Source organism: Amphritea sp. 1_MG-2023 (genome assembly GCF_030547545.1).
Taxonomy (GTDB): domain Bacteria; phylum Pseudomonadota; class Gammaproteobacteria; order Pseudomonadales; family Balneatricaceae; genus Amphritea.
Map to the genome: position 1 here is coordinate 115,343 of NZ_JAUOQE010000001.1, position 57,671 is coordinate 173,013.

46 protein-coding genes and 1 pseudogene (1 of these 47 cut by a window edge) are annotated in these 57,671 nt (G+C 48.8%); 24 read left to right on the forward strand and 23 right to left on the reverse strand.

Features of this window, described 5'->3' with window-relative positions; genetic code table 11:
* Positions 1-157 precede the first annotated feature (157 nt).
* Both Q4488_RS00495 and Q4488_RS00500 read left to right on the forward strand, forming a co-directional pair.
* Entirely contained in the window at positions 158-643 is a 486-nt protein-coding gene (locus Q4488_RS00495; protein WP_303578481.1) for an Lrp/AsnC family transcriptional regulator, read from the forward strand.
* Between the two features lie 92 nt (positions 644-735).
* Positions 736-1,206 (forward strand): hypothetical protein, encoded by a 471-nt coding sequence (locus tag Q4488_RS00500; protein ID WP_303578482.1) that lies wholly within the window; start codon positions 736-738, stop codon positions 1,204-1,206.
* A gap of 149 nt (positions 1,207-1,355) precedes the next feature.
* Here the strand turns inward: Q4488_RS00500 and Q4488_RS00505 are convergent, their stop codons facing one another.
* From Q4488_RS00505 to Q4488_RS00535, 7 genes are all read right to left on the reverse strand, one after another.
* Positions 1,356-3,989 (reverse strand): EAL domain-containing protein, encoded by a 2,634-nt coding sequence (locus Q4488_RS00505; RefSeq protein ID WP_303578483.1) that lies wholly within the window; start codon positions 3,987-3,989, stop codon positions 1,356-1,358.
* A gap of 130 nt (positions 3,990-4,119) precedes the next feature.
* Positions 4,120-5,370 carry a sensor histidine kinase gene (locus Q4488_RS00510; RefSeq protein WP_303578484.1) on the reverse strand — a complete coding sequence of 417 codons (1,251 nt, stop codon included), beginning with the start codon at positions 5,368-5,370 and terminating at the stop codon, positions 4,120-4,122.
* Between the two features lie 118 nt (positions 5,371-5,488).
* Positions 5,489-6,145 carry a response regulator transcription factor gene (locus tag Q4488_RS00515; protein ID WP_303578485.1) on the reverse strand — a complete coding sequence of 219 codons (657 nt, stop codon included), beginning with the start codon at positions 6,143-6,145 and terminating at the stop codon, positions 5,489-5,491.
* Positions 6,142-6,405, reverse strand: coding sequence for a PepSY domain-containing protein (locus Q4488_RS00520; RefSeq protein ID WP_303578486.1), 264 nt, complete (start codon positions 6,403-6,405; stop codon positions 6,142-6,144). The genes Q4488_RS00515 and Q4488_RS00520 overlap by 4 nt, the downstream gene beginning before the upstream one ends.
* Complete coding sequence (locus tag Q4488_RS00525; RefSeq protein WP_303578487.1) at positions 6,398-6,961, reverse strand: diheme cytochrome c; 564 nt, start codon at positions 6,959-6,961, stop codon at positions 6,398-6,400. The genes Q4488_RS00520 and Q4488_RS00525 overlap by 8 nt, the downstream gene beginning before the upstream one ends.
* A gap of 4 nt (positions 6,962-6,965) precedes the next feature.
* Positions 6,966-7,349 carry a DUF1924 domain-containing protein gene (locus tag Q4488_RS00530; RefSeq protein ID WP_303578488.1) on the reverse strand — a complete coding sequence of 128 codons (384 nt, stop codon included), beginning with the start codon at positions 7,347-7,349 and terminating at the stop codon, positions 6,966-6,968.
* Positions 7,342-7,956 carry a cytochrome b/b6 domain-containing protein gene (locus Q4488_RS00535; RefSeq protein WP_303578489.1) on the reverse strand — a complete coding sequence of 205 codons (615 nt, stop codon included), beginning with the start codon at positions 7,954-7,956 and terminating at the stop codon, positions 7,342-7,344. The genes Q4488_RS00530 and Q4488_RS00535 overlap by 8 nt, the downstream gene beginning before the upstream one ends.
* Before the next feature lie 369 nt (positions 7,957-8,325).
* On the opposite strand from Q4488_RS00535, the gene ilvC reads away from it, so the two are divergent.
* Together ilvC and modF are read left to right on the forward strand one after the other, a co-directional pair.
* Positions 8,326-9,801 (forward strand): ketol-acid reductoisomerase, encoded by a 1,476-nt coding sequence (gene ilvC / locus Q4488_RS00540; RefSeq protein ID WP_303578490.1) that lies wholly within the window; start codon positions 8,326-8,328, stop codon positions 9,799-9,801.
* Between the two features lie 103 nt (positions 9,802-9,904).
* On the forward strand, positions 9,905-11,338 hold the full coding sequence (modF, locus tag Q4488_RS00545; RefSeq protein ID WP_303578491.1) for a molybdate ABC transporter ATP-binding protein ModF: 1,434 nt from the start codon (positions 9,905-9,907) through the stop codon (positions 11,336-11,338).
* Between the two features lie 144 nt (positions 11,339-11,482).
* Here modF and Q4488_RS00550 read toward each other — a convergent pair whose 3' ends face one another.
* The 4 genes from Q4488_RS00550 to Q4488_RS00565 form a co-directional block, all read right to left on the reverse strand.
* The gene (locus tag Q4488_RS00550; RefSeq protein ID WP_303578492.1) at positions 11,483-12,427 is read right to left on the reverse strand and encodes a porin; all 945 of its coding nucleotides are present in this window, start codon (positions 12,425-12,427) and stop codon (positions 11,483-11,485) included.
* Between the two features lie 305 nt (positions 12,428-12,732).
* Entirely contained in the window at positions 12,733-14,274 is a 1,542-nt protein-coding gene (locus Q4488_RS00555; protein WP_303578493.1) for a tripartite tricarboxylate transporter permease, read from the reverse strand.
* Positions 14,275-14,278: 4 nt separating this feature from the next.
* Positions 14,279-14,752, reverse strand: a complete 474-nt coding sequence (locus Q4488_RS00560; RefSeq protein WP_303578494.1) for a tripartite tricarboxylate transporter TctB family protein — start codon at positions 14,750-14,752, stop codon at positions 14,279-14,281.
* Positions 14,753-14,950: 198 nt separating this feature from the next.
* Positions 14,951-15,934, reverse strand: coding sequence for a tripartite tricarboxylate transporter substrate binding protein (locus tag Q4488_RS00565; RefSeq protein ID WP_303578495.1), 984 nt, complete (start codon positions 15,932-15,934; stop codon positions 14,951-14,953).
* Between the two features lie 217 nt (positions 15,935-16,151).
* Between Q4488_RS00565 and Q4488_RS00570 the strand changes: the two genes are divergently transcribed.
* Together Q4488_RS00570 and Q4488_RS00575 are read left to right on the forward strand one after the other, a co-directional pair.
* Positions 16,152-17,756: a sensor histidine kinase gene (locus Q4488_RS00570; RefSeq protein ID WP_303578496.1), complete on the forward strand. Its 1,605-nt coding sequence runs from the start codon at positions 16,152-16,154 to the stop codon at positions 17,754-17,756.
* Between the two features lie 17 nt (positions 17,757-17,773).
* The gene (locus Q4488_RS00575; protein WP_303578497.1) at positions 17,774-18,457 is read left to right on the forward strand and encodes a response regulator; all 684 of its coding nucleotides are present in this window, start codon (positions 17,774-17,776) and stop codon (positions 18,455-18,457) included.
* A gap of 380 nt (positions 18,458-18,837) precedes the next feature.
* On the opposite strand, the pseudogene Q4488_RS00580 reads toward Q4488_RS00575, so the two are convergent.
* Positions 18,838-18,999: pseudogene (locus Q4488_RS00580) on the reverse strand (IS3 family transposase); the annotation flags it as partial.
* 432 nt (positions 19,000-19,431) lie between these two features.
* Between Q4488_RS00580 and Q4488_RS00585 the strand changes: the two are divergent.
* Complete coding sequence (locus tag Q4488_RS00585) at positions 19,432-20,712, forward strand: alginate export family protein (protein WP_303578498.1); 1,281 nt, start codon at positions 19,432-19,434, stop codon at positions 20,710-20,712.
* 75 nt (positions 20,713-20,787) lie between these two features.
* The gene (locus Q4488_RS00590; RefSeq protein WP_303578499.1) at positions 20,788-22,197 is read left to right on the forward strand and encodes an aldehyde dehydrogenase family protein; all 1,410 of its coding nucleotides are present in this window, start codon (positions 20,788-20,790) and stop codon (positions 22,195-22,197) included.
* A gap of 174 nt (positions 22,198-22,371) precedes the next feature.
* On the opposite strand, the gene Q4488_RS00595 is transcribed toward Q4488_RS00590, so the two are convergent.
* Together Q4488_RS00595 and Q4488_RS00600 are read right to left on the reverse strand one after the other, a co-directional pair.
* Complete coding sequence (locus Q4488_RS00595; RefSeq protein WP_303578500.1) at positions 22,372-28,728, reverse strand: AAA family ATPase; 6,357 nt, start codon at positions 28,726-28,728, stop codon at positions 22,372-22,374.
* A 3-nt stretch (positions 28,729-28,731) separates the two neighbouring features.
* Entirely contained in the window at positions 28,732-29,457 is a 726-nt protein-coding gene (locus Q4488_RS00600; RefSeq protein ID WP_303578501.1) for a response regulator, read from the reverse strand.
* 333 nt (positions 29,458-29,790) lie between these two features.
* On the opposite strand from Q4488_RS00600, the gene peaA (Q4488_RS00605) reads away from it, so the two are divergent.
* The 7 genes from peaA (Q4488_RS00605) to Q4488_RS00635 all read left to right on the forward strand — a co-directional run bounded on the left by peaA (Q4488_RS00605) (position 29,791) and on the right by Q4488_RS00635 (position 38,263).
* Entirely contained in the window at positions 29,791-31,386 is a 1,596-nt protein-coding gene (peaA, locus tag Q4488_RS00605; protein WP_303578502.1) for a quinohemoprotein amine dehydrogenase subunit alpha, read from the forward strand.
* Between the two features lie 62 nt (positions 31,387-31,448).
* The gene (gene peaB / locus Q4488_RS00610; protein WP_303578503.1) at positions 31,449-32,882 is read left to right on the forward strand and encodes a quinohemoprotein amine dehydrogenase maturation protein; all 1,434 of its coding nucleotides are present in this window, start codon (positions 31,449-31,451) and stop codon (positions 32,880-32,882) included.
* Between the two features lie 2 nt (positions 32,883-32,884).
* Positions 32,885-33,211: a quinohemoprotein amine dehydrogenase subunit gamma gene (qhpC, locus tag Q4488_RS00615; RefSeq protein ID WP_303578504.1), complete on the forward strand. Its 327-nt coding sequence runs from the start codon at positions 32,885-32,887 to the stop codon at positions 33,209-33,211.
* 11 nt (positions 33,212-33,222) lie between these two features.
* Positions 33,223-34,359 (forward strand): quinohemoprotein amine dehydrogenase subunit beta, encoded by a 1,137-nt coding sequence (gene peaD, locus Q4488_RS00620; RefSeq protein WP_303578505.1) that lies wholly within the window; start codon positions 33,223-33,225, stop codon positions 34,357-34,359.
* An 85-nt stretch (positions 34,360-34,444) separates the two neighbouring features.
* The gene (locus tag Q4488_RS00625) at positions 34,445-36,172 is read left to right on the forward strand and encodes an ABC transporter ATP-binding protein (protein ID WP_303578506.1); all 1,728 of its coding nucleotides are present in this window, start codon (positions 34,445-34,447) and stop codon (positions 36,170-36,172) included.
* Position 36,173: 1 nt separating this feature from the next.
* Positions 36,174-36,905: a S8 family serine peptidase gene (locus tag Q4488_RS00630; RefSeq protein WP_303578507.1), complete on the forward strand. Its 732-nt coding sequence runs from the start codon at positions 36,174-36,176 to the stop codon at positions 36,903-36,905.
* Entirely contained in the window at positions 36,905-38,263 is a 1,359-nt protein-coding gene (locus Q4488_RS00635) for an NAD(P)/FAD-dependent oxidoreductase (RefSeq protein WP_303578508.1), read from the forward strand. Before Q4488_RS00630 ends, Q4488_RS00635 begins: the two co-directional genes overlap by 1 nt.
* A gap of 90 nt (positions 38,264-38,353) precedes the next feature.
* On the opposite strand, the gene Q4488_RS00640 is transcribed toward Q4488_RS00635, so the two are convergent.
* Both Q4488_RS00640 and Q4488_RS00645 read right to left on the reverse strand, forming a co-directional pair.
* Positions 38,354-38,827, reverse strand: a complete 474-nt coding sequence (locus Q4488_RS00640; protein WP_303578509.1) for an NADAR family protein — start codon at positions 38,825-38,827, stop codon at positions 38,354-38,356.
* A 271-nt stretch (positions 38,828-39,098) separates the two neighbouring features.
* Complete coding sequence (locus Q4488_RS00645; RefSeq protein ID WP_303578510.1) at positions 39,099-40,598, reverse strand: aldehyde dehydrogenase; 1,500 nt, start codon at positions 40,596-40,598, stop codon at positions 39,099-39,101.
* A gap of 571 nt (positions 40,599-41,169) precedes the next feature.
* On the opposite strand from Q4488_RS00645, the gene peaA (Q4488_RS00650) reads away from it, so the two are divergent.
* From peaA (Q4488_RS00650) to Q4488_RS00675, 6 genes are all read left to right on the forward strand, one after another.
* Positions 41,170-42,768, forward strand: coding sequence for a quinohemoprotein amine dehydrogenase subunit alpha (peaA, locus tag Q4488_RS00650; RefSeq protein ID WP_303578511.1), 1,599 nt, complete (start codon positions 41,170-41,172; stop codon positions 42,766-42,768).
* Positions 42,769-42,851: 83 nt separating this feature from the next.
* Complete coding sequence (peaB, locus tag Q4488_RS00655; protein ID WP_303578512.1) at positions 42,852-44,285, forward strand: quinohemoprotein amine dehydrogenase maturation protein; 1,434 nt, start codon at positions 42,852-42,854, stop codon at positions 44,283-44,285.
* Position 44,286: 1 nt separating this feature from the next.
* Positions 44,287-44,613, forward strand: coding sequence for a quinohemoprotein amine dehydrogenase subunit gamma (qhpC, locus tag Q4488_RS00660; protein WP_303578513.1), 327 nt, complete (start codon positions 44,287-44,289; stop codon positions 44,611-44,613).
* Positions 44,614-44,631: 18 nt separating this feature from the next.
* Positions 44,632-45,774, forward strand: coding sequence for a quinohemoprotein amine dehydrogenase subunit beta (gene peaD / locus Q4488_RS00665; RefSeq protein WP_303578514.1), 1,143 nt, complete (start codon positions 44,632-44,634; stop codon positions 45,772-45,774).
* 150 nt (positions 45,775-45,924) lie between these two features.
* The gene (locus Q4488_RS00670) at positions 45,925-47,256 is read left to right on the forward strand and encodes an alginate export family protein (RefSeq protein WP_303578515.1); all 1,332 of its coding nucleotides are present in this window, start codon (positions 45,925-45,927) and stop codon (positions 47,254-47,256) included.
* A gap of 229 nt (positions 47,257-47,485) precedes the next feature.
* Positions 47,486-49,468, forward strand: coding sequence for a sigma-54-dependent Fis family transcriptional regulator (locus Q4488_RS00675; RefSeq protein ID WP_303578516.1), 1,983 nt, complete (start codon positions 47,486-47,488; stop codon positions 49,466-49,468).
* 86 nt (positions 49,469-49,554) lie between these two features.
* Here the strand turns inward: Q4488_RS00675 and Q4488_RS00680 are convergent, their stop codons facing one another.
* The gene (locus Q4488_RS00680) at positions 49,555-50,199 is read right to left on the reverse strand and encodes an MOSC domain-containing protein (RefSeq protein ID WP_303578517.1); all 645 of its coding nucleotides are present in this window, start codon (positions 50,197-50,199) and stop codon (positions 49,555-49,557) included.
* Positions 50,200-50,369: 170 nt separating this feature from the next.
* On the opposite strand from Q4488_RS00680, the gene Q4488_RS00685 reads away from it, so the two are divergent.
* Complete coding sequence (locus Q4488_RS00685) at positions 50,370-51,029, forward strand: YceH family protein (RefSeq protein WP_303578518.1); 660 nt, start codon at positions 50,370-50,372, stop codon at positions 51,027-51,029.
* 15 nt (positions 51,030-51,044) lie between these two features.
* Here the strand turns inward: Q4488_RS00685 and Q4488_RS00690 are convergent, their stop codons facing one another.
* Positions 51,045-51,227 (reverse strand): hypothetical protein, encoded by a 183-nt coding sequence (locus Q4488_RS00690; protein WP_303578519.1) that lies wholly within the window; start codon positions 51,225-51,227, stop codon positions 51,045-51,047.
* A gap of 164 nt (positions 51,228-51,391) precedes the next feature.
* Between Q4488_RS00690 and Q4488_RS00695 the strand changes: the two genes are divergently transcribed.
* Together Q4488_RS00695 and betI are read left to right on the forward strand one after the other, a co-directional pair.
* On the forward strand, positions 51,392-51,799 hold the full coding sequence (locus Q4488_RS00695) for a hypothetical protein (RefSeq protein ID WP_303578520.1): 408 nt from the start codon (positions 51,392-51,394) through the stop codon (positions 51,797-51,799).
* 185 nt (positions 51,800-51,984) lie between these two features.
* The gene (gene betI / locus Q4488_RS00700; protein ID WP_303578521.1) at positions 51,985-52,566 is read left to right on the forward strand and encodes a transcriptional regulator BetI; all 582 of its coding nucleotides are present in this window, start codon (positions 51,985-51,987) and stop codon (positions 52,564-52,566) included.
* Positions 52,567-52,732: 166 nt separating this feature from the next.
* Here betI and Q4488_RS00705 read toward each other — a convergent pair whose 3' ends face one another.
* The 5 genes from Q4488_RS00705 to betA form a co-directional block, all read right to left on the reverse strand.
* Complete coding sequence (locus Q4488_RS00705; protein WP_303578522.1) at positions 52,733-53,455, reverse strand: TorF family putative porin; 723 nt, start codon at positions 53,453-53,455, stop codon at positions 52,733-52,735.
* Between the two features lie 161 nt (positions 53,456-53,616).
* Positions 53,617-54,822 carry a choline ABC transporter ATP-binding protein gene (choV, locus tag Q4488_RS00710; RefSeq protein ID WP_303578523.1) on the reverse strand — a complete coding sequence of 402 codons (1,206 nt, stop codon included), beginning with the start codon at positions 54,820-54,822 and terminating at the stop codon, positions 53,617-53,619.
* 2 nt (positions 54,823-54,824) lie between these two features.
* The gene (gene choW / locus Q4488_RS00715; RefSeq protein WP_303578524.1) at positions 54,825-55,670 is read right to left on the reverse strand and encodes a choline ABC transporter permease subunit; all 846 of its coding nucleotides are present in this window, start codon (positions 55,668-55,670) and stop codon (positions 54,825-54,827) included.
* A 153-nt stretch (positions 55,671-55,823) separates the two neighbouring features.
* Complete coding sequence (locus tag Q4488_RS00720) at positions 55,824-56,759, reverse strand: choline ABC transporter substrate-binding protein (RefSeq protein WP_303578656.1); 936 nt, start codon at positions 56,757-56,759, stop codon at positions 55,824-55,826.
* Positions 56,760-56,917: 158 nt separating this feature from the next.
* Positions 56,918-57,671, reverse strand: partial view of a choline dehydrogenase gene (gene betA / locus Q4488_RS00725; RefSeq protein ID WP_303578525.1) — the end only. It continues 953 nt past the right edge of the window; 754 of the gene's 1,707 nt are visible here — the last part of the coding sequence; the start codon falls outside the window, past its right edge — the gene reads right to left on this strand; its stop codon occupies positions 56,918-56,920.

The following is a 57,671-nucleotide window of genomic DNA, read 5'->3' on the forward strand; positions in this document are numbered from 1 at the left end:
ATTGGTTCCGCATGCAACAGAGCAATCAATAGGTAAAAGTGTAAAGCGATTGCTGCGCAATAACCGCGCTAAAAAAGACAAATTCAACGGAATTGCGCAATTAAACCAAAACTAATAGACTAAATAATTAAATATAATTGCGCTAAGCGATCAAACAATGAAAACAAACCACACTATCGACCACTTTGACTTAAAAATATTGCGCGAATTACAACGCAATGGTGGGGTGTCAAATCAAGATCTAGCAGAAAAAGTCGGTCTAACGGCAGCCCCCTGCTCTCGACGGGTAAAAGCCCTAGAAGACAGTGGTATCATTCTCGACCGCGTTGTCCGCTTGGACGAACGAGCCGTTGATCTTAATCTGATGGCGATCCTGCATATCAGCATGGATAAACATATCCCTGAACGATTTGAAGCATTTGAAAAAACCATCATTGGCTTTCCCGAAGTGATGGAGTGCTATTTAATTACCGGCCATGATGCGGACTATCAACTCAAAGTCGCAGTACCCGATATGGACCGTTATCACGATATTTTGTTGGGAAAAATAACCCGTATTCAAGGGGTTACTGGTGTCAAATCATCTTTCATTATGCGCAAAATTGTCGATACCACGGCGGTGCCACTCAATTATATCGGTTAATCACCATTATCGATGATTGAAGCCCTGATAAACCCCGTTATAATCTAGCGATTAATTACTATCCACCGCATCGTTTCGGAAGGGACACACGCATGAAATACTCGTTCATATTTTGCTTAGCTTTGCTGACAGGCTGTAGCAGTATCGTCAATCAACCTGAATACAAACTGTCAGACAATCTATCAGATAAGACGATTCAAACGCTCTCGTGTAATCGTTATGACGTCTGCAGTGCTTTGTATATCGATCATAATCGCCCCAAAACACTGAAACTCGCGGTCAAAGGTGATTACCATGCGATTAACAGCGCGACATTATGGATAGACAATCAAGCTTTCGCTCTAACCCCCACCATCGCCTATACCCGTAATGGCCGGACTCACTCGGGGAGTCGTATCGCTATGCGTCCATTTACATCGGATCAGTCGCTCAATGAAAAACTCAAGCAATCTAATAAAGTCATGCTCGAAGTGCATCAACAAAGCTTATTTTTCAAAACGCTGATGAAAGATGAAGATTTTATCCATCCTCATTGGAAAGAGTTACTCGCCGGACTTAATTAAACAGCCCCAGCTCGCTGAGCGACAATCGCTACCAAAACTTGTCGCTTAGCCATTGAATGAATATTATCCCTCATGCCTTAATCTCACATCTCTGCCGTTAAACTTTTTCAGTGATGCCTTTTCTGTTGCGCCTTTGCAATTGAAACTTTTCAGTTTCGCGACTCAACAAGTTGGCAATATTCGGCCCCTCTATGCGGTGTCTCGGCGCTGTGCTCATCTTGCTGGGCTAATAATAACGACAGTTCTTCGGCAGGCAGGGGGCGACTAAAATAATACCCTTGCGCATAATCGCAGCCCATGTCGGTCAACATCGTATCCTGCTCCGCATCTTCGATCCCCTCGGCAATAACACTGAGATTCAAGTTCGTCGCCAAGGCTATAATAGATTTGGTAATCGCTTGATCATTAGCATCGTGCACGATCTCTTTAATAAAAGCCCGATCAATTTTTAATGAATCGGCCGGCAGATGCTTTAAATAACTCAGACTAGAATATCCGGTACCAAAATCATCAATACTAATCGATACGCCTAACATTCTCAGCTGAGCTAGGATGCGGATAGCCGCCTCAACATCCTCCATAATCATGCTTTCCGTTATTTCAAAATCAATTTTCGAGCTATCGATCTGCTTTTCAGTCAGCAACAACTCGACCCGCTGACAAAAATCCTGCTGCTGAAACTGCCTAACGGATAAATTAATCGCCATATTATCGAGCCATGGATACTGCTCCGACCAGGTTTTCATCTGCATACAGGCGGTTTGTATGACCCACTCGCCGATCTCGATAATCAACCCCGTTTCTTCGGCCAATGGAATAAACTCCAATGGCGAAACAATACCCATTTGCGGATGTTGCCATCGAATTAAAGCTTCCATGCCAACGATCTGCTTAGTCTTAAAATTAACTTTAGGCTGGTAATAAAGCACGAACTGCTGATCATCGAGCGCTTTTCGCAGGGCATCCTCGAGATGCCGTTTACGTAATATCTGCTCTCGAATGTCTTGCGTGTGAAACTTAAACCCGTTACGGCCAAGCTTCTTAGATTGATACATCGCCGCATCAGCGTTCTGAATTAAGGTTTCGACAATATCCGAATCATCAGGACACACACTGATACCGATACTACTGGTTATACTCAGATCATAGCCCTCAATAAGGTAAGGCTGCTGAATAATGAAGAGCAATTCGCCGGCAATATTCGATAACTCAAACATATGTTCAAATTTTGGAATCAATACAACAAATTCATCGCCGCCAAACCGAGACACCACACTGTCTTCGGGTAATTGCAAAGCGATACGTTCGGCCACCGTTTTGAGCAATTGATCACCCAGTGAATGGCCGAGGGAATCGTTAACATTCTTAAACTGATCCAAATCGAGAAACAGTATCGCCGCCTTTGTTTTATTACGTTTGGTATCAACGATCACCTGCTCTAAACGATCATTGAGTAAATTTCGATTAGGTAAACCGGTCAATTCATCATGGGTTGCCATATGAGCCAGTCGGTTAGCTTCTCTATCTAAATCGTCCTTCATCATATCCACAGCTAAGGCTAATTCAGTCATTTCAATACTGCCCCAATCCGCAATAGGCTCCGGCTTAAGTCCAATCGCAAACAGGCGCGTGCGTAACACCAGCTGTTCAATCGGTTTCGATACGACTTTACGCACAGCGCCATTAATCAATAAGCTGATGGCCACGGCGGTGAAAACGAAAAATAAAGCCGCGGTATAAACCACTTTAACGAGATTGGCTAAAATCGCATCGGTCGGGATTAAGTGCAAATAACGCCAACCCATCGGCTGTAATAAAACCCCAATAACCTGATAAGATTGACCTTGCATCGATACCTCCCCCAATAGCGTCGAGACATTACTCAAAGGGTGGGTTAACAGGGTTAATAATTCTGTTTCTTGCTTATCGATCGTAAACGGCTCTGCCTTACCTTCCAGCTGTCCTTGCCAGGGCCCCGCTAAAATAAAATCCCCCTTCTTATCTCTCAAGATATGCTGCTCACCGGCAAACTTATCATCCGAATCGTGCATCAAACTAAACAATCGATTCAGCTGTATATCTTGGCCTAGCGTCCCCACCCATACCCCGTCAATATCCAACGGATGAACGGCACTCACCATCCAACTAGCGGGGGTCGGATCAAACAGAGGCGGTGTCCATTGGGTTTGCCGCTGAGGGTTCCGTTCGGGCGATGCGAGGGTCATCCAATCAGTCGCCGTATAATCGGTGTCGGGTGTCATTCGATAGACAAAATCAGGAAAAACTCGATCGTAGATCAATTCCGCTCGATGATGATCTAAAAACCAAATATTATTAAAAACTTTTTCACTGCTTGTGGCGACACCAAACGACTCAAAGATATCGAACATTCGGCCATAAAAGCGTTTACTCTCGACGGTTATATTGTAGTCCGGAGGTAAAAACAGCCCCGCTTGTAGATGACCGCTATAGGTCTCTTCTGTATTCCGCCACGCGCCATCTGGCGAAACAGACATCCGCCGATCAAACCGCGCCACATCGATATCACTGCGATCGAGTAATTGTCGATTGATGAGTCGATCTAGCTTTTCAAGTTTGACACTAAAGGTATGTAAATCAGATGCAAATTCATCTGCCAAAGCCTGCACATGAACCTGATGAGCCGCGAGTTCGGTTTCTAACAATTCTTTTTTGGCAGTAAAATAAAAAACAATTAGTGCCGGCAATAACACTGCCAATGAGCTTAAAACAACGATCCAGCTCATTTTTTTAGATACATTCATACTGAGCAATTCCCAAACACAATCCCAGATTTCCCAACACTTATATGGGTTAAACCGTCCATTCTAAACGATTGTTCTAGAGATTGATGATTTAACCTCCCCAATATGGTACATGCTCAATAAGACATAACTACAACGGCAACTCAATAGAGACCTGCACACCATGAGGCGGGCGGTTTGCCACGATCAAATGACCCTGATAGCTAGCCACAATATCATGACAGATCGATAGACCTAAGCCCGAGCCTTCGAGCCGCTCATCTAAACGCTGACCTCGCTGCATGAGCTGTTCAATGTGTGCTTGGGGCAAGCCATTACCATCATCACTCACCCGAATCACCACCCTGTCTGCGTTTCGAATAATCTTTAAATCAACCTCACTGAGTCCATATTTACAGGCATTATCCAGCACATTACCCAGCAGTTCGAGCATATCATCACGATCCTGCGGTAATGTACCTGCCGCTGCGACATCGGCATTTATTCGAATCGCCGGGTATAACTTCCTAAGAATGTCGAGCATCGGCGGCAGATCATCGGCTAGCTCGGTCTGTCGGCCCGGTGATGATACGCCCACGATACGGGCACGTTTCAGCTCCCGTTGAACCAACCACAGGATATCATCTAATAAGGTTTTAATATCCGCACTCACCGCCGTGGCCGATTCGTCCTGCAGCTGCTGTAGACGATGCAAAGGGCGTTTAATTTCATGGGCCAAATTACCTAAGGAGTGTCGCGAGCGACTCACACGCTGCTTTAGTTGCTGCAATAATTGCTCAATATCATCGGCCAAGGGCGCCAACTCTTGCGGTACCGTGCTCAAATTAGGTTTATCATCCGCATAGCGAAAGGCCTGAATCTTATCCCTCACGGAATCCAAATAACGAAAGTTACGAGTCAGAATCCACTGCTGCATAAAGAACAGGGCAATAGCGCCGCCTAATACCACCAGCAGCGCCCAGAATGAATAACGCCACTTCAATGCATCCAGTGGCGAGCTATCTTCAATAACCGTTAACGTAAACAGCACACCACCCTTACTAAACCCTTGCTGCCACACCAGCCAATGCTGATCGTTAATCCCGGCCATCTCAAAACGACGACTCTCTCCTTGAGCCAGCGAAGAGAATTCCGCTGAATAATCCCATAATGAACGGCTGCGCAACTCGATGTCAGGGCCAATAACTAAATAGTAGTGGCCCGATAAGGGCCGCTGATATACCGCACTTTCACCTCGAGCACTGACCTCCCAACCTAAGTTTTCCGCGGCGGGCTGCAACGCGGCAATAATCGATTCTGCATCATGCTTCAGGCGAGAAAGAATATATTCATGGGCAATCTGGCCAACGCCCCAATTAACGACGATCAACAGCGATCCCATGGTCAAACACAGAGCGATTATCAAGCTACGACTTAACTGTGCGCGAATCGATAGCCTAGGCCGGCTAGGTGGCTGATCAGGGCTAGACTGTTTATGCTTTAAGTCGGCAGTCAACGGCTCACCCTATCCGATAGCCTTTGCCCCACTGCGTTTTGATAAAGTCTTTACCAAAATAATTACGCAGCCGGTTCACATAGACCTCAATGACATTACTGTCCTTGATCTGATCCTCTTCATATACCTGCTCACTCAGATAGCTTTTAGAGTGCACCTTATCAGGATGCATCATGAATTGTCTTAACAGGCGAAAATCGGTTGAGGTCAAACGGATAACCCGGCCATCCTGAGCAATCGCCTGTTGTTCTGACAATAACAGACGCACGCCTTTCCATTCCAACACATTATCAGCTTTGCCCAGCGTCCGTCGCACCACCGCCTGTAATCGAGCAATCACTTCATCGGCATAAAAAGGCTTACCCAAATAATCATCGGCACCGGCGTTCAAACCATCAACCCGTTCATGCCAAGCATCTCGAGCCGTCAAAACAATGACCGGTACAGCGTTGCCTTGGCTACGCCAATGTTTCAGCACATCCAAACCGGGAATGCCAGGCAAACCCAGATCCAGCACGACCGCATCAAATGCTTCCTCATCCCCCAAAAATTGACCATCGATACCATTATAAGCCACTTCAACCACATAACCGGCTTGGTGTAAGCGGCGTTTTAAACTGTTGGCTTGCTCAACATCGTCTTCAACTAAGAGAATTCTCAATCGTCCCTTTCCTCTTTTAATACCCGGCCATTCTCGGCATCGATATGAAACTCCCGTACCTCACCATCTGCACCTAGTACTTCGATCTCATAGATGAGTCGGTGATCTTCCTCTTCAACCTCAAGATCAAGCAGGCGACCTGCCAAACGGGATTGGTTTAAGCTATAGATATCAGCAAACGACATCATTTTTCCTGCCGCGACCCATTCGCGTACCTGCGTATCACTGACATCTGAACCGGCCACAGCGAGATTAATCATCCCAACGGCCATAACCAGGAATACGAACCGTATCCTCATCAAACTCTCCACGTTCTGCGCGCTGATGACACACATTACAGTTACTAAAGCTGCCGACTTCTGGGTTGCCGCTCACCAGTCGTTCAGGCACTTCATCGTGTTTACGTATAAAATAGGGCAACTCGGTTATCCGCAGCGGCGCCTCACCGGCCATCCTTTTTAGCATTCCTCGACCCGGATTACCCGCATTCTCCGAGAGGTAAGCGGTAATCATCGCCACAGGCCCTTCGGACAGTTCAGCATTTTCACCAAAATGATCATCCAACGTCGTCATGATTGAGCGCCAACTTGCCTCGGGTAGCAACCCCGGCGGATAAGCGATATGGCAAGCGCCGCACTCTTCTCGATAAGCCATTGCAGCAGGACTTGAAACACCACTGCTATTGGCTACCCCCCTATTATAGTTATCCGACGCGCGGCTCATACCGGTGAGACTCAATCCCCAGGCAGCAAGCAACAAACTGCCCGCGATACCCCAACGCAGATAACCCACTACTTTATTAACATTAGCATTCATAACCTTATTGCTCCCTTATCCATACGAGGATATCGCCTTTTTCTTGGGCACTACAGACACGTTTAAGCGTCCATTTACAGTTGCGTAAAAACCATTTATCAATTTTGTCACTATCGGTAAAACGTTGCGGATTAACCGAAGGGGCCATCGGTTTAATCTGCTTGCCGGTTTTAATATGTTTGCCAACCCCCTGGGGGCTGTCACCATGGCACTGGGTACAGCTACGGCCATTATGATTGGATATCCACAAGTTCAATCCAGCCTCGGCACTAAATGCCTGGGCCCCCTCGGTGCGATACTGCGCCAGCTTCTCATCAATCACATCGGCCTGCGCCGTGAGCGCGAAACCCAGCAACAGCCCTATCACTGCGAAACGGCCATTAGACATGTTCTTCTCCTGTTAATGTTTCAACACTGGACTGTGGGTTAGGCGCTTTTTTTACCCCGCTGACCATCGCCTTAACGAGATTCTCCCGATGGAGAAAACTACTCACAATCACCCCAGCGATATGGATAAACACCAGCATTAAGGTCGTGTTGGCACAAAACTCATGCAGCTCTTTTACCCAGTCATCATTCAAGGCTGTCACAAAGGTGCCCGCCAAAGGGCCCGCGTTATCCATCGCTAACAACGTCATGCCAAAAAAGCAGGTCAGGGCCAACATCAACAACAGTGCAACCACCATCAAACCACCCGCTGGGTTATGGCCTATATAGTGTTCTGCCCTACCACTTAATAATGATTTGAGATAACGAACCACCCGAGCCTTACCCGTGACAAAATTACCGAAGCGCGCATATTGAGGGCCAACAAAGCCCCAGAGCAGGCGAAAAGCAATCAGCACACTGATGGCATAACCCATATAAATATGGACGGTTTCAAAATCGTCTTCCGTTAGATAGGCCACCGTGAAAAATAGTGCCAATGACCAATGAAACACCCTCACTAGAGGGTCCCAAACGTTGATTGTCTGTTGGCTCTTATGCGTTGTCATCGCCGTTCTCCTAATACCATGTCGGTAGTCATATGTCTGATAAGTACTATTTTAATGAGCAGTGCTTAAAAGAAGCTTAAAAACTCTTAGCCGTGGCCACGTTGTTAAGATTAAAAGAGCTACCAAGCGGTTCATTGCGAGCGATCGAGATCATTCCATAAAATGCAATACTATGATTTAGATATATCAATATACGCAAGATTACTTTTTCTATAGAGTGGCCCTATTAAATTTCAGTCGGGCTGTCTGTATAATATTGGCCTGCCTGATTTTGAGCCTCGTCAGATATGTTGTACCTGCCAGGTAAAGAGAACAGAACTTTCAGTCGCCGCCTGCTGGCCGTGACTTAATTAACCGGAACTATCAGATATGTCTAATAACTACTTCAACACGCTGCCACTGCGTGAGCAGCTGGAACAACTGGGCAAATGCCGCTTTATGTCTATCGAGGAATTCAGCGATGGCGTTGAAGCTCTGAAAGGCAAAAAAATGGTTGTGATCGGTTGTGGCGCACAGGGCTTGGCTCAGGGTATGAACCTGCGTGACAGCGGTTGTGACGTTTCCTACGCACTGCGTGAAGCGGCTATCGCTGAAAAGCGTCAGTCTTGGAAAAATGCGACTGAAAATGGTTTTGTTGTCGGTACTTATGAAGAGCTGATCCCAACGGCTGACGTAGTACTTAACCTGACACCTGATAAGCAGCACACGCCGGTTGTAAACGCCGTTATGCCGCTGATGAAAGAAGGCGCTTGCCTGTCTTACTCTCACGGTTTCAACATTGTTGAAGAAGGTATGAAGATCCGTGAAGACCTGACCGTGATCATGGTTGCACCTAAGTGCCCAGGTTCAGAAGTACGTAACGAATATGTGCGTGGTTTCGGTGTGCCTACCCTGATCGCTGTTCACGAAGACAACGACCCTAAAGGCGAAGGTCTAGCACTGGCTAAAGCCTACGCTGCTGGCACTGGCGGTCATAAAGCGGGCGTGCTGATGTCCTCTTTCATCGCTGAAGTTAAATCTGACCTGATGGGTGAGCAGACTATCCTTTGCGGTATGCTGCAGACGGGTTCTCTACTGTGCTTCGACAAAATGGTTGAAGAGGGTATCGATCCAGGTTATGCCTCTAAGCTGATTCAGTACGGTTGGGAAACAGTGACTGAAGCGTTGAAATACGGCGGCGTCACCAACATGCTGGATCGTCTATCTAACCCAGCTAAGATCAAAGCATTTGACCTATCTGAAGAACTTAAGCAGATCATGCGTCCGCTGTACAACAAACACCAGGACGACATCATCGATGGCACCTTCTCCCGTACGATGATGGAAGACTGGGCTAACGATGACAAAAATCTGCTGGGATGGCGCGCAGAGACGGCTGAAACGGCCTTTGAAAAGACACCCGCTGGCGATGTAGAGATCTCCGAGCAGGAATACTTCGATAACGGTATCCTGATGGTTGCTATGGTTAAAGCGGGTGTTGAACTGGCATTCGAAACCATGACAGCTGCCGGCATCATCGCGGACTCAGCTTACTATGAGTCACTGCATGAAACGCCGCTGATCGCTAACACCATTGCCCGTAAGAAGCTGTATGAGATGAACGCTACGATCTCCGATACTGCTGAATACGGTTGCTACCTTTACAACCACGCTTGCCTACCTCTGCTGGCTGACTTCATGAAGGACATCAAAACCGACGTTATCGGTAAAGGTCTGGAACTGGACGACACTGGCGTCGACAACGCTCGCTTGATCGAAGTGAATGCTGCCCTGCGTGCACACCCGGTTGAAGCGATCGGTTCGGTTCTGCGTGGTCACATGGCTGACATGAAGAAGATCGTTTAATAACGATTTCGCCTGTGATTTGTAACAGCTAGATGAAGGCCGGGACTAACCTCCTGGCCTTTTTTTTAGTATTTAAACTACCTTACTCGGACTTCGGATAGCTATGAATATTCGCCTCGATAACCTGACCGTAAATTTTGATGATCGCTTTCAACTGGATGAGATCAACTGGCAGCTGGACGACAGCCAGCACTGGGTGATCACCGGCGCCAATGGCGCGGGTAAATCGGCATTGGCGGCTATTTTAGCCGGAGCCGGAGAATCAGTAGCCGGATCAATCACAGGATTACCAGCCAAGGTTGGGCTGGTCTCATTTGAAGCCCAAGCTGAGCTCATTGAGCGGGAACGCAAAAAAGATGATGCCGATATTATGGATGTTATCGCCGAGGGTACACCGGTGCATGAGATACTCCATGAAGGCAGCCGTAACCCCGCTTTGATCCAGCAACTGGTGTCGATGTTTAAATTGGAACCCCTACTCGAACGGGCATTCCGCAAGTTATCCACCGGCGAATCCCGTAAGGTGATGCTGATTCGCGCACTGGCCAGCGAGCCTGAATTATTAGTCTTGGATGAGCCCTTCGATGGCCTCGATGCCCACACCCTAGAAATGCTGCAACAGTATCTGCACGGCTTAGTCGAAACCGTACCAATGGTACTGGTGCTTAACCGCTTCGATGAATTCCCTGATTTCATCACCCATATCGCCTATGTCGATCAGGCCCGTTTACAACATCAGATCGACTGTAACGATCAACAAGCCTATAACGATCTATATCAGTTGCTACACCTAAAAACCACCGACTTACAGGTGCCCGCCGCCGACCCAGACACCGCCATCCCCAAGCTTGATCCGACACAACCACTGGTACAACTCAACAAAATCAACATCACCTATGATGGCCAGCGTATTATCGATTCACTGGATTGGACGATTCAGCCCAACCAACATTGGCAGCTAAGCGGCCCTAACGGCAGCGGCAAGACAGGCCTGCTGTCGTTAATTACCGGCGATCACCCACAGTGCTATGTTAATGATATTTTCGTGTTTGGCTTCCAACGCGGCAATGGCGAAAGCATTTGGCAGATTAAACAGTTTATCGGTTATGTATCGACCGCTCTGCAATGGGAATATAAAGTCGGCACCGGCCTGCGTAATGTGATTATTTCAGGTTTTTACGACAGTATCGGCCTATATACCAAAGCCACCGACCGACAAAAAAAGATCGCCGATGAATGGCTGGCATTACTAGGCATGACCGACCGAGCCGACACCCCGTTCAACAAGCTATCCTACGGTGACCAGCGCCTGTTACTCATCGCCCGCGCAATGGTCAAACACCCACCCCTGTTAATTCTCGACGAACCCTGCCTAGGACTGGATGATATGAACCGCCAATTAGTATTGGCGCTGATCGAGAAAATCTGTGCGGGCAGTGAAACCTCGGTGCTCTATGTTAATCACCATGCCGAGGACAAGATCAACGGCATCGATAACTACCTGACTCTGGAAAAGCGTGAGTCTAACAACCACTAACCTAGCGGCATGATTATTTCACAGACAAAAGAAAGCCCGGCACTGATGCCGGGCTTATTCTGCGCTGATCAGCGGCACAGTCGTAAGGTCAGATATCCGAAGGGGAAGGACACCTAACGCTCAGTTACGTACCGCAGGCAAGAATCAGAACACGATACGCATACCCACCAAATAACCCGGATCGGTATCATCGGCATCGGTATCACCAATCTCGCCAAATACGCTAACCGCTTTCTGCTCCGGGAAATTGTAAGTCGCGTTAGCGTACCAGCCAGTTATATCATCACCGGCGTCTTCATCACGGTTCTGAACCCCCACAGCAACAGTCGTCGTTTCGGCAATCGGGAAAGAGGCTACTAGGTTATACACATCTGCGGTATCTTCCATAGAACCATAGTCAGCGCCAAACTGAGCAAAGCCTGCATCAAAGGTGACGCCTACGCCCCAGGCAGAGACAGAATCAGCCCCCAGTTCCTGATAGGTCTGATACGCTGCCATCAGTCCTAGATTACCCAACTCAGTAGAGACAAACAGGTCAGTGGATTCAGTATCATCGCTGTCCCCATTACCTTCCGCTTTAAGATCGGTAGAGACGGAAACAAACAGGTTTTCAAACTGCGCATCAACACGAATAACATCATCACCCTGATCGTTGTGGAGGTCGAAAATATCATCCTCAACGACCGTTTCATAAGCCTTTTCAACGCTGAATTCATCAGTTGAATAGTTCTGTTTACCCACCCGCAAATCGATGTTGTTAAAACTCAGACCTAAATAAGCTTCTTCCAGCTTACCACCATCCTGAGAATCGCTGCTCTGATCATTGGCTCGCTTATCAAAACTATAATCTAGCTGAGCGAAAGCACTCATGCCGTCATTGAGGCGATAAGTTACTCGGTTTTTCAATTCCAGATCATCAAACTCAAGATCCTGATCTTGGTTATCACCAATCTTCTGCCGCAGTTGAACCTGTAGGTCACCCTTAAGCTCATATTTCAGGCCGTTATCTTCATAGATGGTTGCCGCTTGGACGGAACCAGCCAGCATTGCGGCTGCGATTGCAGTAGTCAACGCTACTCTATTCATCATCTTCTCCACTTCGTGTATGGATTGCTTTTATATTTTTTGTTCAGGTTTTCGGGGTGCCTGAAGCCCATTGGTGCTCAATGATCGCCACTGTCTAACAGCTATTCCGATGTCATGGAGTGGATGCGATCGGTGGCGTTTCAAATACTTTAACCAGATAGAGGAAACAATATAAGATATTGAAAATAAAGGATTTAATACCCATAAAATGCATTAAGTTCATTTTATTCACAGCACCAAAAAGGCATAAAAAAACCCTGGCAATTGCCAGGGTTTGTAAGATTTACAACGGTCATAAAAAATGATGTTCAGCCTTCGCCCTCATTCACCGCTACTTCGGGGCCTCGGGCATTTTTACGGTTACGCAACAGCTCTAACGCCGGAGGAACCACCAACACAATCAACGCGATCGAAATAATGGCCAAGGTAAGCGGACGCTCCCAAAGGAAAGCCAAACTACCATCGGAGATCACCAGTGCACGGCTCAAGTTGGTCTCCATCAAACCACCGAGAATATAGCCTAGCAGCATCGGCGCCATCGGGAATTGCAGCAACTTAAGGAAAATCGCTATCACCGTGATCACCACCATCATATGGATATCGAAGGTGTTAAAACTGACCAGATAAACCCCCGTAATCGAGAAGAACAGGATCATCGGAATCAAAATCGGCCGAGGAATCAACAGCAACTTCGATATATATGGAATCAGCGGCAGGTTCAAAATCAACAACACCAGGTTGCCGAAATACATCGAAATAATCACTGACCAAAACACATCGGGGTTATCCAAGAACAGCCGAGGACCAGGCTGAATGCCATAGGCAATCAACGCACCCAACATAATAGCGGTGGTGCCTGAACCGGGAATTCCCAATGTCAGCAGTGGTACAAAGGAACCGGTTGAGGCCGCATTATTAGCCGATTCAGGTGCCGCCAAACCGCGTAAAGCACCTTTACCAAATTTAAGCTTTTCTTTCACCGAGGCCAAGTTACGTTCTAGGCCATATGCAAGGAATGAAGCAATCGTGGCACCGGCACCGGGTAACACGCCGACCAGAAAACCAAATACCGACGAACGAGCGATGGTTGGCGCAACCTCCTTAATCTCTTCTTTACTGAGTTTCATACTACCCAGCTTACTCATATCAACCTGCTCTTCTTCCTCCCGATGCTCACCTTTCAACACCGTCATCACTACTTCAGTCAACGCAAAAGTCGCCATCGCCAACAGCAAGAAGCTAATACCATCAATCAGATCGAGGCTGCCAAAAGTAAAGCGGGTGGCACCGGAGGTAGTATCCGTGCCCACGGTAGCAATCATCAAACCAAACACGGTCATAATCAGCGCCTTAATGACCTGCCCCTTACCCGAGAAGGCTGCCACCGCCGTCAGCCCCAAGACCATTAGGGCAAAATAATCGGTGGACTGAAAGCTGAGTGATACTTTCGCCAGTGCCGGTGCAGCAAACAGCAGTGCCAGCGCGCCGATAGTGCCTCCGGTAAACGAGGAATAAGCCGCCAACGCCAGTGCTTTGCCCGCCTGATTTTTCTGAGCCAATGGGTAACCATCAAACGCCGTGACCACGGTGCTGGCACAACCCGGTGCGTTGATTAGAATTGATGAAGTAGAACCGCCAAAAACCGCGCCATAATACACCCCGGCCATCAAGATAATCCCGGATGAAGGATCCAAACCATAGGTAATCGGGATCATCAAGGCAACCGCCGAGATTGGGCCAAGGCCGGGTAACATACCGATAAAGGTGCCAGCAAAACAGCCTACCACCACCATCATCAGGTTAAAGGGCATAATCGCCGTGGATAGCCCGGTAAAAATTCCGTCTAACATCGCCTTAACCTCCAAAAAGTTGCATATAAAGCTGACCCGGTGCCAGATAGATATCCAACAATTTAGCCAATACAAACCAGATACCCACCGCAAACGGTACCGATACCATCAACAGCATTTTGATCCGCCGTTCACCCAACAACCAAAAGCCAACGATCAGAAAAAGTAGAGTAGCCAGCATAAAGCCGGTCCATTCCAATGCCAGACCAAACCCAACAATCAGCACTAACAACTTAGCCACCAGCGCAAAATCGTAGCCTTTGAGATTCAAGCGACTACCAGCCGAGCGTTTAGCGGTTAATAACAGCGCTATCGAGAGAATACCACCCAGTATCGCCAGAGTGTGAGGTACCGTGCGGGCGGTGAAAGGTTCGAACTCATCCCCCGGCAACATCTGTATATTGCCAGCATAATAACCGTAGAGTACGGACAGGCAGAGAAACACCAAACCGCCAATATGATCTTTAGTCATCATCATAAAAGACTCCAGGACAACCAAAACGGTGTCGGATAAAACAAAAAAGCTCCGGGCTAGCTATGATGATCGTCAGTCATAGTCTGAGATTACTGAGCCCGGAGAAGAGCTAAAAAATCCCTTATGCAGTAAGCATTAGGGTTAAATCTAGGGTATTAGGCGATATAGCAGCCCGACACCTATCGTTATGATCATTCCAAGTTACTTCAAGAAACCCAGTTCGCGCATTAGGGCGCCAACTTCTTTTTCCTGCTGTTCCAAGAACGCCACAAACTGCTCATCGGGGGTAAAGATCTCCACCCAACCATTACGAGCACGCACCGTTTCCCACGCTTCGGTGTCATACATTTGTTCTAGGGTGCTAACAAACTCCGCTTTAACCTCATCGCTGATACCCGGGGCAGCAAAAAAACCACGCCAATTAACAAAGCTGGCGTCATAGCCCAGTTCTTTAAGGGTCGGTACGTCCGGTGCGGCTTCATTACGCTCTTCACCGGTCATCACCAAAATCCGCACTTCACCCGATTCCGCTAGAGCCAGCGCTTCACTAAAACCGGTCGACAAAATCGTTGTTTCACCCGACAACAGACCCGCCATCGCCTTGCCACCGGCATCATACGCGACATAACGTACCTGACGGGCATCACCACCGGAGGCTTTAAAAGCCATCGCCGCCACTAAATGATCCATACTGCCACGGGCCGAACCACCGCCGATTTTGATAGCGCGAGGATTGTCGTTGAATTCAGCGACAACATGTTTAAAGCTGTTGTATTTAGAATCTTTGCGCACCACGAAGGCGCCGAAATCACCAATCGTGGCGGCAATTGGTGTTAGATCTCGAAACGACTGAGGAAACACTTTAGAAAGTGAGCGAATCACAATAGGAGTGGAGTTAACCATCAGCGTATCATGTTTCTGATCCGCCATTTCAACCAAACTTGCGATCGCTTTACCACCACCGCCGCCGGACATATTTTCGTAAGAGATGCCATCGACTAAGCCTGCTTTACTCAGCGCTTCACCGGTTCCCCGTGCCGTACCATCCCAACCACCACCGGCGCCACCGGGAATCAAAAAGTGGATCGACTCCATCGCCGCCACATGAAAAGAAGCACCCGCTGTCAAACAGGTTGTCAGCATCGCCGCCATTAGGGTTTTCTTATTTGCCGTTTTAAATAGCATCGTCATTCCTCGCTCGTGAACACTTGTTCTTATAGTGATAGCCACAATAGTTTTCTGTTACTTTTTAATAAAGCTTATGCATTTAAAGGTTTTTAAACGCATTAAAACCATTTTGTTCATAAAGTTCACAAGCCAAGTCGACAGCAATTGATTAATATCTAAGGCGTTGCCAATGGTCACCCATCGGCCACAACTTTCTTTGCAAATGAGTGCGATAATGAAGCCTGGGCAATTAAAACTAAAACAGCGAATGATCCTTATCCTCGGAATAATGGCGCTTATACAAACCGGCTTTATCGGCCTGTTTGCGTTACACTATTTAGAACGTTCCCTCGATGAACAGATCGGTCAGCGAGCCCTCGATGTCGCTAAAACCATCGCCGTCATGCCCAATGTTGTGGCCGCCGTAAAGCAAAAAGATAGCGCTTATCTGCAACCTCTCAGTCTCTCGTTAGCGCAAACAACACGGGCCCGTTTTGTCGTCATCGGGGATGATCAAGGCATCCGTCTAGCACATCCTCTGATCGATAAAATTGGCCACTCAATGGCGGATGATGACGGCGATACTGGCTATCAAGCACTGACTCAGGGTCGTGGTTATATCACCAAAGCAGTAGGCTCTTTAGGCTGGTCGATGCGGGGCAAAGCACCCGTTGTTAACACCGAGGGCGATATTGTTGGCATTATCTCGGTGGGTTATGACCTTAATCGCGTCAATGAGATTATCAACCGTTACCGGCTGACGCTTATTTTAGTGATTATCTGCTCGTTTATGCTCAGTGCGGCGATCGCGATTTGGTTTGCTAACCATTTCAAGCGCGCCATCTTCGGTTTAGAGCCGGAACAGATCGCCCGCCTGTTTGATGAACAACGCGCCACGTTAGAATCGGTTCGCGAAGGTATTATTGCGATCAATAGTGCCAGTGAAATCACCACCATCAATCAAACCGCCATTGAGACCCTAGGGCTGCCCAAAGAAACGAACCTTATCGGTCGCAAAGTAGATGAACTGCTGCCCGATAGTTCCATGCTGGATGTCTTAAAAAGCGGAGAACCTCAATTTGACCGAGAAGTTTGGCGCGGTAACCACTGCATTATTGCTAACCGTTTGCCGCTCAAACAGGGCGATACCATTACCGGCGCAGTCTCCAGTTTTCGACGTAAAGACGAGTTGGATATGGTCAGTCAGCAGCTCACCCGAATTCAACAATATGCCGATTCCCTACGCAGCCAATCCCATGAATATTCCAACAAACTCCACACCATCGCCGGGTTGATTCAGATCGGCGCAACCGACCAAGCGCTACAATTGATCGGACAGGAGAGCCAAAGCCATCAAGCACTGATAAAACTGCTGATGAAAGCGGTACCCGACCCGATACTGGCCGGTTGCTTATTGGGTAAATATAATAGAGCGCGCGAGATGGGCCTAACACTGGAGATAGACCCGGAAAGTGAGATGACCAGCCTGCCAGATACCCTCCCGCGCGAACAATTGGTAAGCATCCTCGGCAACCTTATCGATAATGCCCTTGAAGCGACCCTCAATTATCGCGGCAGTGACGCCAAAGTGCTGCTATCGATGACCGACCTAGGGAATGACCTGATCTTTGAAATCGAAGACCAAGGTCCAGGCATTCCACCGGAACAGCAAGATAAAATTTTTGAAAAGGGTTTCAGCAGCAAAGGCAACGATGGTCACGGCTATGGCTTACACTTAGTCAAAGGACTGCTCGATAAACTAAGTGGTACAATCATCATAGAGAGTGGCAACGATGGCGGCAGTCGCTTTACCGTTTATATACCTAAAAATAAAAAATAAGCTAGGCTTAACCACCCATGATAAAAGTAATTATAGCCGAAGATGATCCACAGATCGCGGAGATCCAACGACGCTTTATTGAGCGGATAGAAGGGTTTGAACTGATCGGCATCGCCCACCGCTTAGCCGATGCTGAAGATCTTATCGACATCATGCAGCCTGATCTGCTATTGCTGGACATCCAGTTTCCCAGCGGCACCGGCTTTGATCTGCTGCGAAAAATCCGCGCTGGCAGCAATGCCATTGATGTGATCATGATCACCGCTGCCAAAGAGGTCGATACGCTGCGAGAAGCGCTGCATGGCGGGGTTTTCGATTACATTCTGAAACCGTTAGTGTTCGAACGACTACAGGAAACCCTCCACAACTATCAGCAACATCTACAAAAACTAGGTATGCTAGAAACCCTGGCACAGAGTGACGTTGACCGGGTGTTACCCCGCTCGAGTAGCACCCCAGAATCACCCGCAGATAATATGCGCCTACCCAAAGGCATTGATGCAATCACGCTGGACAATATTCTTAACGTATTCACCCAACGGGATGCACTTAACGCCGAAGAGGTGGGTGACATCATCGGCGCGAGTCGCACCACCGCTCGGCGCTACCTAGAATATTTAGTCAGCTGTTCTAAGCTGTCTGCCGAGGTCAGCTACGGCACGGTCGGACGACCAGAAAGGCGTTATCAGAAGTGTCGTTAGCGAGTAATTTAAGATTCAACATATAAACATCTACCGTTATATCTAAGGAAGGTGCGAATAAGTCCGTTATGTTCTCTGCGGACATTAGAATGGCCAGATACGCGAAAGCCAGTGCAGCGAAATGTCTGGACCTTTTCAAGCTGGCTGACAAAGTAGATGACCATTCTAATATCCGCCCTTCGGGGCTTTCAGAGAAGCAGGATCTCGGCGTTAACATTTTTCGACGTACAACCAGTATGCCTGTAACTGTTGCCTTGATCTCCAGCTTCTCTGTAAGCCAGAGGCGTAATTGACTTATTCGCACCTTCCCTAATATTCGAAAAGATAAACCCTCATTTTGTTTTTAAGCTTCTGAATCGCTCCATTGATCTATTACCCTAGTGATTACTACGCCAACCCATACTTGGCTTTCTCTTGCATCGTCACAGTAGCTGTCTGAATTTTATCCTCATGTAATGACTACCCTGATCGGAATGGAACATCACGCCTTGAGGTTTCCCACGAGACTCATAAGCCATTATCAACGCCTTTCCAGTCAATCTATCACCCTACAAAATCCAGATGATCTTGATAGTAAAAATGGGCGGGGGATATTTTGTTGCGGGATACTTGGCACACACCGTGCTGTTTAACGATACCTTTATTGCAAGGGCTCCGTGGGATAGCAGGATCGGCTACGATGATGCTTCTGTTTGTCAGTCCATTGCTGACTCCGGTCATTATCGATTTATTCAGCGTTGCCGTTGGTTGACAGGCGAGTTTGTTTTATTTCGTTACATTTCTGCACAACATTACACATTTCACAGAAACCTAGTTTACACACCGCCGTTAATCTGTTGTCAGTGCTCAATATATCAGTCTGTCGGTGAGTGTTTGTCCCCTCAATACTAACCGGTTAAGCAATCCAGTGTTGTGTACTGATTTCAGCATCTCATTATTATAAAAAAATCGCGGCTTCGCGGAGGAAAAAATCGATGAAAACATTTAACAGCCATAAGCTTTCGGGCTATTTGCTGACGGCGGCTGTCGCTTCGGCAACGGCCATGATGGCCATGTCAGCGCAAGCTTATAATCTCTATGCCGAGGATGGTGCCGAGCTGAATCTGGATATCGAAGCGGTGTTGGGTACTTTTAGCAGCGATGAAAACTATTTTGGTAAATCAGGTAATGGTTCCACTTGGCAAGAAGGTTATATCAAAGCCGGTTTCAGTGGCAGCAAGGCTATCTCTGAGAAAGCCACGATTTATGGTGGACTGAATTTTGTATCTTCCGGCACTTGGGGTGATGGCGATGCCGGTGGTAATACCGATGGTAGTGAACGCCGCACCGCTGTTGAAGATGCCTTTATCGGCTATCGTACCGATATGCTGGATCTATCATTTGGTCGTCAGAACTTCTCCATCGGCGATGGTTTCTTGATTAATGGTGATTCGTTAAATCTGGGTGAAGGTGTTTTCCCTGACTCTAACCGAGGTGGTGCTTATTGGTTAGCGGCACGTAAAGCGTTTGATAAAACCGCCATTGCGCGTATCGGCGGTGATGATGGTTGGCGGGGTGATCTGTTCTATCTGCATTCAGACAATAAAGCTCAGTCTGAAATGGAGCTGGCCGGTGCCAATGTTGAGTATATTACTGATATCGGTACTTTCGGTGGTACTTATATTAAAGGTTTAGATGCGGTGAATAACACCGCCCGTGACGGCCAGAAAACCATGAGTGTGCGTTATCAGGGTAATGCTGGCGTTGAAAACCTGTTCTTGTCGGCCGAGTATGCTGATCAGTCACAGGGTGATAACTCGGATGATGCCAATGCTTGGTATGCCGAAGCCGGTTGGACCTTTGCTGATGTGCCATGGTCTCCACAAGTGACTTATCGCTACACCAAATATGACGAGGGTTTTGATTCACTGTTTTACGGCTTTAGTCGAGGCTACGGTACGTGGTTCCAAGGTGAGGTAGCGGCTAACTATGCTGGGCCGTTTGGTGCATCGGCGACGATTCAGCACGTTGCCTTGAAGGCTTCGCCAACCGAGATGCTATCCGTTGGCGCACTGTATTTTGATTTTAGTGATTCAACCACCTTCGGTGCAAATTCAGAAGGCCAGGAAATTGATTTATATGCTGAGTGGGTGGTTAATGAGCATCTGATTATTAGTCCGTTAATCGGGGTGTATTCGCCGGATAACAGTAATCAGACGCAGAACAGTAGCGGTGATAACGTTTATGCTCAGGTGATTGCGATCGTACCGTTCTGATAACACCACATAAGTATAAATTGGCCGGTGCCTGATATGAGGGCACCGGCATTTCGGTAAGAAAGGAATGTGAGAATGAAACAGTATTCGTTAATAATTAATGGCCAACAAGTGGCAGGCGCGGAAGGCAACTTTGACGTTTTAAACCCAGCGACTGAGGAGGTCGTTGGTCTCTGCCCTGAAGCGAGTTTGGCGCAATTGGATGAAGCGGTGGCTGCCGCTCAGGCGTGTTATGAGACGTGGCAGTATTCCAGCACCGAAGAGCGTAAGGCGTTGTTGCATAGTATTGCCGATCGTATTGAAGCGAATGCCGATGAGTTGGCGCGCATTGTTGTTGCCGAACAGGGGAAACCGCTGTTTTTGGCACAGATGGAGGTCGGTGGCGCGGTGGCGTGGACACGGGCAACGGCTGAACTGGAGATGCCGGTTGAGGTACTCGAAGATAGCGAGGCTAAACGTGTTGAAGTACACCGTAAGCCGTTAGGTGTGGTGGGCTCTATTACGCCGTGGAACTGGCCGCTGATGATTGCGGTTTGGCATATAATGCCGGCTATTCGTTCGGGTAATACGGTGGTGTCTAAGCCTTCCGGTTTAACCCCGTTTAATACCATCCGTCTGGTTGAAATTATTAATGAAGTTGCACCGGCGGGGCTGGTGAATGTGGTTACCGGTGAATCCGGCATTGGTAGCGGTATCTCGGGTCATAAAGGTATTAGCAAAATCGTCTTTACGGGATCGACACCAACGGGGCAGAGCATTATGCGTGGTGCTGCCGATAACCTGAAGCGCTTGACGCTAGAGTTGGGCGGCAATGATGCGGCTATTGTGTTGCCAGACGCTGATCCTTCTACGATTGCTGCAGGGGTTTTCCAGACGGCTTTCCTGAACATGGGGCAAACTTGTGCGGCACTTAAGCGTCTCTATGTTCATGATTCTATCTATGAAGAGATGTGTGAGAAGCTCGCGGATGAAGCGGCGAAGCAAACCTTGGGTAATGGTTTGGATGAAGGCGTCACTTTTGGCCCGATTCAAAACCGCAAACAGTTTAATCTCGTGAATAATTTAGTGGAAGACGCCCGTGCCAATGGGGCGCGAATTCTGTGCGGCGGTGCGCCTCTCGAGGGTGCTGGTTATTTTTATCCGCCAACGATTGTCGCAGACGTAACCGATGGCTGCCGTTTAGTCGATGAAGAACAGTTTGGCCCAGTATTGCCGGTAATTCGTTATAGCGATGTTGATGATGCGATTAAGCGCGCCAATGCATCTGATGAGGGCTTAGGTGGTTCGGTGTGGTCATCGGATACGGCTAAAGCGGCCAAGATCGCGACTCGCTTGGAGTGTGGTACTGCCTGGATAAATGGTCATTCTGAGCTGTTGCCATACGCACCGTTTGGCGGCTGCAAAATGTCAGGCTTTGGTGTTGAATTCGGTCAGGAAGGCCTGTTGGAATATACCTCAACACAGGTTCTCAACATTAATAAATAGGCATGTTGTCAGTCAGCGGTGATGAGTACCTCTATGTGCTTGAGAGTACCGCTGATTGACGCAGGTGAGTAACACAAAAGTTTATCTATTTTTCACCCTGCCGGAGGGTTGTCCGGCGATCTCCTCTTTACCGTTTTTTGCCCCTCTGTGAGGGGCTTTTTTTGTTCTATTGGTTTAGGACGACTGTCGATGGCGCTGATTAAACGCCCGTAACTCCGCTAGGCTAATTTGTAATAAGTGGTGTAGCTCATCATGAGTCATGGCGGTCACCTTATCGCTGTCTTCTTCCAGTGCTTTGCAGTCGGCCGCTAAGGTCAGTAGGCCAAAGTTGGCTGCCGCACCGCTAAGCTGATGCAGGATGGCTCGCGGTTCGGTGGGATTATTTTGCTGCTGAGCCTGTTCTAGCTGTGACAGCAGTTGTTCACATTGGGTTTCTAGCTGATCAATGAGTCGCGTAAATTTTTCCACTCCCAACATATTCGCATGTTGCTGAATCAGCGATTGATTCAGATGGTGATGAGCGGGATCTGTGATGTCTGTACTGTTCATGGTCGGTGCGTCGTCTGTTAATGCCTGTTGTTGACCAATCAGGTGTTGTAGTTCGGTGAATTGGATCGGTTTGCCTATCACCGCATCGATACCGGCGGAATAGTAGTTATTGATCTCAGCTTCGGTGATGCTGGCGGTCAGCGCGATTACCCGAATATTGGCTTTGTCGTGATTGGCATGCTGACGTAAACGACGGGTGGTTTCCATACCGTCCATATCAGGCAGGTGAATATCCATCAAGACTAAATCGTAGTCATGTTGATCATGTTGCTGTAGCGCCTGATAGCCATTGACGGCAATATCCACATGGTGGCCATCACTCTCTAGTAGACCCTTGGCCACTTGCTGATTAATCTCGGTATCTTCAACTAATAAAATAGACAGCGGATGGCCTTCGAAGCGTTGAGCGGGCTGAGCTGAATTCTCCACTGTCTTGGCGGCGCGTTGGTAGGGTAGACTAAACCAGAAGTGGCTGCCTTTGCCTGCTTCACTGTCAAAGCCGATCTCTCCTTGTTGTAGTTCAATGATTTTTTTACTGATGGCTAAGCCGAGTCCGGTACCGCCATAACGGCGGGTAATTGAGGAGTCTGCTTGAGAAAAGTGTTGGAAAATACGTGGGTGAGATTCTTTTGGAATACCAATACCGCTGTCTTTAATGCTGACGTGGAGGCGGATCGAGTCATCATTCGATTGGCAACGGGCGGTGATAGTGACAAACCCTTGTTGGGTAAACTTTATCGCATTGGCGCAGAGATTCATTAATACTTGACTCAAACTACGTCGATCACCGATGACCGTCGTCGGCAGTGAATCGATGATGTTGAGCTGTAATTGTAATTGTTTGTTGTGCGCCATGGGGCGCAGTATCAATTCGAGTTCTTCTAATACTTGGCGGATAGAGAAGGGGGCTTGTTCAAGTTCGGTCTGTCCGGCTTCGACTTTGGTGAAATCTAAGACATCGTTGAGGATCGATAACAGCGTTTGGCCCGACTGATAGATTGCCTGCACCTGTTTACGCTGCTCGGCTTGCAGCGGTTGCGTTTCTAATAGCTGTGCCATGCCCAGAATCCCATTCATGGGGGTGCGGATTTCGTGACTAATGGTGGCGAGAAACTCTGACTTTGCTTGACTGGCGGCTTCCGAACGCTGCAGGTTGAGCTGCGCTTGCTCTTTCGCCTTACGCTCGGTGATATTCGTGAGTGAGCCTTCGTAATACAGTGCATTGCCTTGATGATCGAGCTCACGGCGGGCTGAGATCGAGAGATTGACACTGGAGCCATCACGACGCAACCACGCCGTCTCGAAATCGGTCACGCGGTTATTTTGCGCTAGCTGTTTCAAGAAGCTGTGCAGGTCATAGCTGTTGGCAAAGCACTGACTGGCAATATCGGTGATAGCATCGAGAAACTCCGCCGGTGACGCATAACCGAGCAGCTCTGCTAGCGCGGGGTTGGCGGAGATAAAGTGCCCTTGAGGGCTGGCTCTGAAAATCGCTTCAACGGTATTTTCGAATAATGAACGATACTCCTGCTCTGAATGTTTGAGACTGGAATACAGCTTGGCATTCTCGATCGAGATGGCTGCCTGTGCGGCTAAAATTTGCAGCGTTTCCAATCGCGAGGGATCGAATACGTTGCGACTCTCATTATTTTCTAGGTAGAGCACGGCGGTGAGTTCGCCGTGATAGAGAATCGGCATGCACAGTAGTGAGCGGGGCTTATGTTTGCGGATATACCGGTCCTGCATAAACATCTCATGACTATGAGCGTTGCTAAGGACAATGTTTTCTTGGGCGCGAGCCACATAATGGATAATACTGATGGGTAAGCGGTTGCTGTCCTCAAGCGCTAAGTCGTTAAAAAAATGCGGCGCTCGATCGGCTTCTGCTTCGGCTTCGATATAGAGGTGCTCTTTTTTCTTGAGGATGAGAGTCACGCGTTGCGCGCCGGCACTTTCCAACGTGAGTGTCATCAGTCGACCGAGCAGTTTTTCGAGTTCTATCTCATCAGAAATCGCCTGAGATGATCGGATAACCGAGATAGTATCCAAGTGTTGATTGGACAGCTGTGCAGCATCGTCGACATTGATAACGGTTTTGTCATCGGCTCTATTGGATATTTTTCGATCATCGAAGATCCCCGGATATTGCTGCTGCAGCTGCTGTAACTTAGGCTTTATCTGGAGATGTGCATAGCTGTCCCAAGCCTCGTTGAGGTAGGTTTTAGCAATATTGTCTTTATGCCATTGAAGATAGCAGCGCCCAGCGGCCTCTTTAGCGAGGGCTGCTATAAGGTAAAAACGATTGCTTTCGGCGGCATTAATGGCGCTATCGTAATAATCCATTGCTTGACTGTATTGTTGATTCACCCGATACAGCTCAGCTTGCAGGAGTGCTGCGTACAGTTGATGATTATCGGGGCAATGTTTTGCCCAGCGCTTAGCACGTTGCAATAATCGCTTCACCTGTTTTAAGCGATGACGTTGATGCATCACACTGCATTGTTCTATCTGCGCTAACAGCGTTAGGGCAGTCATGTAATCGAAGCAGGCGTAAGTGTAAGTGCCGACTATATGTGGTTGATAGGGGGCGCCGGTTTGACAGTGGTGTAGGGCTAAGGGGTAATCTTCGACAATATAGCAGTACAGTGCCGCATAATAATGGAACGTCGCAATGGCGGTGCGGTGATCTTCTCGATGGTTCTCATCGAGCATCTCTTGAGTAAAAAAGCGCCCGAAAAAATGATTGGGCCTTGGATTGTGACCGAGAAAGTTATCGATCGTTTGCAGTGCCTGCAAGGAATATTGAATCGATGGTTTTTGCCCGTGTTGTTGTAATGTTTGGGTATAATTTTCGATAATCGGCTGAATATCGGCAAAGTTGTCTGTCTGCGTGAAGGCATACTGAATCCAAGCGGCGAGGCTATAGCTACCCCATTCAACATCACCACAGTTGAGCGCCTGTAGGTGGCCTTCTAACAGCGAGTCGGCGGAGTTTTTTAATGGCTCTTTCCAGTGCCGTACATAGCAATCAAATAGCGAAGTGGTGCGGTGATGTAACAGTCTATCGGGTTTTTTATGATCCAGCTGCATCGCGATACAGCCTAATTTATAGCCTTGTTCAATCGCGAAGTATTTACCACATAGGGTGCCGCCATATCCGGCAAAAGCCATCGGCGAATGGGCGGTGATACCCCGTGTGAGTGTTAGCTCGACCTCTTTGGCCATGATTAAGGGACGCAGTGCTGAGCTCGAAAATTTCACGGCACCAAACATGCTTGCGAGAATCGACAGCGCGGCCAGATCATGGGGGTCTTGCATGGGTGGCGCATTGAGTAGCTGTTCTTCCGTGCGTCGGTGCAGCAACCACTGAGTGCGCAGTATGCCTTTCCAGATATGGATCTGACTCGGATTGGATGGCAGTACGATGCCTAACATCTGCAACACATGGAGCGCTTCGTGCATCGCCTGTTCGAATTTATTGCGGGCGATATAGGATTGAATTCTAATCTCATAGACTTTAACCCGATCAAGCACATGATCGCAGTTGACGATAACCTCATCGATCAGGTAGTTCATCTGTTCAAACTGCGAACTGATATAGGCGGCTTCGGCACCGCTTTTATACAGCGTTAACGTCAAGTCATAATGCTGCTTCCAGCTGTGATCTGGCAGTAGCTCAATACCGATTTGAAAATACTCTTGGGCGGCATCAAAGGCGGCGGAATCAAGCGCCTGCAAGCCAGACTGGCAGTTTAGTGAAGCCAGTTCGGTGAGCTCCTGACTGGACTCTATCAATGAGCGGGCGCTATTCAGATGGTTAGTGATTTCAAACAGGGGGGCGCTGCTTTGGCCGATGAAGCGTTGTTGCAGTAATCGGCCGATTTGAAGGTGCAGCTGTTGGCGTAACGCTTCAGGGATGAGTGAATAAGCCGCTTGTTGAATACGATCATGTACAAAGCGGTAACGGTGACGCTCAAAGGTCTGCCCTGAAAGGCTCGGATAGTTGATGTTCAGTGGAATGAGGAGGCCTTCCTGTACAGCATCAACGAGGTCGTCAGTCACTTTGGGGATGGTCTCTTCGAGTACCGTCGATAGGGTGTTAAGATCGAAGGGGTTACCGATACAGGCGGCTAACTGTAACGCGGTCTGACTTTTTTTGGATAATTTTTGTATCTTATGGACCATTAGATCGATAACGTTATCGCTCATCTCCCGCGCTTGAATTTTGCCTTCGTCCCATTGCCAGCGGTTTTCATGAAAACTAATCAGACCCTCATCATGCAGCGAGTAGAGAAACTGAATCAGGAAAAATGGATTCCCCTGTGTTTTCTCCAAACAAAGCTGCGCTAGCGCGGTACAGCGTTGAGGCTCGGTTCTTAACGTATCGGCGATCAGGCGCACAATTTGGGCTTTGTTTAAAGGCTCCAGCAAAATTTCGCTGAGGTTGCAGCTGCCTGTTTTGATACGTTCGATCGTCAGTGTCAAAGGATGCGTGGGACCCACTTCCTGATCACGATAGCTACCGACTAACAGGAGATTAGGGATATCGCCGTTTTCACACAGCGAAGAGATTAGATTTAAAGACGCCAGATCGCCCCAATGTAGGTCATCAAGAAACAGCAGTAGAGGCTGCTCTTCTGTGGCGAACACCTGTAAGAGTGTTTTGATGAGTCTGGAAAAACGATTCAGCTCTTCTAGCGTCGAGGCTCGGCCTTCATTTGGCTGTTGACCGATCACCAGCTCTAATTCGGGCAATAAGCGTATTAAAGCGCAGGCATGCTGCCCTAGTGCTGTCAGAATGGCATTCCGATAGTGGGATATTTCCTGTTCGCTTTCGGTGAGAAGTTGTCGAATTAGCGCCTGTAGTGCGGTTAGTATGCCCGAGTAGGGACGGTTGCGACGAAATTGATCGAATTTGCCGCTAATAAAGCGACCATTTTGCTCGTAAATATAATGTCGTAGTTCATGCACTAGGCTGGATTTGCCGACTCCCGCATAGCCGGTAATCAATATCACTTCTTGGCGACGCATGATCATCCGATCAAAACTATTGCGTAGTTTTTGGATGGTGGCGGCGCGACCATAGAGGCGTTGCGGCACTGAGAAGTGTTCGGAAATATCTTGGCTGGCCAGATTAAATAGGGGAATCGAGTGTTGTTGTTGCCAGAAAACCAAACATTTCTTCAGATCTTGAGAGAGAGCAAAGCTAGATTGATAGCGCTCGGCAGCGTCTTTGGCCATCAACTTGATGATAATGCGGCTTATCATCTCCGGTAGCGCCGGATTGACTTTATGCGGGGCTTTGGGATGCTTCGCGATATGGCTATGAATCAGTTTGAGTCGCTCATCACTGCGAAAGGGGGGGCGGCCACAAAAGGCTTCGTAAAGGGTCACACCGAGACTATAGAAATCGCTACGGTAATCGATATGACGATTGATACGGCCGGTTTGTTCTGGGGCAATATAACGCAGATCGTCAATCGAAAGCTGTTGAGAGTTCCAACTGGCCTGTTCGCGGGTGAGCCGCGTGGCGAATGAAAAATCGATTAGCTGCACACGGTTGCTCTCGGCTAACCAGAGAATATTATCGGGCGATAGTTTTTTGTGGATAACCCGTTCGCTATGTAAGCGGCCGAGTAGTTCGCTGATACCGATGGCAATCGGTAAGAGCTGATGCCAGCTGAAAGCGTCTGACTGAAGTACTTGTCGCAGTGAGCGGCCACCGAGATCGGGGAATACCAATATCGCTTGGCTAGGAGAAGGAGTCAGAGAGAGAGGCGCAACAACGCCTTGTATATCGAGAGAGCGCAGCAATTGTTCTTCATGCTCGAAGCGGTTTAACTCCTCAGGCGTATTGGTGTTGTTATTGAGTTGCTTAATGATAACGGGGGTTTGATCACTTTCCCTGATGGCGCATCGAATCGTGCAATGCTTGCCCCGATGAATGGTCGTCAATAACTTAAATCCAGCTAGGTAGCCCATGGGCTAGTTTACCTCGCCAGCATACATATAACCGGCCCCGTGAGCGGTTAAAATAAAGTGAGGGTTGAGTGGATTATCGTTGAGCTTGCGTCGTAAACGACCGATTAAAACATCGATTGAGCGATCATTGGGTGTCCATTCTCGATCATGAATCGCATCCATGAGTTGATCTCGGCTGAGCACCTGCCCGCGTCGACTAATTAATGCATGAAAGAGTTTAAATTCACCTTCCGGAAGGCGTTCTGAGCTGGCGTCAGGGCTGGTTAATAAGCGTCGACTGCAATCCAATGTCCAGCCTTCAAAGTGAATCAATTCGCTGCGATGACTGTGTGCCTCTGGGTTGGCTTGATCGGTGACTCGCCATAACAGGTTTTTGGCTCTCACTAACAGCTCGCGGGGGTTGAAAGGTTTGGTGACATAATCATCGGCACCGAGTTCGAGGCCAACGATACGATCAATCTCATCGCCTTTACTGGTCACGAGGATGATACCCACTTTAGAGTGGGTGCGTAGCTCTCGTGTGAGTGATAAGCCATCTTTACCGGGTAGATTAATATCTAACAAAACCAGAGTGATGTCTTCATCGAGTACCCGTTGGACGAGGCTTTCACCGTGATCGGTTTCGCTCACGCGGTAGCCTTCGTTTTCGAAATAACTGACCAATAAGGCGCGTGAAGCAAAGTCATCTTCAATGATCAAGATATGTGGCTGCGAAATGGATAGAGTCATGATCTACAACTATTATTAGTTATTGTTAATCGTCAAGGGCGAGTCTAGCAAGCCGTTGGCTCACATAACAGTCGGCCTTGTTAAAGGTTTTAGTCAATTTGTTTTTCTTAATTGTTTGTATTATAAGAGTTTTATTTTATCTTAATCTGCTTGCGTTACATTTTGTTACATTAACTAACAACTTAGCACAAATCCCCGAAAATTCATTTACACCTGACCGTTAATTTGATCCAAGCTGGTGAACAGCGTTCTAATAATCAAAGATGAGGGCCTGCGCCGCTATTACATATCGATGTCGGTGCTGCAAAATAATTCTTACAGGAGTGATTGGCCTTGAACAATAATAAATCCAAGTATGCACTACTCAATGCGAGTGCACTGGCTCTCGTGGGGACGATGTTAACCCCTGGAGCAACCTGGGCTATGGATGGAAATGAGCTTATTAAGGAGAAGTGTCTTGCTTGTCATACTCAGACAGGCAATCCTGAACAGCCTTATTCCAGAATTAGTGAGCAGCGTAAGACGCCAGAGGGTTGGCAGATGACGTTGCAACGTATGGAGCATCTGCACGGTTTGCAGGCAACAGCCGAAGAGAAGCAAGTGCTGATTAAGTATCTATCCGATACGCAAGGGTTAGCCCCCTCCGAAACGGCTGACTACCGTTATGTACTAGAGCAGAAACCTAATATTGTTGAGGACGCTGATCCTGCTTACGCTGAGATGTGTGGCCGTTGTCACTCGAACGCTCGTTTCGGATTGCAGCGCCGTACTGAAGGTGAATGGAAAGAGTTGGTCGCCACGCATATGGCGGTGCACCCAACCCTCGAGCTACACGCGTTGTCGCGTGATCGTCGTTGGTACGATATTGCCTTGAATGAAACTGCACCTAAGCTAGCGATGGATTATGCCTTCGATGATACGGCTTGGGCTCAGTGGGAAAAAGCGGCGAAACCAAGCTTGACCGGTAGCTGGTCGGTTGCGGGATTCATGCCTGAAAAAGGCGAATACAGTGCCGTACTGACTGCCGCTCAAACCTCAAAAGATAACTACTCCGTCACTATGGTCGGTCATTATGCTGATGGCTCGAAACTGAGCGGCACGGGCAGTGCGAAAGTCTTTTCTGGTTTTGAATGGCGTGCCGGTTTGACCCTAGATGGTGTTCGTGTGCGTCAGGTGATGGCGGCCTCTGAAGATGGCGCTACGCTGACAGGACGGATGTATCAAAGCGCTCATGATGAGATGGGTGGCGAACTAAAAGCGATCAATGGCTCCGCTATTGTGACCCTGTCTCCAGCGGCAATTAAGCAAGGAGAACAAACTCAAATTACCATTAAAGGCGGTTACCTCGAAGGTACGGTGAAACTCGGCAAGGGTGTTCAGGTGATGAAAGTCCTGTCACGTGATGCTGATCGTGTTGTGGTGTTAGCTAAAGCATCGGCGTCTGCGGCTGTGGGTATGCGTGATGTGACTGTTGGCTCAACCAAGGCGCAAGCGCAACTGGCTGTTTACGATAAAGTCGCAGCGGTGCAGGTGTCTCCTATGCAGGGGTTGGCACGTATCGGTGGCAACGGTGGCAAGATTCCTAAGGTGAAATCAACCTTCCGAGCGATGGCTTTTGCGACGGGTGCTGACGGTAAGTTAGGCACGGATGATGATTTAAATCTCGGTTATATGCCTGCGAGTTGGTCGCTGAAACCACAAAACGAAGTGGCGAAAGAAGATAAGGATCTTGAGTTTGCCGGCACGATCAATAGTCAAGGTATCTTTACCCCTGGCGACACGGGTCTGAACCCTAAACGTCGGATGTCTGCCAATAACGTCGGCATGTTGACGGTGGTTGCAACGGTAAACGAGGCTGGTAAGGCGATTGAAGGTGAAGCCGACCTGTTAGTGGCCGTGCCAATTTATATCAAGCGTGCCATTCAGTAAGACGCATACCGATAACAATTGTGAATGACCGCTGTTACCAATAACAACAAGAGAAATTGAATATGGGATCTTTAACTCTGGTAAAACCCAATCTGCACCTAGTGGATGTGGAGGAACGACGGATGTTGTTTCATGTGCCAACCAGTAGTCTGTTTGAGCTGGATGATCTGGGCCGAGAGCTGATCGAACTGTTTTCCTCAGAGGGGGAGGTGACTGCGCCTCAAATACGAGAACGGTTTGATGGTCGGTTCAATGCCGGTGATGTGGTCGATACACTGGATGAGTTAAAGACACTGAAGATTGTGGTGGAAAAAGGAGCGCGGGAGCAGATCAATATCGATCCGAAACCGGTGGATCAATTTCCGCTAACCACTATTGTGTTAAACACCAATACCGGTTGTAACCTCAGCTGTACTTACTGTTACAAAGAAGATCTGACCACTCCATCCGAGGGTGACAAGATGAGCTTTGAAACCGCGGTTCAGTCGATTGACATGATGCTGAAGGAATCTCCGGATCAGCGTCAGTACAACGTGGTGTTCTTCGGTGGCGAGCCGTTAACCAATATGCCGCTTATACGTAATGTGGTGGCTTATTGTGAAGAACTGTTCTCGACCCGTGAAGCAGAAGTGAGCTTCACCATGACCACCAACGCCACTATGTTAAATGAAGATTTAGTGGACTGGTTTAACGAGCACCGTTTTGGCTTAACCATTTCGATGGACGGGCCTAAAGCGATGCACGATAAAAACCGGATTAGTGTGGGTGGGCAGGGCACTTACGATGTGGTTAAACGTAAGGCGCAAATGGTGTTGCAGCGATATAACGCACGTCCCGTTGGCTGTCGCGTTACGCTGACGCGAGGCATCACCGATGTGGAAGCCATATTCGATCACTTGTATCACGATCTCGGCTTTGCCGAAGTGGGCTTTGGGCCCGTCACATCAGGCGATATCTCTTCATTCAATCTCACCGGTGAAGAGATGGTTGAGGTGTTTGCGGGTATGAAGCGGTTAGGTCAAAAATATCTGGATGCGGCACTTGCGGGTAAAAACCTCGGCTACGGCAATATGCATATGCTGATGACCGATATTCATGAGGGCAATAAGAAACAACTGCCCTGTGGTGCGGGTGTTGGTTTGCTCGCGGTTGATACCCAAGGGGGGATTAATCTCTGTCACCGGTTTACAGGCTCCGATCAGCCTCTGTTTGGTGATGTGAGCGAAGGCTTGGATAAACCGGCGCTGGCAGAATTTGTTGAAACCCGATTAGACCGTACCGATACCGGCTGCGAAACCTGTCGCATCCGTAATATCTGTTCTGGCGGTTGTTATCACGAGAGTTATGCCAAATACGGTGATGCGACCGTACCCTCTTATCACTACTGCGATCTACTGCGTGACTGGGTTGATTTTGGTGTTAGAGCGTACACGCGCATCATGCTAGAAAATCCGGGCTTTTTTGAAGCCCATGTGACTCCGCGACGAGGAGCTTAAAAATGAAACATCTTAAGTCGTTTAATAAAAAAGCAAGAATGATCGACAAGGCAACATCCACCGATGATGTCGAAGAAGTCGTTGCCATGCAGACCATTGTGGGCTGCACCTCAACTAATGATCCAGGCTGGGAGGTTGATGCCTTTGGTGGTTTGGGTTCTCTGTGTCAACCGATGGAATCTGACCTTTATGGTTGTGCCGATGCCTGTTGGTGGCCTGCTCAGGTGCCTGACACCATGAGTAACTATCCTGATTGGTCTCAGGATGTGGCGAAGGCAGATGAAGACTGGCGCAAGCTGGACGGCATTTTCCCTGAAGAGCAGAAGTGAAGGAGGCGCAGATGAAACTTACGCAAAAAATAAAAGCCGCAGCCCTGATGGGTATTGCCGGTTCCGTTGCCTTAATATCGGGTTGTGCGATGAGCCCATCGGCGGACCTCAACGGTATGAAAGGCGGTGGTCATGAATATCTATTGACGGTAACGCGTCCGAATCAGTTACATGTGATCGACACCGAAACCAATAAAGTCATTCGTAGCTGTGATGTGCCTGGCATCTTTGGACAGGGCACGGTGGAGCCTTCACCGGATGGCCGTATCGCTTATGTCGGTACAAACAAGTGGGAAGATGTCGTCGGTTTTGATATTACCAACTGTGATATTGTTTTCTCGGCGAAGCAATCTTATAGCAACGTTACCGTTAAAAGCTTTGTTTCATTGGCGGTCAGTCGCGATGGTAAAGAGCTGTATACGGTGCAAAATCCAACCCGTAAGTTGAATGATCGCTATGAGGTCATGCAGCCTCAATTAGCGGTTTACGATACCAGTGCAGGGCTGAATGCTAAACCGCTAAGAACCTTCCCCGTCGATCGTCAGATCACTAAGATCATGGCGATGGATAGCGGTGAAGTGATTCTGGCCGGTAATGATGTGCAGGCGATTAATCCTGAAAACGGTGATGTACGTGTATTGACGTTGCTGCAGAATTGGAATCGAGGTGACACCTGGACACAGCCGGATGCCTTTGCGATGCATACCTTAGGGGAGCAAGCAGATGAGTTTATCTTGCCGTACTTCACCATTAAGTGGAACGGTGATCCGGGTGAGATGGAGAAAGCCGAGTTCTGGTGGGGTATGAGCCGGGTTGACTTGAAAACCGGTGAAGTCGAAGCGGGTGAAATATTGCCGTTTGAGTTTATCGTGTTCAACTTTATTACCGATCCGACCGATAGTAATATACTCTATGGCGCGTTTAATACGCTGTCCAAACATGATATCAGTGAGAAAAAGACTCTCGCTGTGCATAATATGGAACATACTTATTACAATCTCAATATGACCCAAAACCGGACCATCTATGTGGGTGGTACTTCAAGTGATATCTCGATCCATGATCCGGATACGCTGGAGAAAATTGGCTCTATTAAATTACCGGGTGATCAGTCTACTGCAGCCATGCGGATCGCATTTTTGAAGTAAACTGAGATTGGTTGTTTTGATAAGTAAAAGGCTGTCCTATGACAGCCTTTTTTGTATTTATAGTTGATAATAAAAAGAGTTAACCATGATTAGATGGCTAAGTGCTGCAATTGATGGCCAAGATCGTGGCCGGTTAGAAGAAGCCTTTCGTTGGCTATACACTTTTGTTAAGCCACAGACGAAAGCGATCATCGGTCTGATGTTACTGTCGGTTGTCGCCTCGGCACTCGTCTTGTTACAGCCTTGGCTGACAAAGCTATTGATTGATGAGGGCTTGCTGGCGAAAGATTACGGCATGTTAGTCTCGATGGCGATCACGATGATTTTTGTCGGCATTTTCAGTACCGGTTTGTCGGGTATTAATCGTTATCTGCATACCCGACTGTCGGGACGCATTTTGTTTGCCTTGCGTGAACACCTTTATGAACACTTACAAACCCTGTCACCACAATTTTATGGCAGTCGCCGAATTGGCGATATTCTCTCCCGCCTCGATGGTGATGTTTCGCAGATACAGCGTTTTGCCGTCGATAGTATGTTCTCTGCCTTAAGCAGTGTGTTGGGGCTGGCTGGCGCGTTAGCACTGTTAATTACGCTGTCATGGGAGCTGTCGCTCTTGGTGTTGGTGTTGATTCCGCTGGAAGTGCTTTGGTTACGCTGGATGCGCCGTAAAGTCGAACGGCAAACACGTATTATTCGTGAACGTTCTGCCGATCTCAGTTCGTTTTTGGTGGAAACCCTACCGGCCATGAAGTTTATTCAGGCGGTATCGCAAGAGAAACGCGAGTCGAGCAAACTGCATAACTTGAGTAATCATTACCTGACCGACCTACTCAAGCTGCAGGTCACCGAGTTTTTCACTCAAGCAGTACCGGGCACACTGACCTCGCTTACCCGTGCGACGGCTTTTTTAATCGGCGGATATTGGGTGATTGAGGGGCAGTGGCAACTGGGCTCGCTGATCGCTTTTTCTACCTATTTGGGCATGGCCACTGGTCCCGTGCAGAGCTTATTGGGGTTGTATGTTGCGATTCAACGAATGTCGGTGAGTCTCGACCGCGTGATGGATCTACGGCGGGCTGAAGCGGATATAGCACCACCTGAAACACCTGCTACGTTGGCCGATAATATGCGTGGTGAGATTGAGTTTGATCGGGTGAGTTTTGCTTATCCGGAGCGAGCTCACATTCTTAATCAGGCCAGTGTGGTGTTGCCAGCCGGTGGTACGATCGCTGTTACGGGGCCATCGGGCGTCGGTAAATCTACGGTGATCGATCTCTTGATGCGCTATTACGATCCGCAACAGGGACGTATTCTGATCGATGGTATCAATCTGAAACAGCTCGCGCCCATGGAACTACGTAAACGGGTGGCGTTAGTCAGCCAAGATATCACCCTGTTTCGTGGCTCCTTGATGGAGAATATTCGTTATGCCGCCCCTTCAGCGACGGATGCTGAGGTGTTAGCCGCCGCGCAACAAGCTCAGTTAACCGAGTTAATTGACGCCTTACCGATGGGCTTAGAAACGCCTTTGGGTGAACGCGGGAGCCAATTATCGGGGGGACAGAAGCAACGGGTAGCGATCGCACGGGCGATTTTGCAACATCCCGTGATTCTCATTCTAGATGAAGCGACCTCGGCGGTGGATGAGGCCACCGAAGCGGAAGTGATCGCCAATGTGAATCGCGTGTTCGCGGGTAAAATGCGGATTTTGATCAGTCACCGAGCCTCCACCCTCAGTGGTGTTGATCTACGTATTGAGTTGAAAGAGGGTCAGTTGGTGGCCGACAATCCAGAGCTGGAGGTTGAATAAGATGGGATTAACCAAAACCAACCCCGTGATCGGTATTGTCGATAGTGGTTATGGCTTTGCCGGTTCGGCTACAACCGGATGTGATCGGGTGATTGCCGCTCAAGGGTTTAGCTATGATCAGGGCATCGTTTTAACGCCGAGTAGTGTTGATCGGCTTGGCCATGGTTCGGCTCTGTTGGAGGTGATAGCAACACAGGCTCCCGCCGCGTCGTTCGCTATTGCGCAGATCTTTCATGAGCGCTTAAGTACCACCCCGGCACAAGTGGCCGCGGCTATCGATTGGCTGGTTGAACAGCACGTTGATCTTATCAATCTGAGTTTAGGCTTACGTAATGATCGTGAGGTATTACGTGTCGCCTGTGAAAAAGCGATTGCCGCTGGCGTGATCATCTGTGCTTCATCGCCGGCGAAAGGTGATCCGGTTTACCCTTCGGCATACCCCGGTGTGTTGCGTATGACCGGCGATGCCCGTTGTGAAAACGTCACTCAGTTATCCTGCTTGAAAACCCAGTATGCGGATTTTGGTGGTTATGTTAAAGCGGCGAATGGTGTCATCGGTGCCAGTGCGGGGTGTGCGCAGATGACGGGCCACATCGGTCGTTATCTGTCTGAAGGTGGTCGGGCGGAGGCGACACTGATTGATCAATGGCTGCAACGTCAGGCGAGTTATTTTGGTGTTGAAGTGCGCTTCCCTAAGGCATCGGCGAATGTCAAACATAGCGAGGCTGAGTGATGCTGCAAGTGCAACAAACAATGGCACACATTATCGTCCTTGGGGGCGGCCCTGCAGGTGGTGCGACCGCATTAGGGTTAAAAAAACTCGGCTATGAAGTCATTGTCGTTACTCAACCACGCCCCTTTAAAGCGGTTGAAGGGATCTCCGAAAGAGTGCTGGAAGGCTTGCGCAATGCCGGTTTTAAACAGGCGCTTATCGATCTACCGGCGGCTTCACCACGAATGGCCAGTTGGAACGGTGAAACCAATAGTGCCAATAGCGAAAGACTGATTAATAGGCATGCGTTAGATCGAGGCATCGGATTGGATCTACAAGCGGCGGGCATCATGGTTATTGATGGACGTGTCGATAAGGTTAACCGCAGCGATGCGGGGTATGTCGTTGCGGTGAAGACTGACGCTGAGACTGATGTTATACAGGTGATCAGCGCTGACTTTCTGGTTGAGGCGCGCGGGCGGAGTGCGCCCGGGGCTGGATTAAAACGTTTGCGCGGCAGTGAAACCGTATCCTTGTTGCAATATTGGCAGGGGGAACCCTGTCAACCGCAGTCGGCCGCCGAAAGCTTTAAAGATGGCTGGGCTTGGATGGCTGCTTGGTCAGATGGCACTCGCTATCTGCAACTGACCTTCGATGTTGTCAGTGCGAATCTGCCCGATAAATCTCAGTTAATCGATCACTGTAACCGTATCTTACGCACCCTGCCAAGCGCCGCGCCCTTTTTAGATAAAGCAGAACCCAGTGGGATTATTCACGCCCGTACCAGCACACCGATTCTCTGTCGTGAAGCGGTGGGGGATAACTGGATTCGCGTCGGTGATGCCGCGATGGCGGTGGACCCTCTTTCCGGTAACGGTATTTTTCAGGCGCTCTCCAGTGCGTTACAAGCACCGGCGGTGATCAATACCTTATTACAACAGCCGCAACGAGCCGCATTGGCTAAGCAGTTTTATCAACAGCGAGTCGATCACCTGTTCTACCGTTTTGCGCGCATTGGGCGTGATTTTTATGCTTCAGAAGAGCGTTGGGATACGCCGTTTTGGTTGACTCGGCGTCACTGGCCGGATAATCAACCGCTGCATCAAGAAACCGATCCGAACTCACTGCAAGTGGTGACACTGCCGGTGGTTAGTAATGGCTTAATTACCGCTGAAGAGGTGGTGACCACTAATGATCAGCCCCTCGGTATCTGGCATCTGAATGGCTTAGCGATGGCGCCGGTGGTGCGCGCCTTGCAACAGCGCGGCATCGATGAAAATCCGCAAGACTGCTTGCAACGAGTATTAGAGTTGCCACCGCAGACTGCCGCAGGGTTGACCCGTTGGCTCTATCAGAATCGCTGGTTAGCGACTCAGTAACGGCATTAAACCGAGCTAAAACTGCTGTTTCGGTCTCGAAGCTAACTCTTGGCGAATCAATGAGTCGTTAGCGGAGTGAGCCATCCGAGGCTAGGCTGGCTGCCTCTCTGCGGTGAGTTTGTTGCGAATCTCCATCAACATCTGGCCAAAAGCATTATTGCCGCGCATATCGCGGCCACTGCCCCAGAAATAGTCGTATTGGCTGAGGTCGGCAATATGGATATCACCACTATCCAGCAATTGTTGCGCAATCTCGGGGTAAGTGCGGCATTTAATGTAAGTGCCTCGGGTCATTACCGTTACTTTGACCTTATCCCAATCTTTACGCTTATTGTGCTGCTTGCTTTTGCCTAGCTTCATCGCCTCTGCTGGACTCGCTGCCTGACGGATCTGCTCAGCGTATTCTGTATCAGCAAACTTCATCGCTTGATAGTAATGTTCCACCGAAGGCCACTCATAACCGTCTAACTCAAATGCATGATTTGCATAAGCGGCTAATGGATTATTGGGATCATTACGCTGAATAATAAGGCGCTTTGGTTCTTCTTTAGGTTTAAAAAACATGTTTTTTCCAAGTTATCTCGGGCGTTTAGCTAACTACTGGGGCGAGTCAGAGGCGTGTAAACGACGTAGAGGTCGGTATTCTCGTTAAGTATCGGCGGTCAGCCTAGCGCCCCTAAACGAGAGTCCTGCAATCAAAGCGCTAAGGTAGCGGTTTTCCTGCTGAAGGAAAAGCATTGTTTTTGCGGGAGATGATGAGGATTGGGTGATGGTGTGGGGGGGAAAGAGCCGCAAAGCGTTCTGCGACTCTTTTGGGTTAACGAGGGGTTCGGCTTTAGATACTCATCAATACCGATTTTACTTCGGTGTAATGCTCGATGACATCGCTGCCCATCTCTCGGCCTAGGCCTGATTGCTTATATCCACCAAACGGTAGCGCCGGGTCGAGGGCGGTATGGCAGTTAACCCATACTGAGCCTGATTTAATGCGCGGAATCATACGGTGCACTTGGGATAGGTTATTTGACCAGATGCTGGCGCCGAGGCCGTATTGGCTATCGTTAGCGATACGCACCGCTTCTTCAATATCATCAAAGGGCATTGCCACCAATACCGGACCAAAAATCTCTTCCTGTACCACGCTGGCGGTTTGATCGACATCCACCATTACTGTGGGTTCAACGAAGAAGCCTGGGCCGTCAACGGGACCACCCCCAGTGGTAATGGTGGCACCACTATTACGCCCTTGGTCGATATAGTTACACACCCGCTGTTGCTGTTTCGCCGAGATCAATGGCCCCATCTGCGTATTAGGGTTTAGACCTGCCCCGATCGTCATCTCTTCGGCAATACTGGAAATATCGGCGACAACGTTATCGAAGTGCTTTTTATGAACATATAAACGTGAACCGGCACAGCAGACCTGCCCCTGATTGAAGAAGATGGCATTGGCTGCACCCGCAGCGGCGGTTGGAAGGTCGGCATCTTCTAAAACGATGGTGGGAGATTTACCCCCGAGTTCCAATGTTACCCGCGTCATGGTATCCATGGCGGCTTTACCGATGAGCTTGCCCACCTCGGTTGACCCAGTAAAGGTAAGCTTATCCACATCGGGATGATGGGACAGTGCCGCACCGGCTTCGATACCGGTGCCGGTAACCACATTCAATACGCCCGGTGGATAACCCGCTTCCAATGCTAGTTTACCCAGCATCAAGGCGGTGAGTGGTGTTTCATCGGCGGGTTTCAGTACCACGGTACAGCCCGACGCGAGTGCCGGGCCGAGCTTCCAGCAGGCGAGTAGCAGCGGGAAGTTCCAAGCGACAATCGCGCCGACCACACCAACGGCTTCCCGACGGGTATACCCGTGGAACTGAGCATCCGGCATAAAGGGTACCGAGACATCAACACTACGGCCTTCGATTTTAGTCGCGAAACCGGCCATGTATCGGAGAAAGTCGATCGCCAGACGAATATCGACATGTTCTGCAACGGCGACGCTTTTACCATTATCCAGGGTTTCGATTTCAGCTAGCAATCCCGCATTTTTTTCAATGAGGTCGGCGAAGTTCCATAATAGCTTTTGACGGTCGACGGGTTTGATACGGCTCCAATCAGAATCTTCGAAAGTTTGACGGGCCATGGCAACGGCTTTATCGATATCGGCCTTATTGCCGCTCGGAACCGTCGTTAGTTGTTCGCCGTCGGCGGGGTTGATCACCGGCAGAGTACGGCCATCTTCAGCTTCGAGCCACTGATCACCGATGAGAAATTTATGTTGACGCTGAATAAAGTCTAGCGCCGCGGTGGATGGGGAGAATGTTGCTTCGCTCATATTATTAAACCTTCTTATCGTTATGTTGTTAATGGCAGGTTGTTAGTGACAGAGCTCTGACATCCCGCACAGATAATCTGATACTCAGTGGTGTGCTTATCGCAAGGGCTGTGCCAGAGTTAGGGGTTTTGTGTAAGCTATTGTTTTATAGAGATTTATCTTGTTTGTGGGCTGGCGGTTATTGAGCCTGCGGTGCTGACCGATTGTTTTACTCTGAGACAGAGTGTTAAAAAATAAGTCACCCAAACTGTTGCTGCAGCATCTCTCAAGAGCGTCGCTGTAATCGTTTGTAGTACGGTAACTTGGGGTCGGTTAATTAAGGCAATGGCTAAGCGGATAAACGAATGCGATAGGGTTGATGGTGACTGTTACATTTTTGAACAGCGGTGTTACGTAATAAAACACTCGTTAAGCTGTTTAGCCCTAGTGATTTAGCCTTTTTTTATCTAGGTCTTTGAAAAATATAGAGTTGTTTCTCTTGGCACACGCCGTGCAACGTATCTTCGCAGGTTAGAACTATGGGTGGTGTGAGGCTATCCAATTAAATTAACAACAAAGGAGTCTGGCCTTGATGAAGAATTTTAAACTTCCCCGGTTAACGGGTGGCTTATTGCTAGCAGGGGTTATCCTGCCCGTCAGCGCGGTACAGGCGGCTGATGCAGAAGCGATCATTCAAACTAAATGTATGGCGTGCCATACCCAAGAGCAAGCGGAACCTCTAGAGATGAGTCGTATGAGTCATCAACGTAAAACCCCAGAGGGCTGGTTGATGACGATTGCGCGCATGCAGGTGATGCATGGTCTTGATGTCAGCGATGAAGAGCGACGTACCTTGGTGAAATATTTTGCCGATAAACAAGGGTTGGCACCGGAAGAAACGGCTGGGGCTCGGTATGCGCTGGAGCGCCGTTTAAACACGATGGAAAGCTTTGAATCAGCCAACTTCGAGCAGATGTGTGCTCGCTGCCACTCCGGTGCGCGGGTTGAGTTGCAACGTCGTCCGGCAGAAGAATGGAAACATCTGGTGAACTTCCATTTGGGTCAATGGCCTAGTTTGGAGTATCAGGCGCAAGCACGAGATCGTGACTGGATGGGGCTGGCATTTAAGCAGATGGTGCCGGAACTCGCCAGTAATTTCCCACTGCAATCAGCGAGTTGGGATAATTGGCAAAAAGTCACCAAGGTGCCGGTTAGCGGCAGTTGGAGCTTTAGCGCACAGATGCCCGTGAAAGGGGATGCTCGCGGCGTGATGACGATTACGGGTGGTAAAGGTGATCAGTATCAAGTCAGCATCGACGGTGAATACGCCGATGGTTCTGCGCTGAAAGGTAGTGGTACGGCGATTGTCTATACCGGTTATGAGTGGCGCGCTAATCTCACCGTCGATGGCGTCAAAATGCGTCAAGTCTTTGCCCTCTCCGCTGATGGTGCTGAGCTCACTGGGCGTATGTTTGAGACAATACATGATGAAGCGGGTATGGATTTCGCGGCGGTGCGCAGCGGTAGTTCGCCGACCTTATTGTCGGTGCAACCTGAGTTTATTCGTGCTGGTAGTACGCAGGTACTAACACTGGTGGGCACCGGCTTAGGTAAGCAGATCTCTCTCGGTGATGGCGTGAGTGTCGTGAGTGAAATCTATCGTGATGATAACAAAGTGGTGGTGCAAGCAACGGCCAATAATAAGGCGCAACTCGGCCCACGCAATGTCGATGCAGGTAAAGCGACAGGGGCTACACTGAACGTCTATAACAACGTTGATCGTATCAATGTCGTGCCTAGCTTCGCGGTTGCGCGTGTCGGTGGCAACGGTGGTTCAACACCAAAATATAATGCTTATTTCCAAGCGGAAGCGTGGATGAATGGCGCCGACGGTCAGCCGGATACGGCGGATGATATGCGTATCGGTTATGTGCCGGCTAAGTGGCATGTAGAACCCTTTAATGAGCAGGCTGCCGTCGACCGCGATGTGCACTTTACCGGGCGTATGGATGAGAAAACCGGTGTCTTCACTACCGCCGGTGCAGGGCCCAACCCTGAGCGACGTATGTCGACCAATAATGCTGGTAATCTGAAAGTGATTGCAGACGTGATGGATGGCGATAAAGCGTTGAGTGCTGAAGGTCAGATGATTGTTACGGTGCAGCGTTGGAATAATCCACCTCTGCCATAGGGGCTTGAATAGCACCTAAGCGATGTTATTAGCCGATTGGCGACTGACATCAGGATAACAATAAAAGTGAGGAGGGTCGTTCTATGGGCGCCCAATTAAATCTGGTAGAGCAAAACTTGCATCTCGTCGCCGTCAGTTCGCGACAGATGTTGTTTCATATTCCGTCCAGTAGCTTGTTTGAGTTAGATGGTCTGACAGCGCAGTTAATCGAGCGCTTACGCAGTCATCCGGAGCAGACCGCAGAACAGTTGATTGGTGAACTGTCGGCGCAATTTCCGGCGGCTCAGATTGCTGAAACGCTGCAAGAACTGATTGCGTTAGAGCTGGTGAGTGATGGCTCACCTTTAACGCCTGAGATTGCGCTGAAAAAGATCACCGAGTTTCCTTTAAATACCCTGGTATTAAATGTGAACACCGGTTGCAACCTTAGCTGCAGTTATTGCTATAAAGAGGATCTAGATAAGCCGTCTGAAGGTAAGAAAATGGCGTTCGATACGGCACGTCAGTCGATCGAAATGCTGATCGCTGAATCACCCAATGAAAACCGTTATAACATCGTTTTCTTCGGTGGTGAGCCGCTCTCGAATCTGGGGCTTATCAAAGAGGTGGTGGCGTATTGCGAAGCGCGGTTTGCCGAGCTGGGTAAACCGGTGGATTTCACCATGACCACCAATGCGACGTTACTGACAGAAGAGATCGCCGACTGGCTTAATGAGCACCGTTTTGGTCTCTCTGTGAGTATGGATGGCCCGAAAGCGATTCATGATAAAAACCGGATCACCGTGGGTGGGCAGGGGACTTATGATGTGGTCAGTCGCAAAGCCAAAATGCTGCTGTCCCGGTTCCGCGCTCGACCGATTGGGGCGAGAGTGACACTGACTAAAGGTGTCACCGATGTACGTCAAATCTGGGATCATCTGTTTAACGAATTAGGTTTCTCTGAAGTCGGTTTTGCGCCGGTTACCTCCGGTGACATTAGCTACTATAACCTCAGTGATGCCGAGTTAGTTGATGTTTTTCGTAACATGAAAATGCTGGGTCAAGAGTACCTTGAGGCCGCGTTGGAACATCGTAATATTGGCTTTTCCAATATGCATCAGTTGATCACCGATCTTCACGAGGGTAATAAAAAAGCCCTGCCTTGTGGCGCTGGAGTGGCTTTATTAGCCGTGGATCATGAAGGTGGTTTAAATCTCTGTCATCGTTTTACCGGTTCTGATCTGGATACCTTTGGTGATGTACAAACCGGTATCGATAAAGAACGCCTCGGTGGTTTCCTTGAACAGCGTCTCGATCGCACCGACACCGGTTGCTCGAGCTGCCGTATTCGTAATCTCTGTTCCGGTGGGTGTTATCACGAAAGTTACGCCCGTTTTGAAGATCCGGCTCAACCTGTTTATCACTACTGCGATCTGATGCGCGATTGGGTGGACTTCGGTATCGAAGTTTACAGCCGCATCATGGCCGAAAATCCGGCCTTTATCGACAGTTACATATCTCCTCGGAGGGCTCATTGATATGAAACATCTCAAGCCTGTTAATAACAAAGCACATACTCTCACTCAAGCCGTTGTCGATGATCAGGTCGAAGAAGTCGTGGCGATGCAATCGATAGCGGGCTGTACCGCGACGACCGACCCCGGTTGGGAAATTGATGCCTTTGGTGGCGTCACTTCCCTGTGTCAGCCAATGGAATCTGATCTTTATGGTTGTGCCGATCCATGCTGGTGGCCTGCTCAAGTGCCCGACATGATGAACACCTATCCTGACTGGAATGAGCAAGCCACTAATTCTGCTGAAAACTGGCGCAACCTGGGAACTGTATTCCCTGCTGATAAAGACTAACGGAACAGGATGCTTACGATGAGAAAAAGAACAATGCTTCCTCGCAGCATGACGATGATGCTGACAACCTTAACGCTGGGATTGACAACCTTAAGCAGTGGTCTGGCGGTTGCTGCCAAGGGGCCTGCACTGCAGTCAGGCAACGAATATATGGTGGTGGCTAACTACCCTAATCAGCTACATGTATTGGATTTGCAAACCGATACGGTTTACAAATCCTGTGATATGCCTGGGCGATTTGGCCCAGGGGCACTGCAGGTAGCGCCGGATAACAAAACCGCGTATATCCTCAATAATGGCTATGAAGATATCTACGGTGTGGATATGGATACCTGTGAGGTTATCTTCCATGCTGAAATGGCGCAAAGTTACAAGGAGCGGACGAAAACCATGTATGCTTTTGCCCTGAGCTATGATGGCAAAGAGCTCTATGCAGTGCAGAATCCAACCCTCATGGAGCGCGATCACTATGTGGTACAACCCACCCGTTTGGCGGTTTATAATACCGATGCGGGTTTGGATGCCAAGCCGACGCGGATGTTGCCATCGCCTCGACTCGTCACGGCGATGCAGATGGGTAAAGATGGTGGCTTATACATGGCCGGCGCGGATATCTATAAAATGGATGTCCATAGCGGTGAATATGAAGTCGCTGTGCCGAGTCGTAACTGGCAGCGGGAGCGTTATGTTCAGCCGGATGTCTTGAACGTCTGGGCGGTGCAGACGCCGACACAAGACTTCACTATTTTGTATACCACAGCGCGCTTTCAGGAAGGCTCTGAGGATCTGAATACGGCGGATTGGCTGTATGGTTATTTCAATATCAATTTGGTAACCGGAGCCACTGAAACCAAAGACTTTGGCCCGCTCACCGAGATCTATTTTACGGGTACGCGGAATCCTAAAGACCCTAATATCATGTATGGCGTGCTCAACCGCTTAGCTAAATACGATATTGATAAGCAAACGTTGCTTAACGCCGCCGAGTTAGATCACTCTTACTATTGTGTCACGGTCAATCACAGTGGTAGCAAAGTGTATCTAGCGGGTACTCACAATCATGTAGCCGTGTTTGATGCTGATTCCCTTGAACATTTGAATACGATTGAGCTACCGGGTGGCGATATGTCCACCACCACCGCTCAGGTGTTTATTCGCTAAACGATTTCTGTCATGGGTAACTTCCCTTTGCGCTGCTCTCAATGAGCGGCTGAGGGGGAGCTTTACCTGAAAACTACTTCTTCGGTGTGTCTTGGCTCTTTGTTGCATAGTTAACAAGGTTAGCGGCACCGTGTTGTCTGGAATTTAAAGATGAAAAAAAACACAAGACAATTTGTCAAAGTAAATGCGTTAGTCGGTGCACTGTTAGCCAGCGGGGCGGTTCAAGCGGCCACGGTCTATGAACAAGATGGCAAAACGGTTGAGTTTAATGTTGAAGGCATGGCCGGTATTTTTTCCACCGGTGAAAACTATGATGGCGTCGATAATGGCGGCAATGATTGGCAAGAGGGTTATATCAAGGGCGATTTGGTTGGTCGTCAGGCGACCGATAATGGCACGATTTACGGCGGTTTAGGACTGATTGCGCTGGGCACCGGTGGTGATGGTGATGCGGGAGGTTATACCAGCGGTGATGAGAGTGAAGTGAAAGTAGAGAACGCTTACGTCGGTTGGCAGAGTCGTACCGGTCTGTTTGATCTCTCTATCGGTCGTCAAGCGTTTACCCTTGGTGATGGCTTTATCTTAGCCGGCGATGCGATCAGTTTGGGCGATATGGGTATCTCCGGTGTGGATGTGGATCGGGGTGGTGCTTACTACTTAGCGGGACAAAAAAGCTTTGATAAGACCGCTATTCTAAAAGTCGATCCTGCAGGCCCATTACGCAGTGATCTATTTTGGTTACAGTCAGACAACCCCTATCATCAGGATACCGAACTTGCTGGAGTTAACCTTGAGTGGGTCGATGATACGCATGGCACGCTAGGGTTAAGTTATCTGTCGGTACTGGATGTCGATCAAGGGGCCGGTTTTGGTCTTTGGGATCAGCGTAAGGGAATGGATGTTGTTAGCCTGCGCGGGCAGGGTAATGCTGGCATTGAAAACCTGTTTTTGTCGTTTGAATACGTCGATGAAAGTGGCGGCGATACGGCGGTTAAAAACGATGCTAACGCGTGGTATGTCGAAGCGGGTTGGACGTTTGCCGATCTGCCTTGGTCGCCGACACTCAACTATCGTTATGCGACGTTTTCCGGAGATGATAGCTCAACCACCGATAATGAGGCATTTGATCCGCTATTTTTTGGTTTCACCCGTGGATTCGGTACTTGGTTTCAGGGTGAAGTCGCCTCTAACTATGCTGGGCCTGCGAACAGTGGCAATGATGTTAATCGTTTAGAGTTGTTGCTACAGCCACGCGCGGATCTCACCCTCGGTCTGCAGTATTGGGATTTTGGCCGTCAGGATGATGCGGCGGATATGTCCGGCAGAGAGGTTGATCTTTATGCGCTCTGGTCGATTAATGATAATTTTGTCTTCAGTCCGATGGTGGGCTATTACACACCGGATGGCGCTGCCGTGAAAGCGAATCAGGCGAATGATGATAGTAATCTATATCTGCAAGCGGTGCTGATGTACTTCTATTAAGCGTTAGCGGTGATTCATGATTGAGGAGGCCCTGCTCCTTCAACCGCGATAAAAGGGCATTGAATGTCTAAATATCGCTTTCCACGACCCTGTTTCAGGTGTCGTGGTTTTTTACGTTGTGCGTCTTGCCGAGTGAAATTTATTGGATTGCTATGACTGGAATGATGAGGTAAAAATTAGTTAGTCTATGTTAATGTTTAACGTCTAGAAGTGGTGAGTGGTCCTAATAATGAAAAAAACAGCAGTTTCCACACCTTCAGTCGACTCTCTTCAGACGGTCAAGGTGGCCCGTCATCGCTTGGTCGCAGAGGGGGAAGTTCCCAGTGGTGTTTTGCGCAGTGAGATAGAAGATTCTTGGTTGCGCTGCATCAATGCGGGGCTTAATTGTGATGCCCCGTTAGATTTTGAGAACCTGTCTAAAGACTGTATCGACGATTTGAAAGACAAAAATCGTCGCCTAATTGAGGCGGCTCACCCTGAAATTAAACAGCTAGTTGAGTACTTTAGGACGGATGGCGGCTTCGTGATGCTCACCGATGAATCGGCGACCATTCTTAAAATCAAAGGAGAAACCCGTCATCTCGATGCGAGTACGCGCTATGCTTTGGCGCCAGGTGCGAATTGGGGGGAAGCGTTACGGGGCACCAATGGTCCCGGCACCGCCATTGTTAACGGCTCTCCCTTGATGATTCAGGGTAGCGAACACTTTCTTGATTCGATCGGCTACCTTTCCTGCTGTTCAGCGCCGATTTTTGATCCTAAAGGAGAGCTGCTCGGGGTGCTGGATCTTACTTCGCCAACCGATAACGGTGATCTGCCGCCCAATCTGAGCTTGGTACAACAAGCGATAAGGTCGATTGAAAACCGTATTTTTAGTGGTCAATTTCAACAGCATATTGTGTTGAGTGTGCATTCTAGGCCGGAATACCTTCGTTCGTCTTGGCAGGGTTTATTGGCACTGGAACTGGATGGCCATATACAGGCGGCCAATGAGCAGATCTGTCAGTTGCTCAACCGAAAACGGGAACAATTGGTGGGACGGAATCTCGAAGAGCTGTTTGGGGTTCGTGCTGAAGTGTTGCTCACTGATCTGCACCGCAAGGGGCGAGGTCAGTTACGCACCCGAGGCGGTGATTTTTACTGTGAATTACTGCATTTTCCGAATAGTTTTCCCCTGAGTTATAAAGCCCCTCAACAAAGCACGCCTAAAATCAGCCGTAATAAGCCGACCTCGGCAGCGTTGAATGCACCACCATTGAGTGAATTGGCGGGCCAAGATCCTCGTCTGCAGAAAGGTGTACGCATGGGTAGCCGAGCTTTGTCTCATGAACTGCCGGTGTTGATTCAAGGGGAAACGGGTACTGGTAAAGAGGTGATGGCTAAGTCACTGCATCTCGATAGCCGACGTCATCAAGGGGCGTTTGTCGCGGTTAACTGTGCATCGATTCCAGAAGGGTTGATCGAGTCTGAGTTGTTTGGTTATCGCGAAGGCGCGTTCACCGGTTCACGTAAAGGCGGCATGATAGGCCGTCTGGAGCAGGCTCAAGGCGGCACGTTATTTCTCGATGAGATCGGCGATATGCCTTTAGCGTTACAAGCGAGATTATTACGAGTATTACAGGAACGGACGATCTCGCCCTTGGGCGGCGGTGATGAGATAGCATTGGATATCGCTGTCATCTGTGCCTCGCATCGCGATTTAAAAGCCTTAGTGGCGGAAGGCCTGTTTCGCGAAGATCTCTATTATCGCCTGAATGGCGTTTGCCTGCGTATTCCCGCGTTTCGTGAGCGCACCGATAAAGAAGACTTTATTCGCTATTTTTTGCAGCAACTCACGCCGGATGGCCGTCAGATCGATATTGATTCTGCCATGATGTCGCAACTATTGAGTTATCATTGGCCGGGTAATATCCGACAGTTGGAAACCACGTTACGGGTCGCGATCGCTTTTATGGAGCCTGATGAGCGACAGATTGATAGCAGTCATATAAGTGATGACTTTCTCGAAGAACTAAGTGGTGAGGGTTTATCGGTGCCGTCTGGCTCGGCCATCTGCGCCAATGGCGCGACATTGAAAACCAATGAGCTATTAACGATTCAACAAGTGTTGGAACAGCATGAGGGCAATATCTCGGCAACCGCCATGGAGTTAGGTATTAGCCGAGCCACGTTGTATCGCAAGTTGAAGCAGTTGGAGGATGGGGCCGTTTAGCACGTTAACGAAAGCTCGAGCATTAAAGCGCGTTGTAAAGCTCATCACTTAATGCTCATCACTTAATGCTCATCAATTAATGCTCATCAATTAAAGCACCACTCATGCGACAGGCCGGGAACCTTGGTGTGAGTAGGATGACACGCCTGTTTATCTAAGTGCTGCATAAAGAGCGTCCAGATTTCAGCTACTGGGATGCTGTTATTTAGCCTATCGAGAAACTCGATATGGTCACCACGGCGCAGCTGTCCAGCTTCTAAGACTCGGTAATACCAGCCTGATAGCGCTTGCGACATGATGAGGGCGGCGATATGGGCATTGCCATATTTATGATTGACCTTCCAACAGGGACGTCGTGGTTGAGAGACCTGCACAGTCGCACTACCCAAGCGGAAGGTATCACCGATATGCACCTCGCTATCCAGTAACCCATGGGTCGATATATTTTCCCCGATAGAGCCGGGTATAAACATCCCACTGAGATGCGGCAGCGCCTGTTGCAGCAGGGCATAATGTTCAGCCGGATAGTGATAGATCGCTTTTTCCGAGCCACCGTGGACACGTTTATCCACCTGAATATCGCCACTCAAGCCCAGTTCACTAATCTTATGACAACGCTCCGACGCTTGTTTAAAAATTCCGCTGGCGGTGTTGCTTGGGCCGATGGTCGAAAGCTCGCCGATATACAGCCCCTCCACTAAGGTGTTACGTGGTGGTATTTCATGATTCATCGTCTATGACTCGTTATTAACGTTGGATAATCAGTCTAGGAGTGAGCGATTGAAATCGCCAGTTAACCCCGTCAGCGAAAAGTTGAGTTGACTAAATAATTAGGATGCCATTTCCTGAAAATAGGGTAACCTTATGAAAGCGTTAATAATTTATTCTAAGAGGCTGGAACATGGATATGCATCTGAGTCTGTTGCAAACCCGCGTGATTGGTTGTTTGATTGAGAAAGAGAAAACCACACCGGATCAGTACCCTCTCACCCTTAATGCTTTAACCACGGCCTGTAATCAGAAGAGTAACCGTGATCCCGTGATGGAGCTATCGGATACCGAAGTGCAGACGGTGATTGATGAGTTAACTCAGAAACGCCTGATACGTGAAGAGAGTGGCTTTGGTAGTCGGGTCGCTAAATATAAACACCGCTTTTGTAATACCGAATTTTCTGAATTAAAACTGAGTGAGCAAGAGCTAGCGATTATCTGTACGCTGTTTCTGCGAGGCCCACAAACGCCTGGAGAACTGCGTAGCCGCACGCATCGTTTATGCAGCTTTCGCGATGTGCATGAAACCGAAACCGTGCTACAAGCCATGAGTCAACGGGACGAGCTTCCTCTCGTCGTGCGGATGCCCCGAGAAGCGGGTAAGCGAGAATCTCGTTATGCTCATCTGTTGAGTGGTGAGGTTGAGGCCGCCGATGCTTCGGAATACAGCGCCGCTTCGCAAGACACAGCAACACCGCGTATCAGTCAGGAGACGATTCACTCATTGGAACAGCGTATCGCAGCACTGGAAGCTACCGTCGCAGCGTTGCAGGCAAAGCTGACGGATTAAACCACGCCGCTATATTTAATGGTTGTTAGCGTTTTTTTGGTGTGCTCCCTGCAGCCGAGGGATGCCGCTAAAGCCTGATGGTATTTCGGTGACCTTGCCGCCCTGTTGCAGGAATTGACGGGTTTGTTGACGGATGGATTCATGGCTTTCATGGGCGGCAGGTGGTTTGGGCGTATTGCGTTGACGCAGGGCTTTCATTGTTATCTCCCGTGGGTTGTTAATACTGTGATATCGCAGTATAGAAAAGATTCCCATGATTGCTCAAAAAATAGTCAATTAAGTGTGAGTCATGCTTCAATAGGGCTATGCTTATTGATACGTGAATGACAGCGACCTTATTTTAATAACAGGAGATTGTGGGGATGAGGTATCTGCTAGTCTTGGGATTAATCGGGGTGTTATCGGGTTGTTCGAGCAACGAAGAGCTCAAACCTTTTACCAGTGATGGTTGTAGCTCGTTTCCAAACGGCACACGGGCACAAAACAGCCTTTGGCTTTCCTGTTGTGAACAGCATGATTTAGCGTATTGGCAAGGGGGTACCTATCAGCAACGCTTGGAGGCAGATAATGAATTAAAAGCCTGTGTTGCCGGGGTGGGAGAGCCTGAGATAGCCGCCTTAATGCTAGCGGGAGTGCGAGTCGGCGGTAGCCCTTTTTGGCCCACCGAGTTTCGCTGGGGCTATGGCTGGCCCTATCTGAAACCCTATGGTGAGCTTAGCGCAGCGGAACAGGCGCAGGTTAAAAAATTGCTGCCGCCACGTCAGCCTTAATCTAGTTTCTTCGTCTCGTAATTTGAATAAAGCGTTGATATCAATGCTTCTGTAGAGGTGTTATTCGATAAATGATTGATTATTTTTAGGCATTTTAGGCTAACCATCTGAGGTTGGGGTTGACAGTTTCGGGACAGAAGCGCATTTTTAATTAAACGCTTATTTAAGTACATGGACCTGGATGAATGCCTAAAGTTGGAATGCCTGAAATTAGGAAGCCGCAGTTAATTAACGCGACGATGGAAGCGATCAATGCGGTTGGTTTGCAGAAAGCCAGTGTGGTGATGATTAGTCGTTATGCGGGAGTTTCTCCCGCTATCATTAATCATTATTTTGGGGGTAAAGGTGGCTTGCTTGAGGCGACGATGCGCTCGGTTTTAAAGCAGTTATCTGAAGGAGTGAAAAGCCGTTTGCAGAAGGCCGGTCCAGACGATCCGGTGTTACGCATTCATGCAATTGTCGGCGGTAATTTTTCGTCTGATCAGATGGACAGTAAAGTCGTTAAAACGTGGTTAGCGTTTTGGTCTCAATCGATGCACGATGAAACACTATTTCGCTTGCAGCGCGTGAATGAAAAGCGTCTACTGTCATATCTGCAATTAGAGCTAAAAAAGTTATTGCCTGCAAAGCAAGCCGTGTTTGTTGCCCAGGGGATTGCGGCATTGATCGATGGTATCTGGTTGCGAGGCGCATTATCGCCGGAGGGGATTAATGCTGAGCTGGCCCAGAGAATGATTTCTGACTATTTGACACGTCAGTTGGCTTAATCTTTATTGTGGTTTTTATCTTTAGATGAATAAAACTGTATTGATTGCCGCGTGAATATAAAAAGCCCCAGCTTAATTAAACTGGGGCTTTTTGACGGTGATAAAGTGTGAAGGGGAGTGCCACTTTATCTCCTTGGTTTTTATGTAAACCTAGCTCCGCATGGATTTATTCAAAGGTGCGGCTGACACTCAATACTGCCCGTGCATCAGCGATGTCACCCCAGTAGTTATCTTCGATATCCGTGTCGGTATAACCTAGTGCGAGGTCAAATCCTGCTAGACTTTTAGCGACAGAGATACCCCAATGATTATAAGAATCATCATCGATATCAGAGCCAAAGTAGTTATCGCCACCGTCTTCTAATAACTTGGTGTGAGAAGCTTCTAGTGTTAGTGCAAAATCCTCAGGCAGGTTGATGGTATGGCTCAGGGTCAGCACTACTGAGTTGCCAACTTCACCGAAGTAATCATCAGAATAGAGTACTTTCGCGGTGGTGTTTTGTTTGTAGGTGATGGCGCCATAGAGTTCGCCGTAATCGTATTCTCCAGCCGTATCATCGGCGCCTGGGTAAGTATAATAGGCATACCCGATATCATAACCAAAGTCGTCATTGATGCTGCCAGCGTAACCGGCATAATAATCGATCTCGACTTCGGCATTGCTGTAACCGACTTCATCTAGACCTGAAGCCCAGGCACCGACATAAAAACCGGCATCGTTATACCAATCGACACTACCCTGAAAGGTGGCATCGCCATCGGTGTTCCTGACGCCGTTGTAGACGTAATCAGATACCAGTGAAACGGTGGCAGACACCTCAGCATGAGCCTGTAGTGCGAAGCTGACGGATGTTGCCATTAAGGACGTGAGGGCAATTTTTTTTAACATGTTGAATCTCCGATATTGGCTTGTGTGTACTCGTTATGTTTCTGAGTGTTTGCCCTAATTTAGGGTGAGTTTTGCCGCTACCTGATAAATCAGGTAGTGCATAAATAGGGTCATGAAAAAGAGCGGTTTACCTATTCAGATTTCAGCTCTAGCGATCAGTATTAGCTGCTGGTTACTTCAGCGTCAGAAGTAAAGTGCTTGCCTAAGAGGGCATGATATAAATCTTTATCGGATAGCACGCCCACAAGACTTTCGTTCTCGGTTAGCAATACGGGAAGCCCAGTGTTATAGCGAATCTCGATCGCAGCCCGCATTGATATATCGGGTGATGCGGTAACAAGACTGCCTTCTGCTAGGGCGTCTATATTTTCACCCTCCTGCCAGTGATGTAGTGCTAGAGGCTTATCTTGGCGGCTAGCCGATATAACCTGACCTGAGGCATCGAGACTGATACGGGTGTTGTCATTAGGATTAACGATGAGCATACCGTCATCACGTGCTAATTGAGCCGTTTCGGTCATCAGTGAACGGCCTTTCAATACATTGAGCGGGTTGGTATGCGCGACAAAGTTTTCAACATAGGTATTGACGGGATTCAGTACAATATCTTCGGGTTTACCGTGTTGAATGATTTCAGCCGATTCCATAATGGCGATATTCGTACCGATCTTTAGCGCTTCATCTAGGTCGTGGCTCACGAATAGAATCGTTTTATTGAGCCGTTGCTGAAGTTCAATCAGCTCATCTTGCAGTTGGCTACGAATCAGCGGGTCGAGTGCCGAAAATGGTTCATCCATGAGCAATATATCACTGTCCATAGCGAAGGCTCGGGCAAGACCAACCCGCTGCTGCATACCGCCGGACAACTCGTGCGCGTACTTGTCGCTCCACTCATGTAGCCCAACCATTTCTAATTTTTCCATCGCCTTGGCACGACGTTCCTGTTTACCGATGCCTTGCATCTCCAAACCAAAGGCGACGTTATCTAGCACCGTTAACCAAGGCATGAGGGCGAAGCTTTGAAACACCATCGAGATACGCTGAGTACGCATATGTCGCAGGGTGGCTTCATCGCAGGAGCCGATATCGACCATCTGATCGCCATCTTGTACTAACAGCTCACCGCGGCTAACGGGGTTTAATCCGTTGACGGCCCGTAAGAGACTCGATTTACCTGAGCCAGAAAGGCCCATCAGGACACAGATTTCGCCTTCAGCGACCTCAATGTTGGCGTTATGGACGCCGACAACGCTGCCTGTTAGATCGATAATCTCCTGACGGGTTTTACCCTGATCCAGTAGCGTTAGGCTGGTTTCGACACTGTCACCGAATACCACATCTAAATTACGAATACTGATAGCCGACATGTTTAACCTTCCTCTTTAGAACCTGGATTTTTGAAGATACGATCGAGAATGATAGCGACGAGGACAATGGCTAAGCCTGCCTCAAAACCCTGAGAGATATTCACGGTGTTGAGTGCACGGATCACCGGTTTGCCGAGACCATCAGCACCAACCAGGGCGGAAATAACCACCATCGATAACGACAGCATGATGCATTGGGTGATGCCCGCCATAATACTCGGCATCGCCGCTGGCAGTTCAACCTTAAAAAGTAGTTTGGAAGGGGTTGCACCAAAGGCTTTACCGGCTTCGATAAGCTCATCTGGTACTTTGCTAATGCCTAAATAGGTCAGGCGAATAGGGGCCGCAATGGCAAATATAATGGTTGAGATAAGACCGGGGACCACACCTAAACCAAACAGCACCAAGGTAGGAATCAGATAAACAAAGGTGGGAATGGTCTGCATCATATCCAGTATGGGGCGCAGGTAGGTATAGAGTCGTGGCTTGTGAGCCGCCAGAATACCGATCGGGATACCGACAACCACCGAGATAGTGGTGGCGGTTAGTACCAGCACAAAGGTTTCCAGCATCTCCTGCCAATAGCCTAAGTTCAAGATTAATAGCAGCGCAACGACGACAAAGATGACCAGTGGAATACTGCGGTGCAGAGCCCAAGCAACTGCTGCCGCCATTATCATCGGCACATAGGGTGGAAACCATTGAAAAATATCGACCACGGAGAGGATCAACCACTCGAGGGAGATTGATATCGCATCAAAGAATCCCGCCGCATTAAATGTTAGCCAATCGACAAAAGCTTCCATCCAGCTACCCAATGGGATTTTATGTTCTGTAATCCAGTTCATACGACTGCCTTTTTATAGTTGGGTTGCCGATATTCAGGTTAGCGTTGTGAATATCGGCGGGTAAAGATCACCTCGTTATCGAATTAAGTATGTTGATACTTGGCTAATCCGATAGCGCTTGAAGAGTGTTGCAGGTGTTGAAGGCCTAGCGTACTAAAGTTCTAAATATTGACGCACAGCAGGTAATGCATCCTTGCCATCCAGTGTAGTGACACCGTCAAGCCAGTTGTTTAGTACTTCAGGATGGGTTTTTAACCAAGCACGGGCTGCGGCAGCAGGCTTCATACCATCATCCAAAATAGAACCCATAATTTGGTTTTCCATTTCTAAGCTAAATGACAGGTTTTTCAGGAGATGGCCGACATTCGGGCATTCTTGGGTGTAGTTTTGTCGAACATTGGTGTAAATGTTGGCGCCACCGTAGTTCGGGCCAAAAACATCATCGCCGCCGGAGAGGTATTCCATATCGATATTGGCGTTCATCGGGTGTGGTGCCCAGCCGAGGAAGACAACCCATTGCTCACGCTTTGCCGAACGGCTGACCTGAGAGATCATGCCCGCTTCGCTGGATTCAACGAGTTTGAAACCTTTTAAGTCGAATGCATTTTCATCGATCATCCCTTGAATCAGGCGGTTGCCGTCATTGCCAGGCTCGATACCGTAGATTCGGCCTTTCAGTTGATCTTTAAATTTTGCAATATCAGCAAAACTTTTTAAGCCCGCGTCATAGGCGTATTTAGGCACGGCCAGCGTATATTTTGCGCCTTCTAGGTTAGCGCGAACGGTTTCAACGGTGCCTGCTTCACGGTAGCTAGCGATATCTGCTTCCATGGTGGGCATCCAGTTACCCAGAAAGACATCGATATCGCCATTGGCTAACGATGTATAGGTGACGGGTACGGACAACAGTTGGGTCGAGGGTGTGTAACCTAGGCCAGTAACAACCTCGCTGGCGACGGCGGTGGTGGCGGTGATGTCGGTCCAACCAACATCTGAAAAACGAATGTTATCGCATTGTCCGGCAAAGGCGGTGGAAGCTGTTAGGCTGACGACGGTAAGCCCTAATACGCGAGTGAAGCGGTTAAGCATCGGTGTTGAACTGGTGTTTTTCCGTTGTACATTCATGCGTGAATACCTTTGTTGTCATTAAATTAGATGCGCTAGTTTTCTCTTCTGTGGCGTTTTTTTAGTGCTGCAACGATTTCTGTGCAGCAGGGCAGAACAGGGTTCTGCCGGTATCGAATCACTTAATTATCGTTTATCAGCGGGCGCTTAGCATGACCTAAACGTTGACGGCTTTGCCATTCTTCATCAATCCAGACATCGACATGCTCCGCAGGTAATGGCTGCTGACCTAGAATCAAGTCGGCTGCTTTTTCGGCCACCATAATGGTCGGGGCATTAAGGTTGCCATTAGGGATCGTTGGGAAAATAGATGAATCAACCACCCGCAGTGCATCGATACCTCTAACTTTACACTGGTTATCCAGTACCGCCATAGGGTCGTTGTCTGCGCCCATCTTACAGCTACAGGATGGGTGATAGGCGCTCTCTACATTTTCACGCACCCACTGATCGATTGCTTCATCGGATTCAATGTCAGTGCCGGGCTGAATCTCTTCGCCGCGATAAGCATCCATGGCGGGTTGATTCAGTAGTTCCCGCGTGAGACGGATCGTATCGCGCCAGTCCTGTTTATCCTGTGGCGTGCTGATGTAGTTAAATAGAATACTGGGTGCTGCTTTAGGGTTGGCTGATTGAATGCGGATATGACCCCGACTTTCAGGCTTATTGGGGCCGACATGCACTTGAAAACCGTGTCCCTCGATCGCTTTACCGCCATCGTATCGCATGGCCGCGGGTAGGAAATGATATTGAATATTGGGCCATTTCAAGCCAGCTCTTGAACGAATAAAACCACAGGATTCAAAGTGATTGGTTGCGCCGAGGCCATCCTTAAATAGCATCCAGCGAGCGCCAATCAGGCCTTTGTTGAAAAAG

Excerpts from the sequence above, each read along its gene's own strand:
- Q4488_RS00495 (WP_303578481.1), top strand. The coding sequence starts at position 158 with ATGAAAACAAACCACACTATCGACCACTTTGACTTAAAAATATTGCGC.
- Q4488_RS00500 (WP_303578482.1), top strand. The coding sequence starts at position 736 with ATGAAATACTCGTTCATATTTTGCTTAGCTTTGCTGACAGGCTGTAGC.
- Q4488_RS00505 (WP_303578483.1), bottom strand. The coding sequence starts at position 3,989 with ATGAATGTATCTAAAAAAATGAGCTGGATCGTTGTTTTAAGCTCATTG.
- Q4488_RS00510 (WP_303578484.1), bottom strand. The coding sequence starts at position 5,370 with ATGGGATCGCTGTTGATCGTCGTTAATTGGGGCGTTGGCCAGATTGCC.
- Q4488_RS00520 (WP_303578486.1), bottom strand. The coding sequence starts at position 6,405 with ATGATTAATCTCGCTGTGGCCGGTTCAGATGTCAGTGATACGCAGGTA.
- Q4488_RS00525 (WP_303578487.1), bottom strand. The coding sequence starts at position 6,961 with ATGAATGCTAATGTTAATAAAGTAGTGGGTTATCTGCGTTGGGGTATC.
- Q4488_RS00530 (WP_303578488.1), bottom strand. The coding sequence starts at position 7,349 with ATGTCTAATGGCCGTTTCGCAGTGATAGGGCTGTTGCTGGGTTTCGCG.
- Q4488_RS00535 (WP_303578489.1), bottom strand. The coding sequence starts at position 7,956 with ATGACAACGCATAAGAGCCAACAGACAATCAACGTTTGGGACCCTCTA.
- ilvC (WP_303578490.1), top strand. The coding sequence starts at position 8,326 with ATGTCTAATAACTACTTCAACACGCTGCCACTGCGTGAGCAGCTGGAA.
- modF (WP_303578491.1), top strand. The coding sequence starts at position 9,905 with ATGAATATTCGCCTCGATAACCTGACCGTAAATTTTGATGATCGCTTT.
- Q4488_RS00550 (WP_303578492.1), bottom strand. The coding sequence starts at position 12,427 with ATGATGAATAGAGTAGCGTTGACTACTGCAATCGCAGCCGCAATGCTG.
- Q4488_RS00555 (WP_303578493.1), bottom strand. The coding sequence starts at position 14,274 with ATGTTAGACGGAATTTTTACCGGGCTATCCACGGCGATTATGCCCTTT.
- Q4488_RS00560 (WP_303578494.1), bottom strand. The coding sequence starts at position 14,752 with ATGATGATGACTAAAGATCATATTGGCGGTTTGGTGTTTCTCTGCCTG.
- Q4488_RS00565 (WP_303578495.1), bottom strand. The coding sequence starts at position 15,934 with ATGCTATTTAAAACGGCAAATAAGAAAACCCTAATGGCGGCGATGCTG.
- Q4488_RS00570 (WP_303578496.1), top strand. The coding sequence starts at position 16,152 with ATGAAGCCTGGGCAATTAAAACTAAAACAGCGAATGATCCTTATCCTC.
- Q4488_RS00575 (WP_303578497.1), top strand. The coding sequence starts at position 17,774 with ATGATAAAAGTAATTATAGCCGAAGATGATCCACAGATCGCGGAGATC.
- Q4488_RS00585 (WP_303578498.1), top strand. The coding sequence starts at position 19,432 with ATGAAAACATTTAACAGCCATAAGCTTTCGGGCTATTTGCTGACGGCG.
- Q4488_RS00590 (WP_303578499.1), top strand. The coding sequence starts at position 20,788 with ATGAAACAGTATTCGTTAATAATTAATGGCCAACAAGTGGCAGGCGCG.
- Q4488_RS00595 (WP_303578500.1), bottom strand. The coding sequence starts at position 28,728 with ATGGGCTACCTAGCTGGATTTAAGTTATTGACGACCATTCATCGGGGC.
- Q4488_RS00600 (WP_303578501.1), bottom strand. The coding sequence starts at position 29,457 with ATGACTCTATCCATTTCGCAGCCACATATCTTGATCATTGAAGATGAC.
- peaB (WP_303578503.1), top strand. The coding sequence starts at position 31,449 with ATGGGATCTTTAACTCTGGTAAAACCCAATCTGCACCTAGTGGATGTG.
- qhpC (WP_303578504.1), top strand. The coding sequence starts at position 32,885 with ATGAAACATCTTAAGTCGTTTAATAAAAAAGCAAGAATGATCGACAAG.
- peaD (WP_303578505.1), top strand. The coding sequence starts at position 33,223 with ATGAAACTTACGCAAAAAATAAAAGCCGCAGCCCTGATGGGTATTGCC.
- Q4488_RS00625 (WP_303578506.1), top strand. The coding sequence starts at position 34,445 with ATGATTAGATGGCTAAGTGCTGCAATTGATGGCCAAGATCGTGGCCGG.
- Q4488_RS00630 (WP_303578507.1), top strand. The coding sequence starts at position 36,174 with ATGGGATTAACCAAAACCAACCCCGTGATCGGTATTGTCGATAGTGGT.
- Q4488_RS00635 (WP_303578508.1), top strand. The coding sequence starts at position 36,905 with ATGCTGCAAGTGCAACAAACAATGGCACACATTATCGTCCTTGGGGGC.
- Q4488_RS00640 (WP_303578509.1), bottom strand. The coding sequence starts at position 38,827 with ATGTTTTTTAAACCTAAAGAAGAACCAAAGCGCCTTATTATTCAGCGT.
- Q4488_RS00645 (WP_303578510.1), bottom strand. The coding sequence starts at position 40,598 with ATGAGCGAAGCAACATTCTCCCCATCCACCGCGGCGCTAGACTTTATT.
- peaA (WP_303578511.1), top strand. The coding sequence starts at position 41,170 with ATGAAGAATTTTAAACTTCCCCGGTTAACGGGTGGCTTATTGCTAGCA.
- peaB (WP_303578512.1), top strand. The coding sequence starts at position 42,852 with ATGGGCGCCCAATTAAATCTGGTAGAGCAAAACTTGCATCTCGTCGCC.
- qhpC (WP_303578513.1), top strand. The coding sequence starts at position 44,287 with ATGAAACATCTCAAGCCTGTTAATAACAAAGCACATACTCTCACTCAA.
- peaD (WP_303578514.1), top strand. The coding sequence starts at position 44,632 with ATGAGAAAAAGAACAATGCTTCCTCGCAGCATGACGATGATGCTGACA.
- Q4488_RS00670 (WP_303578515.1), top strand. The coding sequence starts at position 45,925 with ATGAAAAAAAACACAAGACAATTTGTCAAAGTAAATGCGTTAGTCGGT.
- Q4488_RS00675 (WP_303578516.1), top strand. The coding sequence starts at position 47,486 with ATGAAAAAAACAGCAGTTTCCACACCTTCAGTCGACTCTCTTCAGACG.
- Q4488_RS00680 (WP_303578517.1), bottom strand. The coding sequence starts at position 50,199 with ATGAATCATGAAATACCACCACGTAACACCTTAGTGGAGGGGCTGTAT.
- Q4488_RS00685 (WP_303578518.1), top strand. The coding sequence starts at position 50,370 with ATGGATATGCATCTGAGTCTGTTGCAAACCCGCGTGATTGGTTGTTTG.
- Q4488_RS00690 (WP_303578519.1), bottom strand. The coding sequence starts at position 51,227 with ATGAAAGCCCTGCGTCAACGCAATACGCCCAAACCACCTGCCGCCCAT.
- Q4488_RS00695 (WP_303578520.1), top strand. The coding sequence starts at position 51,392 with ATGAGGTATCTGCTAGTCTTGGGATTAATCGGGGTGTTATCGGGTTGT.
- betI (WP_303578521.1), top strand. The coding sequence starts at position 51,985 with ATGCCTAAAGTTGGAATGCCTGAAATTAGGAAGCCGCAGTTAATTAAC.
- Q4488_RS00705 (WP_303578522.1), bottom strand. The coding sequence starts at position 53,455 with ATGTTAAAAAAAATTGCCCTCACGTCCTTAATGGCAACATCCGTCAGC.
- choV (WP_303578523.1), bottom strand. The coding sequence starts at position 54,822 with ATGTCGGCTATCAGTATTCGTAATTTAGATGTGGTATTCGGTGACAGT.
- choW (WP_303578524.1), bottom strand. The coding sequence starts at position 55,670 with ATGAACTGGATTACAGAACATAAAATCCCATTGGGTAGCTGGATGGAA.
- Q4488_RS00720 (WP_303578656.1), bottom strand. The coding sequence starts at position 56,759 with ATGCTTAACCGCTTCACTCGCGTATTAGGGCTTACCGTCGTCAGCCTA.